Consider the following 54,736-nt stretch of genomic DNA (forward strand, 5'->3'; position numbering starts at 1 on the left):
AGGGGCTAAGTGAGGATTGCGCACCCATCGACCTTATCCCTGGCTTTGGCCGAAGGGGCCACGGCGTGGCGCTGGCGGGGGGGGCGTTGGGGCATTGTCGCCGCCCAGGGCTTCGCGCGCCAGGGCGCCGATGCCGCCCAGCGTGCCGATCAGCTGGGTGGCTTCGACCGGGAAGAGGATGGTCTTGGCATTGGGGCTGGTGGCGAACTGGCTGACGGCTTCGGTGTATTTTTGGGCGATGAAGTAATTGAGCGCCTGCGGGTTGCCGGCGGAAATCGCGTCGGAGACCATCTGGGTCGCCTTGGCTTCGGCCTCTGCCTCGCGCTCGCGGGCTTCGGCGTCGCGGAAGGCGGCTTCGCGGCGGCCTTCGGCTTGCAATATCTGGCCCTGCTTCTCCCCCTCGGCGCGCAGGATTTCGGCGGCGCGTGCGCCTTCGGCATCCAATATGTTGGCGCGCTTTTCGCGTTCGGCCTTCATCTGGCGGCCCATGGCGTTGACGATGTCGGCGGGCGGACGGATGTCCTTCAGTTCGACGCGGGTGATCTTGATGCCCCAGGCGTTGGTGGCGTGATCGACCACGGACAGCAGCCGCGCGTTGATCTCGTCGCGTTTGGACAGGGTTTCGTCGAGGTCCATCGATCCCATGACGGTGCGCAGGTTGGTGGTGGCGAGCTGCATGATCGCGACATAGAGTTCGGACACTTCATAGGCCGCTTTCGCCGCGTCCAGCACCTGGAAGAATACGACGCCGTCGACCGACACCATGGCATTGTCCTTGGTGATGATCTCCTGCCCCGGAATATCGACCACCTGCTCCATCATGTTGATCTTGCGCCCGACGGCGTAGAAGAAGGCGGGGTAGAAATTGAGGCCGGGGCGGGCGACTTCGGTGAAGCGGCCGAAGCGTTCGATCGTATATTGATAGCCCTGCCGCACCACCTTCACACTGACGGCGAGGTAGAAGAGGACGAGCGCGGTGAGGGTGAGGGCGAAGGTCGTCAGCATCATGGTCTCCCCGAAAGAGGCTTGGACTATGCGCCTTATTCGTTAACGGGGAAAGTCAAACCGAGGAGAGTCTGCCCATGTTGCTGCGCCATGCCCGTTCGCTGCTGTTCCTGCCCGCGTCCAACCCGCGCGCCATCGCCAAGGCGCGGACTTTGCCGTGCGACATGGTGATATTGGACCTGGAGGATGCGGTGGTGGACGAAGCGAAAGCGGACGCGCGCGCCGGGGCGGTGGCGGCGCTGGCCGAGGGGTTCGGGCCGCGGTTGACCGGCGTGCGGATCAATGTCGAGGGGACGCCCTGGCATGGGGCGGAGATGGTCGCGATGAAGGCGACGGCGGTGGACTATGTCGTGCTGCCCAAGGTGGAGAGCGCCAAGCAGGTGCGCGATGTGTTCAGCGTGGCGCAAAAGCCGGTGATCGCGATGATCGAGAGCGCGAAAGGCGTGCTGGCCGCGCCGTCCATCGCGGCGGGCGAGGGGTGTGCGGGGCTGTTCATGGGGGTGAACGACCTGCGCCGCGACCTTGGCATACCGGCGGGCGCTGGGCGCGAGGGGCTGAGCCATGCGATGCAGGCCGTGCTGCTGGCGGCGCGTGCGGCGGGGATCGCGGTGTTCGACGGGGTCTATAATCGGCTGGATGATCTGGACGGGCTGGCGGCGGAGTGCGTGGCGGGCCATGCCCTGGGCTTCGATGGCAAGACTTTGATCCATCCGGCGCAGGTGGAGGTGGCGAACGGTGTGTTCGGGCCGGACGCGCAGGCGCTGGCCGATGCAAGGCGGCTGATCGAAGCGGCGACCGGCGGGGCGGAGCGGTTCGAGGGGCGGATGATTGAGGCGATGCATGTCGAGGAAGCGCGCGCTCTGGTCGCAAGGGCGGACGCGGTGGGGGGATAGGGCTTTCGCGTCACACCCTCTGCCGCGATGACGGGGCGAGGACGATGTTGGCGAGCAGCGCGGCATTGCGCCCGAAATGATGACCGCCCGGCACGATAATCTGCGTTGCGAAGCGGCGCGGGATGGCCGGGCAGGCGCTTTCCTCCTCCAGCGTGCCGCGGATGCAGCGGATGGGGACGTCGCGCAGGCGCATGATCGCGGGCACGGTCGGCTGGGCCTGGGCCGAATCGAGGTCCAGCCATGAGGCGAGGTGGAACTGAAAATCGGCGGTCGGCCCAAGCCCCAGCAGCGACAGGCTGGCGATATGGTCGCGCGTTTGCGGATCGAGCGTGCCGACGATCGCGGGCAGCACGTCCGCGCCGAAACTATAGCCGATCAGCATGACGCGCGGCCGGTGCCAGCGCGCGCTGTAGGCCGCAATGATGTGGCGCAGATCCTGTCCCGCGCCAGATGGCGTGCGCTGGCTCCAGAAATAGGACAGGCTGTCGATGCCGACGACCGGGATGCCCTTGGCCGCCAGCTGGCTGGCGATGTCGCGGTCCAGCCCGACCCAGCCGCCGTCGCCCGAATAGATGACCGCCATCCTGTCGTCATGGTCGCCGCGCCTGGCTGGCGGCACGATGGTCAGGGGGAGGTCGGCGACATTGGCGGCGTCGACGGGCGCACGCATCGGCCCCAGCGCGGCCATCAGCCGGGGCATCCAGCGGGTGCGGTCGGCAAAGCTGTGGTCGCCCTGGGGCAGGTCGATCAGGCGGGCGTGCGGCACGTCCGCGACGAAGCGCCGGGCGGCGGCAAAATCGACCACCGTGTCGCGCCGACCCTGTACCACGATCCAGGGCAGGCTGATCCGGCGATTGGCGGCGAACAGCCAGCCGCGGCTGGGCTTTGTAATGGCGTGGGCGGTAAAGCCCGGTGCGGAACACCAGCGCTTGCGGCCGGGCATGTCCGCGCTGAAGCCCAGCGATATGACGGCGCGGTAGGCGCCGTCCGGCCATTGCGCCAGACTGGCATAGGCGAGCGTCGCGCCTGCCGAATAGCCGATGATGATGGGCTTCCTATAGGCACGGACGCCCGCGCGATGCTGGACGTCGCGCGCCAGTGCGACCAGCGCATAGTTGGGATTGATGCAGCGCTCCCGCCCCCGCTCCAGCGCGCGCAGGAAGGTGGGGGTGGATACGCCCGCTACCAATATGCCGCGCTCTGCCATATCATGGGCGATGGCGACGGTGCCTGCGTTCCACCCGCCATCCCCGGACAGGAACAGGGCCGTCGCGCGGGGCGGGTCGCCGGGGCGATAGAGGCGGATTCCGCCAAATGGTGCCAGGCTATAGGCCGATACCGTCACCCCCCGGTTCGCTAAAGCGCTGACCGGCGCGCCGACCCCAGTGGCGACCAGCAGGCCGCCTGCGATGAGGGTGGAGATGGTCCGAATGATCCTGCGCATGACCGGCAACTCCGTTTCAACCGGCAGGCATGATGGGCCGACGCGACTGTCCCGCCATTTACGGGCGGATGACAAGTTCGTCATTTATGGGTCTGCACCCTATCCGCCGCCGCTGCCTATCAGCGCCTGAAGATCGATCAGGGTGCGGGCGAAGGTCACGCCCTGGGGTCCAGCAACGAAGCGCGCATCCCATTCGGGCGAGAATTTCTCCTTATAGGCGCGCAATCCTTCAAAGCCGTAGAGCGCATTGCCATGCTGATAGAGCATCGCGCCCAGCCGCGACCAGAAGGGGGCCAGCCGCCGCGCGTCCAGCCCCGAAAGCGGCGCCATGCCAAGGTTGAACCAGGCATAGCCCTGCGCCTGTCCCCATTGCATCAGATGGATGAACAGAAAATCCATCGTGCCATAGGGCATGTCGTCGCGGTGGCGCATCAGATCGACCGACAGTTCCGACCGGTCCTGCGTTTTCCATATATTGGCGAAGGCGACGATCCGTCCCTGCACGCGCACGACCGCGCAATCGAAATGCGCCAGATAGGCGGGATCGAAGCGACCGACGCTGAACCCTTTTTCCCGATGCCGCTTGGCCGCCAGCCAGCGCGCCGAAATCTCCGCCAGTTCGTCGATGATGTCAGGCAGGTCGGTCGTCGCGACGATGGCGAAGGTCGCGCCTTCGCGCGTCGCGCGCCGTTCGGCGTAGCGCAACGGCTTGGCGTCCGGCCCCTCCAGCGTGAAACGGTCGAGCGGGACATGCGCCTCTTCACCATATTTGGTGATCTGCAACCCCAATTCGATCGCCAGCGGCAGGGCGGCGGCACTGATCTGATAGAGCAGCAGACGGCCCTGCGCGGCATCCACCTGTTCGCGCAGGGTCCAGAGAAGGTCGCTCCATTCCGCGACTGCGCCGACAGGATCGCCCATCACGATCCAGCTATGCCCGCGTATCTGATACATCAGGAAGGCCTGGCCCGTGGCCGACAGCAGGAAGCGCTTGTCGCCGGTCAGGGCCAGATTGGCGTCGGTCCGCTGGGCCAGCGCCATGGCCGCTTCGCTTGGGCCGATGGCGGCGTTGACATCCTGCCGGGCGGGTGCGGCGGGCCGGAAAAGGCGCAGAAATGCGACGCCCGCCAGCAGGATCGCCACGGCAAAGCTGGCCCGCAGGAAACGCGACGCATCCCCACGCCGGGCAAATTGCCACCACAGGTCGTTCTGATAATCGACATGCTTGTAGGCGAAAAAGCCGATCCAGATCGACAGGCCGACCATCACCGCGACGGTCGCCAGCCAGCCCGGCGAGAAGGCTTCGGCCAGCAGATGCGTCCGGCGATAAAAGGCCGGGCGGGTCCATTGCAGGGCCGCTGCGATCAGCAGCATTACCACCGCTTCCTCATAGTCCAGACCCTTGAGCAGCGAAAAGGCCGCGCCCGCGATCAACAACAGGCGCGTCAGCCAGAAGGCGCCGTCCAGCCGTCGATAGAGGCCAGCCGACAGGATCAGCAGCGCAGCGCCCACAAGGCTGCCGGCCAGATGCGATATCTCGGTCAAGGGCAGGGGCAGCAGGGTGGAGAGGGTTGCGGCCCGGCCCGGCACGGTCGGCAGTGATCCCGACACCAGCAGCACCGCGCCGCCCAGAAAGACCAGCGCGGCCATCATCATGGGTGCAAGACCGGATGCGATGGCCCGCATACCGATCAGTGTGCGCGCGATCGGCCGGTGCCATCGGCTGCCCTCCTGCAACAGGACGATCACAACGGCCAGGAGCAAAGGCGCGACATAATAGATCAGGCGATAGGCGAGCAGCGCCGCGACCAGTTCAGGCCGTCCCGTGCCGGGCAGTGCGGCCAGCATCACCGCTTCGAACACGCCGATGCCGCCTGGCACATGGGTAATAAGGACGGCGATGATCGCCAGCGTATAGCCGATGAAGAAGGCGGGCCATTGGTCGAGGCTGATGCCGGGGACGAGGACGAACAGCGCGGCGCTGGCGGCGGCGAGGTCGATCGCGCCGATGCCGACCTGCGCCATGATGCCCGTTGCTGGCGGAACCGGCGCGCTCCAGCCGTGCAGCCGGATCGTGCGTCCACGCGGCCCGGTCCAGACGACGAGGCCCGCCATTGCCAGCAGCAGCGCGATGCCAAGCCCCCGCAGCAGCTCCGCCGATCCCGCCAGCGCACCGATCGCCATGACCTGCGGACGCCACACCAGCATAGCGCCCGCCAGCACGAACACCCCGCTCCAGAAGGTCGCGCTCGCGATCATCACCACGCGGGCGATATCGCTTAAGGGAAGGCCAGCCGCGCTGTAGATGCGGTAGCGCGCCGACCCGCCGGTCAGCAGCGACAGGCCAAGATTATGGCTGAGCGTGTAGCTGGTGAAGGATGCAAGGGCGGCTATGCGATAGGGGAGCGGTCGGCCGATCGCCCGCAATGCCGATACGTCGTAGAGCGTCAGCGTGAGATAGCTGATCGCCGTCAGCGCTGCTGCCGCCAGCAGGCTGGCGGTGGGCAGCATGTGCCAGGCCAGCCGGACCTGATGCAGGCGAACATCCTGCAACAGATGGTCGAGCGCCACGAAACCCAAAGCGGCCAGCAGCAGAACGATGCCGACCGAGAGGGTCATGCGATGACGCTGGAACAGGCGGGCCGCCGTCATGCGATCGATCATGCTGTCCTCACCCCCTCTGTCGCGTCCAGATCTGGCTCTTGCACAGCCAGCCGCGCAGCAGGCAGCCCGATATCTTCAAACGGTCGGCGTCGAGCTGCTCGATCGTGGATGAAAAGCTGCGGCCCCGGTCGGGTACAAAGACATAGCCGGCCCATCGCCCCGGCCCGCGGGAATGATAATTTTGGAGCAATGCGGTGCCGACCAGATGGGTGACGCCCGCGTCGGCGGCATCGGCGATGGCGTGGGCGTCGGCCCAGCGAACCCAGCCGCATAGCGCATCGCGGCAGGCGCCCGTCGTCACCACCACGCTGCCATGCGGATTGACCCAATTGCCCTCGATCGGGGCCATGTCAAAGGCAGCCTGCGGCAGCAGCAACGCTCCGGCGAAGATCAGCCACGGGCGGAGGCGCGGCATGGGTCACGCCCTTCCGATAAGGTGGGCGCGCATCATCGCCGCGCGCAACACGCCATAAACGGCATCGACATCGCCGTTCAGCCGATGGCCTCCGGGCAATGCGACCGACTGGGCGTTGGGTTGATGCAGCAAGGGACACAGGCTCGCCGTCTCGTCGCGCCCCTGAATACAGAGCAAGGACGTCCAGCTCAGCTGACGCGCGGTCGGCAGCGCGTCGGACTCCGCCATGGCGAAGGTGAAGATTTCCGATGGCGACGCCCGATATTCGACCGTCGCCCCCGGCACCACCAGCGCCACCAGCCCGATCGAGGATCGGTCGGCGCGCGGCAGCTGGCTGAGCGCAACATGCATCATGTCCGCGCCATAGGACTGGCCGACCAGCAGCAGCCGCGCCTTGGGGTTGATCCTGTGCGCCTGGCCGATCGCCGCCTCCAGCAGGGCTGAGGCATCGGATGCGGTTCGGGTCGTGCGGAAATAGCGCAGCGAATTGACGCCGACGACAGGTATGCCGTCGGCGACCAGCCTGGCTGCGACATTGGGCGCCATCCCGACACGAAATCCCATGTCGCCCGACCACAGGATCGCGACCGGTGCGCCTGGCCGGGGATGATAAGGGACAGGGCGCATCGGCGTGAAGAGGCCGCCACCCAGATAGCCGATCCAGGCAAATTCCAGCAGGATCGCCACCAGCAGCGCGCCGATGGCCACCATCCATCGCCTATTACGCCTGCGCATCATCGATCGGACCTCTGCTCTGTTATCGTCGTCCTTCTGCACCCCTCTATCCATCGGATCGGTGACCTTTGCATGAACTCTATGTCATGTAGCGGACAGCGCGGCGACAGGCGGTGGTGGCTAGAAGCGCGGTGATGATCTGGTCCGCCCGCCCCTTCTACGCGGCCGCCATGGTGCTGGCGTCCTTTGCGCCGCTGTTGGCGACCCGGCTGGAGCGTGCCCCTTCGTCACCTACGGCGGTCAGCGATGCCATGGGCCTGACTTTGGGCGAGGATGACCGCCACCGCATCGTGGTGACCAGCCTGCGCAGCGGCGGCATCGCCGATCGCCATGGTATTCAGGTCGGGGACCAGCTGACCGGCATGGCGGGCCGACCGACGGTGACGCTGGAGGCGGCGCGCAAATTGGTGCGCGCGCCGGGCCATTGCGCCATGCCGCTCATGCTCGACCGCCACGGCATTCCCTATCGGGCGATAATCTGGCAGTGCGGCAAGGCCGGCATCGGTTAGAAGGATCATTCCCATGGGTCGCAAGATTTTGCTGGTAGAGGATGACCGGACGACCGCCGACTTCATACGCAAGGGGCTGGCCGAACATGGCCATGTCGGCGACCATGCGGCCAATGGCCGCGACGGCCTGTTCATGGCGACCGACGGTGGCTATGACGCGATCATCCTCGACCGGATGCTGCCGGGCATGGACGGGCTGGCAGTACTCAGCGCGCTGCGGGCGGCGGGGATCGAAACGCCGGTCATCCTGCTGTCTGCGCTGGGATCGGTCGATGACCGGGTGACGGGGCTGACCGCGGGATCGGACGATTATCTGGTTAAGCCCTTTGCCTTTGCCGAACTGCTTGCCCGCCTTGAACTGCTGATGCGCAGGCGGGGGAGCGGTACCCATGTCGAGACCGTCCTCACCTGCGCCACGCTGCGCATGGACCTGCTCAAGCGCGAGGTGAAGCGCGGCGAACGCGCCATCGACCTGCAACCGCGCGAATTTCGCCTGCTCGAATATCTGATGCGTCATGCCGGACAGGTCGTTACCCGGACGATGTTGCTGGAAGGGGTGTGGGATTATCATTTCGACCCCGGCACCAATGTCATCGATGTTCATATCAGCCGCCTGCGTCGCAAGGTCGATGCCGATGGCGACCAACCCCTGATCCATACCGTGCGCGGCGCGGGTTATCGGTTGGGCGAATGAGGCGGGCCGCATGACCGCAAACCGCGCCCTGCGCTGGCTGCGATCGTCCCATGCGCGCTTCATCGGCCTGATCCTGCTGTTGGAACTGGTCTTTGGCGGCGCGCTGTTGCTGTCGGTCACGCAGCTGGTCCACGCCAGTCTGGATGCGGCGGACAATGCCATCGCGCGCGACACGCGCGACACCTTGCTGGAAATCGAACGGCAGGAAGGCCGCCGGGCGCTGGCCGGCGCCGTCACCGCCCATGCGCAGGACGAAAGCGACGCCGTGCTGCTGCTGGCGCAAGCGAATGGCCGCCGGATCGCGGGCAATCTGTCGGGCTGGCCGCCGGTCATTCCCGCCGATACCGCCGGGGTTACGGCGAAGCTCTATCGCATCGGGGACACCGACGCTGCCCCCTATACCATCACCGCGACCCGGTTGCGGGACGGCGCTCGTCTGCTGGTGGGTGTAAGCACCGACGACAGCGACCAGATCCGCCAGACGGTGGAGCGCACGCTGTTGACTGCATTGCTGATGGCGCTGCCTCTGGCCATCGTCGCCGCATGGCTTGTGGTCCATATCATCGACCGGCGGATCGGGCATATCGCCGCCACCGCCGCACGGGTTGGCGCGGGTGAGATCGACCGGCGCGTGCCGCTCGACGGATCGGGCGACAGTTTCGACACGCTGGGCCGCACGATCAACCGGATGCTCGATCAGATCGGCGCGCTGCTGGCCGAATTGCGCACCGTCACGGACAGCATCGCCCACGACCTGCGATCGCCATTGACCCGGTTGCGGACGCGGATCGACCGGGCGATGCAGTCGGATAATCCGGCGGTGCTGCGCGAGGCGATCGACGGGATCAGTCGGGAAGCGGACCAGTTGCTGGCGATGCTCGCCACCGCGCTGGAGGTCAGTCGGATGGAGGCGGGGATCGGGCGGGATCGCTTCGTCGCGACCGATCTGGCGGCCATGCTGATCGACATGGGCGAACTGTACGAACCGGTGAGCGAGGAACAGGGCCGCGCCCTGGCGATATCCATCGCGCATCCCGCAACGCTGCCGGTCCATCGCGAACTGCTGGGCCAGGCGCTGGCGAACCTGATCGACAATGCGCTCAAATATGGGGCGGGGACGATGACATTGTATCTGAAGGGCGAAGGGGATGAGATTATCGTCGGGCTGGCGGACGAAGGGGCGGGCATCGCGCCCGAACGAGAGGCCGAGGCATTGCGCCGCTTCGGGCGTCTGGACCCTGCCAGGGGGATAGCAGGGGCGGGCCTCGGCCTCTCTCTCGTCGCGGCGGTGGCCCGGATGCACGGAGGGGACGTGCGTTTCGACCGTCGCGACGAATATTTTGCCGTGGAAATGCTGCTCAGGCGGCAGGCTTAGAAGCAGATAGCAGTAAGGCCATGTCCGAGCGACGGGAGCCGGGTCGGGTCAACAGGGGGACACCCGATGCCGACTCCCTGTCGGCAGGGCTTATACCAACGTGCGATGATTGTGACTCATCTCCCCTCCCCGGCGGGGAGGGGCGGGGGAGGGGGAGCGAGGCGAAGCCGAGCGTCCACGCTGGCGGCGGCACACCCCCCCCACAACCTCCCCCTCAAGGGGGAGGAGTCTGACAGGTCACGATCATTGCACGGTGGTATTAGTTGGAGGCTGGCTTCGATGCGGTCGTGGTGGTCGTGGTCTTCGAGACCTTCTTGGCGGCCTTGTGCTTTGCTACATGATGCGTCGGCTTGGACGAGGCAGTGGCGGCCGATGCAGCGAGCGGGGTTGCGAGAACGGCCAGCGAAGCCAGGCTGGTGAAGATCAGGCGGGTTTTCATGGTTCAACTCCTATCAAGCGGTCCGTCCTGGACTGCCTGTTCCTTATGACGCCGACCCTCTGTCGCCAGCGTGACGGGAAGATGAACTTTCAGACAGGCGCCATGGGGATCACCGCTGCCCGCCTATCCAGCGTCCCCTGTGGGTGAAGGGTAGAATGAGGGTTGACCTTAATCACCCAACCAACCGGATATTATCTCGCCCTTATGCCCTTGCGGCGCCAACGCCGCGCGCAGAGCCTCCAGCAGTGGCGGCAGTGCCTGGGTGAAGGCGTAAGGCGGATTGACGATGAAGAGACCCGCGCCGTTATAGAGTCCGGGCTGCTCGCTATCGTATAGCCAATGCTCGGTCCGCAGCAATTTGGGTATGCCAAGATTGCGCAATTGCGTCACCCACCGCGAGTGCGTGGCCCGGTCTTTCAGCGGAAACCAGATCACCGTAACACCATGCGCCCATTTGCGGTGAGCGGCGGCCAGGGTGGCGGTGATGCGGGCGCGTTCGTCCGGCTGCTCGTAGGGCGGATCGACCACCACCACGCCGCGAGGCGTTCGGGGCGGCAGCATCGCGAGCCACAGTTCGTAGGCGTCGCGTTCATGCACGGCGGCGCGGCTGTTCCGCATCACGCCGCGCAGGGCGTAAGCGTCCTGCGGGTGCTTTTCGTTGAGGATCAGCAAATCCTGCGGACGCAAAAGCTGCGCCAGTATCTGCGGCGATCCGGGGTAAAGATGCGGCTCACCATCCATATTCACCGCCTGCACGGCGGCGCGATAGTCGTCCAGCAAAGGGTTCGGGTCGGCAAAGGCTCGGCGCACGCCCTGCATGGCCTCGCCGGTGCGTTGGGCTTCGTCGCCGCCAAGGTCGTAAAGCCCGCAGCCGGCATGGGTATCGATCAGCGTCAGCGCGCCCTGCTTGAGTTGCAAGGCCCGCACCAAGGCAATCAGAAGGCTGTGTTTTACGACATCGGCGCTGTTGCCGGCATGGAAGGAATGGCGGTAATTCATTGTGACCCAAAAACCTTGACGACCGGCCTTTACACGAGCGGATGGACTTTCCGCAAAGCGAAGTTACGGCAGCGCCGCTATGGCTGTGCGCGCCAGGCGAGGTGACCGATCCGGTGCCTGCATAAGGGGCGGGCGGAAACCGGATCGCGGATGACGATTACGCCGCAAGGGTCACGAAGCGTCTTTCCTTGCAGTTTCCGATCGACGAGATGGCGTTCCAGTGAGAAATTTTTGTTTAATTTCAATTATTGATAACCAGGTGGCGGAGCGGCAGGGATTCGAACCCTGGATACGCTTTTGGCGTATACTCACTTTCCAGGCGAGCGCCTTCGACCACTCGGCCACCGCTCCGCATTGCACTGGAAGTCGCGCTCCCTATCGCGGCGAAGGCGGCTAGGCAAGGGGATGCTTTACTTTCCTGTGCGGTGGCGCTCTGATCGGCGTATGATCCGTTTTTTCGCGCCCGCGCTGCTCGCTTTTGTCGCTGCTTCTGCCGCTATCGCCGCTGATCCGCCCGCAACCCCCGCTGCCGTCGTGGCGACTGCGCCAGCCAGCGCCTGGCGCGCGATCGCGGCGGAGGATATGCTGGTGATGACGATCGAGGGGGGCAAGCGGGTGGTGATCCAGGTCGCGCCCGGCTTTGCGCCGCGCCATGTTGCCAATATTCGCGCGCTGGCCAGGGCGCATTGGTGGGACGGGACCAGCATCAACCGGGTGCAGGATAATTATGTCGTGCAATGGGGCGATGTGACGGAAAAGAAGCCGCTGCCGCCCGGCCTGTCGTCGACCAGTTCCGCCGATTATGTCCGATCGATCGCCAATGTGCGGCTGGCGATCACGCCATCGCCCTCGGCCGACGCCTATGCGCCCCAGACCGGCTATGTCGACGGCTGGCCGATGGCGATGGACGGCGACGGGGCGTGGCTGCCACATTGCTACGGCTTTGTGGGCGTAGGCCGCAATGTTTCGCCCGACGCGGGGACGGGGGCGGAACTCTATGCGGTGAACGGGCAGGCGCCGCGCCAGCTTGACCGCAATATCGCCGTGGTCGGCCGGGTGATCGAGGGGATGGCGCATCTGTCCAGCCTGCCGCGCGGGTCAGGCGAACTGGGTTTCTACACGGCGGACGAGAAAAAAGTGCCGATCCTGTCGGCGCGGCTGGCGAGCGACTTGCCCGACGCCCAAAGGCCGCGTTTTCAGGCGATGGACGTCGCCTCGCCCAGCTTTGCCACCTATCTGCACCTACGCGCCAACCGGAAGGATGATTTTTATGATCGGCCCGCTGGCGGGGTCGATCTGTGCAATGCGCCGGTGCCCGTAAGGGCCGCGCCTTAACGGAACATTCGTCGCGTCATTCGCGCTATAGCCGCAACAGGATAGCGGGAGAGAGCGGATGATCGTCGGCACCGTCAAGGAAATCAAGAATCACGAATATCGCGTCGGCCTGACCCCCGAAAGCGTCCATGAACTGACCGCGCATGGCCATGACGTGCTGGTGGAGACGGGCGCAGGCGAGGGGATTGGGGCGCATGACGCGCTGTACGAGAAAGCGGGCGCGCGGATCGTCGCGACCGCGGCGGCGGTGTTCGCCAGCGCCGACATGATCGTCAAGGTCAAGGAGCCGCAGGTCGATGAGCGCGCCATGCTGCGGTCGGGGCAGATCCTCTACACCTATCTGCATCTGGCCCCCGATCCCGACCAGACCCGCGACCTGATCGCCAGCCGGGCCATCTGCATCGCCTATGAAACGGTGACGGACGATCATGGCGGCCTGCCCTTGCTCAAACCCATGAGCCAGGTCGCGGGCCGCATGGCGATACAGGCCGGGGCGACCGCGCTGGAAAAGGCGCATGGCGGGCGTGGCGTGCTGCTGGGCGGAGTGCCGGGCGTGCTGCCTGCCAAGGTCGCGGTGATCGGTGGCGGTGTGGTGGGCTTCAACGCGGCGCAGATGGCGGCGGGTCTTGGCGCGGACGTCACCATCCTCGATCGCAGCCCCGAAGTGCTGGAGCGGCTGGGCATGTATTTCGAGGCGCGGGCCAAGACGCGCTTTTCCAACCGCGCGAACCTCGCCGAATGTGTCGCGGACGCCGATCTGGTGATCGGCGCAGTGCTGATCCCCGGCGCGGCGGCACCCAAGCTGGTCAGTGCGGCCATGCTGAAAACGATGAAAAAAGGCGCGGTGCTGGTCGATGTCGCGATCGACCAGGGCGGCTGTTTTGAAACCAGCCATGCCACCACCCATGCCGACCCCACCTATATCGTCGATGGCATTGTCCATTATTGCGTCGCCAATATGCCCGGCGCGGTGGCGCGTACCAGCACCTATGCGCTCAATAATGTGACGCTGCCCCATGCGCTGCGGATTGCCGATCTGGGATGGAAGGATGCGTTGCGGACCGACCGGCATTTGCTGGCGGGGCTGAATGTGTGGGACGGCAAAGTGACCTACCAGGCGGTCGCCGAGGCGCTGGGGCTGGCCTATGTGGAGGCGGCGGAGGCGGTGGCCTGAGAAGGGGTGCAAAGCCCGCCCGCCAACTTTTGCCTGTCGCTGTTGCGGGTTAGCCGCGCCTGTTCGTCTAGCCAGACAAGGGACCGCTGATCCACGTCCCTTGTCCGGTTTCGCCGAAGAGAGGCATGGTTTCCCGTGATGATCGATTCCCCGTCATTCGCCCCCTTGACCTGCAAGGGCGTTCGCAACAGCTTGACCGTGGGTCAGGCACGGGAACAGGGAGCGCGGTGATGCAGGGCGATGTCATGACCTGGCTGGTGCCGCTGGTTTCGATGCTGGCCGCCGGGCTGGTGGCCGGTTTTGCCGCCGGGATTTTCGGCATTGGCGGCGGTTTCGTCGTCGTGCCTGCTTTGCTGGTGGTGCTGCCGCTGCTGGGCGGCACGCATGAGGCGATTGCCCATGTCGCGATCGGCACGTCGGCTGCGACGATCATCGTCACCTCGATCCGGTCGCTGCTGGCCCATGCCCGGCGCGGGGCGGTGGAATTTGAAGTGCTGCGCGCCTGGGCGCCGTGGATTGTGCTGGGTTGTGGCGCAGGCGTGATGCTGGCGGGCCATGTCAACGGCAACACGCTCAAGATGATCTTCGCCACGGGCGTTGGCCTGATGTCGCTCAACTTCCTGTTGCCCAGCGTCAGCGGGAAAGTGGTCAGCGACACCATGCCGTCGGGCATATTGCGCATGGGGATTGCGGGCGGGCTTGGCACCTTCTCCTCGCTGCTCGGCATTGGCGGCGGCGTCATCGCGATCATGGTGATGACCCTGTGCGGCCGGACCATCCACCGCGCCATCGCCACCGCGTCGGGCATCGGCACGCTGATCGCCATTCCGACCACCATCGGCTTTGCCCTGATCGGCCTGAAGGAAGGCGGGCTGCCCTGGGGATCGCTGGGCTATGTCAATATTCCAGCGACCCTGGCGATCGCGTCCATGTCGATGCTGACCGCGCCGCTGGGCGTGGCCGCCGCGCACAGCCTGCCAGCCTCACCGCTCAAGAAGATTTTTGGCATCTATCTGGTCGTGATCTCGGTCATCATGTTCCGGGGCGCGCTGCACGGCTGATCGCCGAATGCCGCATCGGCCTTCACCCCCACCCGGCCATCCTACGACAGTAGCCTATGGGTGGCCGGGTGGGGGTGAGGGCTGGTGCGGCCCGAATGTGCGAAGGCACATTCCCAAACACGCCCACCCCTAACAGATATTGTCACTGGCAGGCTTTCCCTCCATTCGTGTAGCGGGGGACATGATGGGGCAGACTGACCAGATTTCCGTGCTGCTGGTGGAGGATGACGCCGCCGCGCGCGCCAATATCGCCGCGATCCTGAGCAATGCGGGCATGACCGTGGAACAGGCCGAGGATGGCGCGACCGGGCTGACGCGCGCGGGCAGCGGCGGGCATGACGTGCTGATCCTCGACCGGATGCTGCCACATTATTCGGGCATCGACATCGTCACCCGGCTGCGCGGCGCGGGCGTGGGTGCGCCGGTGCTGATGCTGTCGGCGCTGGGGCGCAGCGAACATCGGGTCGAGGGGCTGGAAAGCGGGGTCGACGATTATCTGGCCAAGCCGTTCGAGCCGGACGAGTTGGTCGCCCGCGTCCGCGCGCTGTGGCGACGCGCCAGCCGCCGCAATCATGATCCGGTGCTGCTGTTTGGCGATCTGGAATGTCATGCCAAGGCGCGCACCGCCTATCGCCAGGGTCGGCATCTGGCGCTGTCGCCCAAGGAATTTGAGCTGTTCCGTTACCTGATGGACCATGCGGGCGAGGTGGTGACGCGCGAAATGCTGCTGCGCCATGTGTGGAAGCTGAATTTCGATCCGCAGACCAATGTCGTCGACGTCAATGTCGGCCGCCTGCGCCGCAAGCTGGAGGAAGGGTTTGACGGCCCGGTGCTGGAAACCGTGTGGGGCACCGGATACCGGCTGATCGCGGCGGGGGCCGGACCTGCCAGCGGATCGGCCGTTGGGTAGGATCAATCTGTTCCACTCGGTATTCGGCCGGGTGACTTTGTCGGCGCTGCTGGTCAGCCTGTTGTCCACGCTGGCGCTGTTTCTGGTGGTCGAAAAGATCGTCGCCGATGATGGCCGGGCGATGCTGGCGCGGGAGGTCGATACCGATCTGGCTGGCCTTGCGGATATTTATGTGAGCGGCGGCGACACGGAGTTGCGCGCGCGTATCGCCGATCGGCTGGCGGTCGAGCGGGAGGATGGCGAGCAGGGCTGGTATCTCCTGGCCGACGCGCAGGGCCGCCGCATCGCGGGCAATCTGGAACGCTGGCCGAAATTATCCTCGCGCGTTTCCGAAGCGCGCTTCGTCACTCTGCCCGATGGGCGACGCATGTTCGCGCGCGCGACCCGGCTCGGCCCGGCGGCGCAATTGCTGGTCGGGCGCAGCAATTTGCGGGGGGAGGCGTTGCTCGCCCGGCTGGCGGCGGCCTTTGCCGTGGCGGGGGCGCTGATCGCGCTGCTCAGCCTGACGGCGGGCCATTTTGCCGCGCGCCGCCTGCGCGCACGGGTGGAGGCGGTCAACGCGACCTTCGCCGCCGTCCGCGCCGGATGGATTGCAGCGCGGGTGCCGGGCGCAGGGACCAGCGACGAACTGGCCGAACTTGCGGGCAATACCAATGCGATGCTGGATCAGGTCGAACGGCTGATCGAGGCGCAGCGCGCCGTGTCGGATCAGACCGCGCATGAAATCCGTACCCCGCTGATGCACCTCGACACCCGCATATTGAAGGCGATGGAAGGGACGCAGGACTTGGGCCTGCTGCGCACGCTGGACCAGTCGCGCGGCGAGATTCGCGGGGTCGTGCGGCTGCTCGATTCGCTGCTCGACATAGCGGGCACGCAGGCGCTGCGCGGTGACCTGCGCGGGCTGGCGGAGGTCGATCTGAGTGACATCGCCGAGACGCTGGCCGACCTCTATGGCGCAAGCGCGGAGGAACTGGGCATCGGCTTTCATGCCCGGATCGCGCCGGGGGTGATGCTGCGCGCGGACCCGATGCAGATGATGCGGCTGATGTCCAACCTGCTCGACAATGCGTTCAAATATGTGCCGAGCGGCGGGTCGGTGGCGCTGGAGCTGTCGCCCGGCCCGCGCATCGTGGTGCAGGATGACGGCCCCGGCATCCCGGCTGCCGACCGCGCGCGCATTTTTGAACGTTATGTCCGGCTCGATGTCGGGTCCGGTGGCGGCCATGGGCTGGGACTGGCGCTTGCCAGAGCGATTGCGCAGCGGCATGAACTGTCGCTGCATGTGGAGGATGCAGCGCCCGGTGCGCGCTTCGTCGTCCAGTTGGAGGATCAGGATGTTTAGGCTGTTGCTGCCCGCATTGCTGCTTGCCACGACGCCCGCCGCGCCCGCAGCCGACATGCTGCCCGCCGATCCGGTGCTGCGCACGCTGATGGAAGGGGACGCGGCGCTGGCCGGGGGTAATGCCGCGCAGATGATGGACACAGCGCAGGTTTTGAAGGCGCTGGGCGCGACCCCGGCAGAGGGGCAGGATGATCTCGCCGCGCTCTGGACGCAGGAGGCGCAGACGCGCGGCGTGACCCGATCGACGCTCGCCTTTCGCGGGCGGGCGCTGGGGCCGGCCTACAGGCGCGGATCGCTGGTGGCGGGCGGCAGCTTCACCATGCGGCAATTATTCCTGGCGGGGCAGCGGGCGCAAATTTCCATCGCACCGGCGGGCGGGGCCGGCGGCGCTGGCCTGTCGATCCGGGTGCAGGGGGCGGACGGCGCGACCCTGTGCGCCAAGGCGGTGGGCGGGCCACAGGCGGACTGCGCCTGGCTGCCGGTCTTTACCGAACGCTATGATATCGTGATCGAAAATGGCGGTTCATCGCCTGCCGGATTTTATCTGATCGTGCGCTGATCCCGGCTCCGTTCGTCGTTGCAAGGGCGCATTTCATCCATTCTGTCGTTTCGTTCAGGCGAAAAAGGGCGGGGTCGGGGCGTTGTCTCTTTCGTGTTTCACGAGGAATGAGGAGAAACCCCATGAAGCGTTCGTCCTTTCTGGCCGCTGCCGCCCTGCTCACCCTGACTTCCACCGCCGCGCTGGCCCAGGGCGAAGGGCCGGTCAGCTATGAGGAGCAACTGGCGCAGGTTGAAAACCAGCTGACCTATCAGGCGCCGATTGCCGGGATCGAAAATGATTATTGGTTCAATTATCAGACCGACCTTGCCGAAGCGCGCAAGGAATTGACCAAGGATCTGCGCGGCGCGTCCGATGCAGAGGATAATCGCGACGCCTGGGAGGAATATCGCGCAGAACTGGCCGATGCGCGCGGCGATTATGCCAAGGAAATGGCCGAGAAGGGCTATCCGGTTGGTCAGGTCAGCGTGCTGAGCGATACGGGTCGTTGACGATGCGGGGGAGGGGCTGACCCTCCCCTATCAATCCGCGTCGGGATCGCGGAAATTGAGCCGCCGCGTCACGGTATAGTCCAGCACGCCGACCAGCAGATAGCTGATCCATTGCTTGGCCAGCGTCAATATGGTGCGGGTGGCGCGGTGGCTTTCCAGCGTCACGACGCGGCTGTCCCGCGCCATCCGGTCGATCAGGCCGCGCACGGACGTGGCAAACCCGGCATCGTCGATCCGCAGCATGACCTCTAAATTGACGAACAGGCTGCGCATGTCGAAATTGGCCGATCCGATGAACACGGCATCGTCGATGACGATCAGCTTCATGTGCAGCTTGGCCGGGCTATATTCGGCAATCTCCACCCCGCGCTTGAGCAGCGGCCCATAGAGCAGCCGCGCTGCCGCGATCGTTGCGCCATTGTCCGACTTGGCGGGCAGGATGATCCGCGCACCCTTGCGCCTTGTCGCGCGGGCGATCCGCTTGAGCATCCCGCGTCCGGGCGAGAAATAGGCCGCGACCATATCGACCCGCTGCGCCTGTTCCAGATCATGTTTCACCACCTGCGCCCAGGGGCTGAGTCGCCGCGTCGGTCCGCCGATCAGCCAGCGGAACGGATCGGCGGGATCATGATGGAGCGAGGGGTGCCAGTGGCGCACCATGTAGCGCAACGTCCGGAAACGCTGCTTGCGCGTCGCGACCCAGCGCCAGAGTTGGCCATACCAGCGGCTCATCGCCTCGACCTGCGGTCCTTCCATCCACAGGCCAAGGTCGGCCCAACTGTCCTGCGGCGGGATGCCGAAATAGCCATCCTCGACATTGAAGCCGCCGATCAGCATCCGCGCGTCATCGGCGATCGCCATTTTCTGATGGTTGCGGATCAGGTAGCGGGTCGACCGGCGCGTGCCGAAACGGCCGAAATGCCCGCCCGCCTCCACCAACGGCGAAAAGAAAGTGTCGGGGGTGCGGGACGATCCGAAGCCGTCGACCATCAGCGTGACCGTCACGCCGCGCGCCCGTGCCCCGACCAGCGCGTCGCGTATCTTCGTGCCGCTGCCATCATCGGCAAAGATATAATAATAGAGTTTGAGCGAGGTGCGCGCGCCGGTGATCAGCGCCACCAGTGCGTCGAACAGGGCCGCGCCATCATCGATCAGGCGCAGATGATTGCCGTCCAGCGTGACGGCGATGTCGGGCGCTTGGACTTTCACGGGGGTCGCCATCGCGCCCTCATGCCGCCTTTTGGCCGGGTGCGCCACGGCTTTATGGCCTTTTCATTGACTTGGGACAGGGGCGCTGCTAACCGGCCCACTAATCATTCCATTTGTTGCAGGAGGCCCGTTTGGCCCGCGTTACCGTCGAAGATTGCGTCGACAAGGTTACCAACCGTTTTGACCTCGTCCTGCTCGCCGCCCAGCGCGCGCGGGAGATTTCGGGCGGCGCAGAGTTGACCGTGGACCGGGACCGGGACAAGAACCCCGTCGTCGCGCTGCGCGAAATCGCCGAGGAAACGGTGCTGCCCGCCGAACTGCATGATTCGGTCGTCGCCTCGCTCCAGAAGGTGCAGATTGACGATGACGATACGCCGGACGAAATCGGATCGATCGCGCAGTCGGCCGAAGCCCTGCGCTTGACCGCGGCGGCCCCGCCGCGCAACCAGAATATCGGCGGCGATTACGACGGCTGATCCACCGGATACGGTTTGGAGAGGGAAGAGGCCCGGCCTGCACAAGCAGGACCGGGCCTCACTTTTTGGTGGGTGATTGAGCGGCTTTCGCACAGTCACACCCGTCATTCCCGCGCAGGTGGGAACCCATGTCTCGCCATACGACTCGATTGCCGGAGGCAAGATGGGGCCCCGCCTGCGCGGGGATGACGAAAGACGTTATGTCGGTGAATCTGCAGGCCGCGGGACGCGCTTGCCCTTGGTCCGGCTTGTGAGGTGAAACTGCCCGCAGCGGTCGCAGCGATAGGGGCGCAATATGATGCTAGCCCGCTCTGCCGCTACCTGGGCGTCTGCTTCCGATCCATAGCGCCGCTTGGCGGCGCAGATGCGCAGTCGCGTACTCTTCACGATTCGGTCATAGGGGCGGCAAGGCCCAGTCGATCGCCCCGCGCCCATGCGCTTCCAGAAAGGCGTTGGTCTGCGAAAAGGGCCGCGATCCGTGAAAGCCATTATGCGCCGACAGGGGCGAGGGGTGGGCGGATTTCAGCACCAGATGACGGCTCTGGTCGACGAACGCCGCCTTGCGCTGGGCATAGGCGCCCCAGAGCAGGAATACGGTGGGTTTTTCCTGCTGCGCCACCAGCCGCACCACGGCATCGGTGAACAGCTCCCAGCCCTTGCCCTGATGGGAGGCTGCGCGGGCCATTTCGACCGTCAGCACGCTGTTGAGCAACAGTACGCCCTGTCTGGCCCAATGTTCCAGAAAGCCGTGGGACGCGCGCGGGATGCCCAGGTCCGCTTCCATCTCTTTGTAGATATTGACCAGGGATGGCGGGGTGCGCACGCCGGGCTGGACCGAAAAGCACAGGCCATGCGCTTGCCCCTCGCCATGATAGGGGTCCTGCCCCAAAATCACGACTTTGACCTGATCGAGCGGGGTCAGGTCGAGCGCGCGGAAATAGTCACGGCCCTTGGGGAAGATGCGTTTGCCAGCCGCCTTTTCCGCCGCCAGAAAGGCTTTGAGCCCCTGCATGTGCGGGGTGGCGAACTGGTCGGCCAGCGGGGTCAGCCAGCTTTCGTGCAACTTGATGGCGCTACTCATGGAGCGGGTGATGGCCCGCACGGCAAAGCCCTGTCAACGCGCGAATCGCGGTAAACTCTCTTGCGCTCGGCCTGCGCATTGGCGACATGGGGACCATGGTTTCGCTTCGTCCCATCGCCATGTTTGCCGCGCTTGGCCTGTTCCTGGCGCCCCTGCCCAATGCCGACGCCTTCGGCCCGGCCAAGACCCATGTGCAGCAAACCGCCGAGACGCGGCTGATCGCCCAGTTTCAGCGCTTCGCCAGCCTGACCGACGGCACGGTCGGCATCGTCGTGCGCGACCTTGGCACTGGCGAAACGCTTTCGCTCAATGGCGATACGCTCTTCCCGATGGCCAGCGCCTATAAGGTCGCGGTGGCCGGGCGCATCTTTGCGATGATCGATGCTGGCGCGCTGACGCTGGAGGACCGGCTAGCCAGTCCGGCGGGGCCGGTGTCGGTCGCGACGCTGCTCGACCTAATGCTGACCCGTAGCGACAATGACGCTACCGACCTGCTGGTCGCGCGCGCGGGTGGCCCGGCGGCGGTGCATCACTGGGTTGCGGGGCTGGGGATCAGGGGCTTGCGGGTGGACAGCAACACCGCCGACCTTCTGTATCGCGCCATGGGGCTGGCCCCCCGACCGGGCAATTTCAACCGCAATGTCGCCGCTGCCATGGCCGCCGACCCGACGCTGCGCGAACGCGATGCGCGCGACATCCCCAATATCGCCTTTGCCCAAGACCCGCGCGACACCGCGACGCCAACCGCGATGACCGATCTGGTCGCCGCGATCCGCACTGGCAAGGCTTTGTCGGGGCGCAGCACGGTGGCGTTGCTGTCGATCATGGAACGGTGCCGCACTGGCAAGGCGCGCCTGCCGGGCATGTTGCCGCCCGGCACGCTGGTCGCGCACAAGACCGGGTCGCTCAACGGCACCGGCAATGATACGGGCGTCATCACCCTGCCAGACGGGCGGTTGTTCGCCATCACCGTATTCGTGATGCAGGATCATAAGGGGCAGGTAACGCGCGACCGCATCATGGCGGAAGCGGCGCGGGCAACCTATGACTATTTCCTGTTCGCGACCGATAGAGGCCCCAATCGCAGCACAGTCTGACGCATCGTGCTTAACATCGATCAGCCATATGGATAAGGTGGCGGCAGAGAGGATTGCCGTGCCCGCCATTACCCAATTTCGCGAATTCTGGCCCTATTATCTGCAGGAACATGCGCGTCCCGGCACGCGCGCGCTGCATTATGCGGGGACCAGCATGGTCGTTGCGCTGCTGGCGGCGGCACCGGTTGCCGGGCGCTGGTGGATGGCGCTGGCCCTGCCGATCGTGGGCTATGGCTTTGCCTGGATCGGCCATGGCCTGATCGAGCGTAACCGGCCCGCCACCTTCCGCTATCCGCTTTGGTCGCTGCGCGCCGATTTCGTGATGTGGCACCGCTATCTGACCGGCCATATCCGCCGCGATCTGGCCCGTGCCGGGGTGCGCGCAGATGGCACGGTCGATCCTGATCGGCGCGTATTCGCCTAGCAGAGCCGCTTGACCGCACCGGGCGCTCTGCCACATGAGGGCGCCATGGCTCTTACCGCGCAATTCCTGCCCCTGCCCGACCGGGCGGCGCTTTCTGTTCGCTGGCAGGCGCTCGAAGCGCGGGCGGACGGTGCCTTTTTCCTCAGCTGGACCTGGGTTGGCGCGTGGCTGGACAGCTATGACGTGCGGCCCGAACTGCTGGCGGTCACGGACGAGGCGGGCGGGGACGTCGCGCTGGCGCTGGTTGGTCATGCGATGATGCCGCGCCTGCTGGGGCGGGTCGCGACATTGAGTCTCAACCAGTCCGGCGACGCGCAAGCCGACCGGCCCTATGTCGAATATAATGGCCTGCTGGCCACGCGCGGGCAGGAGGCGGAGGCTGCGACCGCCGCCATCGCTGCATTGGGCCGCCGCCGCGACTGGCGCGCGCTGCGACTGAGCGGCATCGCCCCGGACTCACCCCTGCTGGCCCTGCCTGCTTGGACGAAGCGCCGGGTCGATGCCTCGCCCGTCTATCAGGTCGATCTCGACGCGGTTCGCGGCGCGGCGGGCGATTATCTCTCGCTGCTCAGCGCCAATACGCGCAGCCAGATCCGCCGCGCGATCAAGGATCATGGCGGCGGCCTGCCCCATGTCGCGCGGGCGGGGGCGAACGAAGTCTCGCCCTGGCTGGCCGAGATGGCAGCGCTCAATAGCGGGCGTCATGCCGACAATGCCTGGGACGATCCGGCCTTTCGCGGCTTTGTCGCGACCATCGTGGAGCAGGGGCGAGCGAGCGGCGCGGTCGACCTGCTACGCTTTACCGATGCGGGCGGGGTTGTGGGCCTGCTGGTCAATTTCGTGCATTGCGGCCAGGCGCTCAACTATCAGTCCGCCTTTGCCGAACCGCGCACGGGCAAGGACAAGCCGGGCCTGCTCTGCCACGCCGCCGCGGTCGACCATTATGCCGCGCGCGGCCTGTCGCTCTATTCGCTGCTGGCGGGTAAGGATCGCTACAAGCAGAGCCTGTCCACGCGCGAGGAAAGTCTGGAATGGTGGGTGGTTGAGCGTTTTTCGCCGCGTCTGGCGGCCGAGGCGCTGCTGCGCCGCGTCCTTAAGCGCCCAGCTTCCGCATGATGCGATAGACCAGACGCCGCACGCCCTGCTTTTCGGGCCGTGCGCTGACCTGGCCCACGGGCAGGCTGCGCCGCCGCAGCAATGCGTTGAAACTGTGCAATTCGCCCTCTGCCACGCTGCGTTCGGACCGCCATGTCACTGACAGGCTGACCGAGACGGCGGGGCCATTCTCGACGAAATGGGGGGCCTTGACCGGCACATGCACCGCGTCGCCCGGCTGCATGGGGAAGGGGGTGCCAAGCGCCTTGAACCCGTCCTGCCAGACCAGATTGCGATGGCCACCGCCGTGAAATTCCTCGCTCTTTTGCGCCGGAACCAGCGCTTCGTCGCGCGCGGGGAAGATGGTCATCACCTTCGACCCCATGATCTGGAGCAGGATATTATGCTCCGGGTCCATGTGGAACGGGGTGACGCTGCCCGGCGAGGTCAGGAAGATGAAGGCCTCGCGGTGGAGCATCGGCCCGGTCTTGTCCGCAACGATCGGCGCGAGTTCGGCCAGCGCCGCGTCGAGCAGCGCGGCATAGGCCGGATCACGCTCGACATTTTTCAGCACCGCCCAGCTGCCATTGGTCTCGATCGTGCGGATGGTCTCGCCCAGCGTCAGGCCGTTGGATGGCGTATCGTCAGGCCGCACGCCCAGAGGCAGCTTGCCCAGATTATATTCGACGCTGGACGCAGGCATACGCTCCGCCAGCACGGCGAGCGCGTCGAGGCTGAGCAGCGTATGGCCGACCAGAGTGTGGCTCAACGCGACCGGCTGGTCGGGATAGGCGGCGGCGAAGGTCGCGCGCGCGCTATTGGGGAAGGTCGCGGCATCGGTTGCGGCGATCGGGCGATGGGCGGTCATCGCTGTCCTTTCAAGAGGCTGGCCAGGGATTCAAGGCCGTTGACTAAGGCGAAGGCGGCGGCGCGCTGAACCCGCGCGAGGCCTGTGCCACGCAGGGCGATGCGATATTGTACGATCGTGCGCCGTTCCGCCCACAGGCTGTCGATCATCGGATGGTCGGGCGCGGCGCAGCTGTCCATCCAGCCGATCGCGGGATCATCCTGCACCGCATGGAGATTGGCGATCTCGATTAGCACGCCGGGGGAAAAGCGGCCCAGCGCCTCGTCAAAGGCGATCTTGAAGGAGAAAGCGCCCGCGCCATGGCGGAAATTGGCCAGCATCGCGATCGCCCGACCGTCCAGGTCGATGCGCAGCATGTGCAGCCGCCCGGCGTCGAACGCGGCGGCGCAGGCAGCGCGGAAAAAGGCGGCGTCGGCGGGTTTGCAGGCCAAGGCCGTGCCTTCCTGCCCTTTCCAGCCCGACGCTTCCAATGCCAGGAAGTCGGCGCACCATTGCGGCAGGTCGGCGCGCTCGGCCAGCAGCCTTGTCTCGACCGTGCCAAGTTCGGCCAGCCGCTTTTGCAGGCGGCGGATTTCCTTGCGCTTCTTGGATCGCACATTGGCGTCCCAATAGGCGTCAGCGGTCAGGTCCGACCGCAGCATCGCCCGGTCGTAGCGGTGAATTTCGCGCCGTCCGCGCCTTTGTTCGACGCACAGTGCCTCCAGCGCGGCGGCATTGGCCCCGGCGGCGTCCAGCCCCTCCATATGCAGGAAGCCACGCGCCCAGGGGGCATCGTCCAATTGGCTGAGGAAGCTGCGCCATGCCGCCACTTCCTGCCCCGCGCGGATCATTGGCGCGCCAAAGAAACAATGATCATGCATCCAGTTGGCAACGCAGCCGACCGGCAGGCGACCATGGCGCGGCTGCACCACCACCGGCAACAGGCCGATCAGATGGTCACCCGCCCGCGCCTCGATCAGTCGCACATGGCCGTCGGTGGCAAGATGGTCGATCGCCGCACCCAGCATGTCGGGCGCATAAAAGGCATTGGCTTCCGCCGCCTCCTTCGCTAGCGCCGCCCAGCGCGCGCGCGGCTTCGTTCCCGGTGACAGGGGAACGGGGGGCGCTGGATGCGATGCCATGTCCATGGCTTTCCGCCTTAAATGGCAAAGATTAGGGAAAGCCTAAACTTTGCCGTCTAAGCGGAGGGCGATCGGATGGGACATCGGGCGCAAATGGGGCGAAAAAGCCTTTACATCGCCCGCCACTTTGGTGTGACTGACAGGGTGCGCCGCCCGCTGGCGCGACTTCGCGTGGGAGAATGAATAGCATGACGATATTGGTCACCGGCGTAGCCGGCTTTATCGGCATGACGGTCGCCGATCGGCTCATGGCGCAGGGCCATGCCGTGGTCGGCATCGACAATATGAACGATTATTATCCCGTCTCGCTCAAGCGCGACCGGATCGCCGCGCTGGAAGCAGCGCATGGCAAGCTGTTCACCTTTCACGAGCTGGATTTCGCCGACAATGATGCGCTGCACGCGGCGCTTGCGGATCAGGTGATCGAATCAATCGTCCATCTGGGCGCGCAGGCCGGTGTGCGCTATTCGCTGATCAACCCGCACGCCTATGTCCGATCCAACCTGGCGGGCCATGTCAACATGCTGGAGCTAGCGCGTGAACGGCGGGTGCGGCATCTGGTCTATGCCTCCTCCTCGTCGGTCTATGGCGGCAATGACAGCCTGCCCTTCCGGGTCGAGGACCGGGCGGACCACCCCGTCTCCCTCTATGCCGCGACCAAGCGCGCTGATGAACTGATGAGCGAGACCTACGCTCATCTGTTCCGTATCCCGATGACCGGGCTGCGTTTCTTCACAGTCTATGGACCATGGGGCCGGCCCGACATGGCGATGTGGATCTTCACCAAAAAGATTCTCGCCGGGGAACCGATACCGGTGTTCAACCATGGCCGGATGCAGCGCGATTTCACCTATATCGACGATATCGTCACTGGCGTGGTCGGCTGCCTCGACCATCCGCCTGCCGACGACGGCGCGCCAAAGCCGGGCGGCAGTCGCGCGCCGCACCGCCTCTACAATATCGGCAATAACAAGCCTGAGGAACTGATGCACCTGATCGCGGTGCTGGAGGACGCGCTGGGTCAAAAGGCGCAAATCGATTTCCAGCCGATGCAGCCGGGCGATGTTCACGCCACCTTTGCCGACATCAGCGCCATCGCCCACGACATTGGCTTTGCCCCAACCACGCAAATCGAATCGGGCGTGCCGCAATTTGTGGCCTGGTATCGCGACTATCATCAGACGCGCTGACGCCGCGTTGCGACGCACACTTTGCGCTGCCAAAAGTTCCACGGCCCGTCGCTGGCTTCAGTCGCCCCGTCTCGCGAGATGGCGATGGTGTGAAGGAAAACTGCGTTGAAATTCTTTTCGCAGTTGCAAAATGGTTTGCCATAAGTGCCTGAAACAGCGTAAACAGTTGCCCTGTGCCGGTGGTCAAGCCGGTTAGGGGTCGCGGAACAAGGGAAAGACGACGCATCAAATAGGGTGGATCGTCGCCGCATGTGCCAGCCGAATATTCGGCGGCAACACGCGGGAAAAAGGGCAAACGCGTGTCGACACTTGCTTCGAAAATCGTTCCGTTCGGGTCTGGCGGACGGATTGTTAAAGCGGCCTGCCACAGCCTGTCTGTCGCAGCACTGGGCCTCAATGCGCTGGAAGCGCAATTTGCTGAACGCGATTTTGCCGCGACCTTCGTGCGGCTGATCGGCGTTATCATGAATGTCCGGGGTCGCGTGATCGTGACCGGCATCGGCAAGAGCGGCATCGTCGCCCGGAAGATGACGGCGACGCTGACGTCAACCGGCACGCCAGCCATTTTCCTGCATCCCGCCGACGCCGGCCATGGCGATCTGGGTATGGTGACGCCGGACGATGTCGTGCTGATGCTGTCCCATTCGGGCGAATCAACTGAACTTGGTCCCATCATCCAATATTGCAAGCGCTTCGCCATCCCGCTGCTGGGCATGACGGCACAGGCGCACAGCACGGTGGCCACCGCTGCCGACATTTGCATGTTGATGCCCGACGTACCCGAAGCCTGCCCCAATTCGCTTGCGCCGACCACATCGACAACGGTGCAGATGGCCTTTGGCGACGCGATGGCGATTGCGCTGATGGAAATGCGCGGATTTTCCGCCGATGATTTCCACAAATTCCATCCCAATGGCCGCCTTGGCGCGCAACTGATCAAGGTGCGCGAACTGATGGCCAAGGGGGGGGACATCCCTTCGGTGCAGGAGGATGCTTCGCTCCTGGACGCGACCATCGAAATGACCCGCGCCCGTCTGGGCGGCACGGCGGTCGTTGATCGTGACGGGCGGCTGATCGGTGCCTTCACCGATGGCGACCTGCGCCGCACGGTGACCGGCAAGCAGAATCTGACCGAGGCGGTCGGCCGGTTCATGACGCATACGCCGCTGGCGGTGGGACCGGACGAACTGGCGCAGGAAGCGCTGCACCTGATGCACGAACGCAACGTCATGCTGCTGTTCGTGTGCGACAAGGGCAAGTTGATCGGTGCGGTCCATATGCACGACCTGCTGAACGCGGGCGTCGCCTGAACCAGCTTGTCGTCATTCCCGCGCGGGCGGGGTCGTCCCGCCTGCCGCGCAAGCCGCTGCGCCTGATCGCCGGGCGGACCCTGCTCCATCGCACCATCGCGATGGCCCGCGCCGCCATCGGCACGCGCGACGGGGTGGCGCTGATCGTCGCCACCGATGACGAGGCAATCGCCGATCACGCCCGCGCCATCGGCTGTGACGCCGTGATGACCGACAGCGCCATCGCTACCGGATCGGGCCGGGCGCTGGCCGCCGCGCTGGCGCAGGCGACCCCGCCGCGTTTCGTCGTCAACCTCCAGGGCGATTCCCCCTTCCAGCCGCAGGGGGCGCTCGGCGCGGTCATCGCCGCGCTGGAGGCGGGCGCGCAAGTCGCCACCCCGGTGATTGCGCTCGACTGGGCCGCGCTCGATGCCCTGCGCGATCACAAGACCCGCTCCCCCTTCAGCGGCACCTGCTGCGCCCGCGCGCCCGATGGCCGGGCGCTGTGGTTCTCCAAGACCATCATCCCCGCCATCAGGGGCGAGGATGCCCTGCGCGCCAGCCAGCCCGTCTCGCCCGTGTGGCGGCATGTCGGCCTTTACGGCTATGCGCTGGACGCCCTGCGCGCGTTCGAGGCTTGCCCGCCCACGGCGCTCGAAAATCTGGAGGGGCTGGAACAGCTCCGCCTGCTGGAACTGGGCATCCCGGTCATGACCGTGGCGGTCGATCCGCCGTTGTTCGACAGCAGCGGGATCGATACCGAAGCGGACATCAGCCGGGTCGAGGCGCTGATCGCGCTACATGGCGACCCGACGCCCCCTTAACGCCATGCGCCGCCTTTTCATCATCCGCCACGGCAATACCTTTGCCAGCAGCGCGCAGGCCTGCCGCATCGGATCGCGCACCGACCTTCCGCTGGTCGAGAGCGGCCATGCGCAGGCGCAGCGGCTGGGCACCTGGTTTGCTGCACAGGACTTTGCCATCACCCGGCTGCTCACCAGCCCGCTGCTGCGCGCCCGGCAAACCACGCAGGCGATCGCCGACGCCACCGGCCATGCGCCCGACGGCACGCGCGACTGGCTGGGCGAGATCGACCATGGTCCCGACGAAGGCCGCCCGGAGGCGCAGGTGCTGGCCCGCATCGGCGCGCAGGCGATCGCCGACTGGGACGAACGCGCCATCGCCCCTGTCGACTGGATCGTGGACGCCGACGCGCGTATCGCCGCCTGGCGCGCTTATTTCGCCGAGGGCGAGGAGGGGGTCGACCTGCTCGTCACCAGCAATGGCGCCGCCCGCTTCGCGCTGTTGGCCGCGGGTTTGCCGCTAGGCTCGCTCAAGCTGCGGACGGGGGCGTTCGGGGAACTGGCGCTCGATGCGGACGGCGGCGTGACGCTGGTCCAATGGGATGCCCGGCCTTGAGGCGATAGGCACATGTTGCCGTCTCTTCGCGCCTGCCTAGCCTTTGGAAAACCAGATCACGATGCCGATCGAGGCTACGGCCCAGCTGGCCAGACCGACCGCCAGGCCACTGATGACCCCGATGGTCATGTTCCAGCGGCGCGCGCTCAGAATGGCGCTACAGAGCGCAATGGCGAATATCACTAGAACGATTGCCGCCAATGTCATGGAGCAGCTTATCGCAGCGCAATTAAAAATGTGCAATCCCTGATTGTTACAGGGTCTCCACGCTGGATCAACCCCACCGACAAACGGTTCGTCGCGTCACGGAAACCGCGCAACGCCCGCGCTTAATTCTTCCGCTGCGGCACCGAGAATGTCCCGGTCACCCGGCCCCCGGCGCTGCCCGTAACGCCAGCGCCGCCGCCAGACGCGCGGCCATCGACCGTCGAGCGCCCGGTGTTGAGGTCCATCACCAGTCGCCCGCCGGTCAGCCGGTTCGACCCCTGGGTCAGCGCGACATTGCCCAGCATGGTGATGAGCTTGCTGTTGAGGTCGTAAATGGCGACATTGCCGCGCGCGGTCTGGTCCGCCTTGGTCACCACGACATTGCCCGATGCGTCGATCCGGTCGATCTCCACCCCGCCCGCGCCACCGCCCGGCTGGTTGCGATAGGCCACGGTCATGCGCGCGGCGTTGAGCGTCATGCCCGCCTGCGTCACTTCGACATTGCCCGACACGACGACACGGTCGGCGCGGTCCTGCACCTCGATCCGGTCGGCGGTGAAGTTGACCGGGGCGTTGCTGTTATGATTGCCGACGACCTGCGCATCCGCCCCGGCGAACAACAGCCCGGCGGCGCCCAAACAGCCGATCGACAGCAGAAGATAGGAGGTTTTCATCAGTTTCGCCCTTTGAGGCCATTTTGTTCGATGCGCAAGCTGGCCCGGCCATTCAATGTCACCGTCCGCGCGCCCATATCCGCTTCCAGATGGTCTGCGCTGAACGTGCCGATCGGGATGCGCCCGTCGACCCGGCCTGCGCTGCGCATCCGCCGGGTTTTGAGGTCAATGCCGACGTCGCGCGTGGTAAGGCGATATCCGCCCGCCGCCTCGAACTGCACCGGCCCTTCGATCCCGACCCGCTCTGTCTCCATGTCATAGCGGCCCTTTTGCGCGCTCAGCACGGCCGGGCCGTCCGACAGCAATATGCGCGCGGACATGGCGTTCAGATCGACGATCGGTTCGCGTGAGCTTTTCTGCACCGCGGACCCGGCGCGCAGGGAGAAAGGCTGCCCCTTGCTGTCCTGCCCGCGATAGAGCGCCTCGGTCACGCGCATCCGTTCCTTGGCGACTTCCACCTTATTCTTGTCCAGAACGAAGCTGACCTTGTCGCCGCCGGTAAAGGGCGCAGTCGCCAGCAGCGCGCTCAGCACGCCGACTGCGACCGGCAGCCAGTTTTTGAGCGTGCCGACCAGCCGGTCATGGCTCCCCCCCGGCCGCGCCCAGTGGCGGCGCACATCGCGTTGCTGATCGGCCTGGACGGACATGGTGACGACTACCCGATTCGCTTACATATGGGAGAAGATGTCGATCTCCGGCCATCCCGCCAGGTCGAGTTCGGCGCGATGCGGCAGGAAATCGAAACAGGCCTGGGCCAGTTCCATCCGCCCTTCGCGCTCCAGCCTTTTGTTCAACTCCGTCCGCAGCGCATGGAGGAAGCGCACGTCGGACGCGGCATAATCCTTCTGCGCGTCGGTCAGGGTCGGGTTGCCCCAGTCGCTCGACTGCTGCTGCTTGCTGATATCCTGCCCCAGCAATTCGCGCACCAGTTCTTTCAGGCCATGGCGGTCGGTATAGGTGCGGATCAGGCGCGACGCGATCTTGGTGCAATAGACGGGCGCTGCCACCACGCCCAGATAATGTTTGAGCGCGGCGATGTCGAAACGCCCGAAATGATAGAGTTTTAGCCGTTCCGGGTCGGCCAGCACGGCGCGCAGATTGGGCGCGGCATAGTCCGATCCAGCGGCAAAGCGCACCAGATGTTCATCGCCCTTGCCATCGCTGATCTGCACCACGCAGAGGCGGTCGCGGGGGGTGATCAGCCCCATGGTTTCGGTGTCGACGGCGACCGGGCCGGGGGCAAGCACGCCAGCGGGCAGGTCTTCTTCATGGAAATGGACGGTCATGCCTCCCCTCTATGGGCAAAGCGGGGATATCGCAATCAAAGGCTTTGCCGATGGTGCGACGGGATGGTTCGACAGGGGCGTGCGATCAGCCGAAGTCGCACCCGAAAGCGAGCCTGTAAAAACATTCGCGCTCCCCCGAAAAGTTGATATAGTGATTCCCAAACCGCGCCTTTGCGGTGGATTGTGCATGTCATTCGCCCGACATGTTTGTCCGATTGGTCTTGGGGCGAAGCGAAAGTGACTAACAGGGCATGAGTTTTGACAGAGGTCGCCGCGGCGGGCGCGGCAAGGACAAGCGCGACGGTTTCGGCGACGACAATTTCTACGATCAGGGCGCTGGCGGCGGCGGTGGTCGCGGTGGTTTTGGTGGCGGCTTCGGTGGCGGTGACCGCTTCGGCGGCGGCGGTGGTGGCTTCGGCGGGGATCGCGGCGGCTTCGGCGGTGGCGATCGTCCTGCTGGCGGCGGCTTTGCCGGTGGTGGCAATCGCGGCGGCTTCGGCGGCGGCGGCGGCGGCTTTGCCGGCGGCGGCGGCGGTGGTCGCGGTATGCCCGCGCAGGTCGTTGGCGAAGGCACGGGCGTCGTCAAATTCTTCAACGGTCAAAAGGGCTTCGGCTTCGTCGTCCGTGATGATGGTGGCGAAGACGTGTTCGTTCACATCAGCGCTGTCGAGCAGGCTGGCCTCACCGGTCTGGCCGAAGGGCAGCAGCTGGGCTTCACCCTGGTCGATCGTGGCGGCAAGGTGTCGGCGACCGATCTCAAGATCGAAGGCGAACCGCTCCCCGTTACCGATCGCGGCCCGCCGCGTGAACCGCGCGAACCCCGCGCCGGTGGTTTCGGCGCGCCCGGTGGCGATCGTGGCGGCCCGCAGCGTCAGCTGACCGGCGAACGCGCCAGCGGCACGGTCAAATTCTTCAACGCGATGAAGGGCTTTGGCTTCATTCAGCGCGATGACGGCCAGCCCGACGCCTTCGTCCACATCAGCGCCGTCGAACGCGCTGGCATGGCCGCCCTCAATGAAGGCGACCGTCTGGACTTTGAACTGGAAGTCGACCGTCGCGGCAAATATGCCGCCGTCAACCTCCAGCCCAAGTCTGACTAAACAGACACACTTCCGCTTTCGCGGGAGAGGATAAAGAAGGGGTCGCCTGCCCGGCGGCCCCTTTTTTGTTGGGGGGTGGCGGCTGTGTACCGATTATCGCCACTCTGTCGCATCTCTGTTACGCTTGGAAGCCGACATTCCTGATCATTCTTCGTGAATTCTCACATAGCGTTGAACATCAGGAATGATCTGAATCATGAACATGAACCATCAGGCCGAAATCGCTTTGCCCAAGACAATCCAATCCCATCAAGCGTCGCTATTCTCCGCCAAAATCTGGGTTTCCAGCCGGCGGCGCACTTTCAGGGCTCCATTGTCGATTCGCGCGCTGATCTCTGTCGGCAGCGTCGCACCCGATTGCAGCACGGCTTCGATCGTTTCGATTGCATCGATGTCTTCGGGCTGGATGCGCGTGCCCATTCCAAGGTTCATCGCGGTCAGGGCTGGATTATCGAGGCCGAAATTGCGTGCGGTGTTGACGAAATAGTGCAGCCGGGTCGGCGATGCAGGCGTGATCATGTGCAAAAAATTCTGAATGCCCAGCACCACGCCACTGGCAGCATCGGTGATTGCGCCACCGGTGCGGATCAGGCACGGTCCCATATATTCAGCATCAAATTGCTGATGGACCGGCCCTTGCTGATGGGGGAATTGCATCTGGATCAGCGGATTGAGCGGCAGGTTCTGGCCGTTGCGCTGGACGGTAAGACTGCGCTCGGTCTCTGCCAGTGTGACCGGAATTTCGACCACCTTGCTCCCGCCCGGAATGGTGTTGGCGTGAATGAAGGTAACATGGCTGAGATCGAGCAGATTTTCGATCAAGAGCGTGTAACGCGCATCGACGGTGGCAAGCGGATGCTGTTCAACGACCCAGTCGGGATTGCCGGGCCCGATCGCTTCCATATCGGGGATCAGGCCGGGATCGGCCAGGCTTTCTTGTCCGGTCCAGATCCACAGCAGATTGCCTCGTTCCACGACCAGGTAGCGGCGCAGGGCTGATTTTTGCGGCACATTCTTCTGGCTGGGCACGAACTGGCAATGCCCGTCAGGCCCAAAAGTAAAGCCGTGATACCCACATTGCACGGCATCCCCGACCAGGCGTCCGCGTTCCAGCGGGAAGCCACGATGGGGACAGATGCCTGCCAGCGCGACTGGATCGCCGTTTTCGGTGCGATAGAACAGGACCGGCTCCCCCAGAATGTCCCGGGCCAGCAACGTCCGCCCCAGTTCCGATGTGTAGGCCGCCACCCACCATTGGTTGCGCGGATAGGGTTGATCAGCGGCAAGCGGGTACATGGCTCTCTCCAAGGCAGGTCAGTTTTACGCTGGCCTAGTGTTTGTCATATGACTAAGATATTTGTCAACCGACAAACTTGACCCTTGCGCTGGACTTGCGGGACCGGCAAACAGGCCGCATGAACAAAGGAAAAAGGGTGCCAAAGGACAGCAGTCCGGCCCGATATGATGGTCAGGAAAATCGGCGGATCGTTCTCGACGCAGCGTTGCGGGTCTTTTCGGATCTGGGCTTTGAAGGCGCCAGTACGCGGGCGATAGCGGCGGCAGCGGGTATCGAGCAGGGCCATCTTGCCTATTATTTCCCCTCGAAAATGGCGCTTTGGCGGCAGGTTATCGAAACATTCGCGCGCCAGGGCGAAGCATATCTGAGCGCACATCTGACGCTCGATGCGTTAGCCAGCCCCGTTGTTACCGCCCACAAGGTTTTGCCGGACTTTCTGCGGACCTTCGCGTCAAATCCCCGCCTGACGCGCCTCATGCTTCAGGAATTTTCCGTCCTGTCGGCACGCCATGAATGGGTGGTCGTCAATTTTGGTCAACCGGTTTGGCGGTTGCTCGAACCTCTGTTCGACGGGTTGCAGGCGCAACGCCGACTGGCGGGCGCAGAGCCCGTCACGGCCTATTTCACACTGATCGGTGCTGCGCTGATAACATTCGGCAACCCGGAACTGATCGCTCGACTCTCAGGCGATGAGGCGAACGAAACCCAGTGGGTGGATAAGGCTATCGAACATATGTTGGTGCCCATTTTCGCTTCTGCCTGATCAAGCGTTCCCTTCTCCCGGATGGAAATAAAGCGCTGGCCGCAGACATTTTGTTGAGCCAAATGACCGCCAAAAGAATGTCAGATCTGGCATATAAGCGCCGATGACTGGCCGGTGGACGAATGATGGCTTTCATAACATCGCGGCGTGCCCAAGCGCAAAAAGTTCGGCAGCTATCCCTTATTCCCACTAGTAACCAGACATTCCGAAATCGGCCACTCCCCCCTTCACACCCGCCTAAACGGAAACGGCGCGCTCGTCCGCTCATACCCATGCAAATCCAGCGCCCGCGTCACAGGGGGCAGCGCGCGGTCGGGGCAGGCGCGGCGTTCGCACAGGTGGCAGGTGGGGCCGACTTCGACCGCGTCGTCCTTGTCCGCATCGATCCCGTCGGCGTGGACGATCCGCGAAGCATGTTTCGCCTCGCACCCCAGCGCGATGACCGCGCGGCCGCGCGCGCCCGGCGACTGGGGCAGCGCCATGGCCAGGGTCACGAAGCGGCGCTCGTCCAGCGTCTCGATCAATTGCACATTCACCTGATCGACCGCGCCTGCGCCATGCGCGTCCCAGCGCGGGCAGGTGCTGCCATAGCGGGCGAAGGGCCAGGCTTCGCCGTCGAAGCGCTTGGATATGATGCCTGCCCGGTCCATCCTGACCATGAAGAAGGGGATGCCGCGCGCGCCGGTGCGGTTGAGGCTGGTCAGGCGGTGGGCCAGCTGCTCGCTCGACACGCCGAACCGGTCGCGCAGCACGGGCAGGTCGTGGCGGCATTGCTCCGCCGCCTGGCGGATGCGGTCATAGGGCATGATCAGCGCGGCGGCGGCATAGTTGGTCAGCGCGATGGTGGCGAGGCGGCGGCTATCCTCGTCCGGCGGCGCGGCGCGGGCGACCTGCGCGGCTATCGCGTCGGCCAGTTCCTGCGCGCACAGATGATAGGCGATGGCGAACAGCCGCCCGGACGCCGCCAGCCGCTCGCTCAGCATCAGCCGCCGCCGGTGCATGTCATAATGGCGCAGCGTCCCCGCCAGCACATCGGCGCGGACGACCTGGACGGCCATGCCGTGCCGCTCTTTCAACCGGGAGCGCAGGTCCGCCTGCAACAATGCGGGATCATCGTTCAACTGCGCCGCGATGGCTTCGGCCCCTGCGTCAATCTCGGCAAAATGATTGCCCGCCCGCGCGATCGTCTCACGCAGCCAGTCGATCGGCGCGACCAGCGGGGCGGGGGCGCGTTCGCCCGCCGCTGCTTCACCGGGCAGGCGGCGCAGGTCGCTCAGCGCGCGATAGAATCGGGCGATGGCTTCGCTGACGCCGGGATAATTTTCCGACACTTCCAGCACTTCGTCGCGGGCAATGCCGATGTCACGAACCAGCGCGTCGGACAATATTTCGCTCAATTCGCCCGGCCCGCTATCGGTCGCGCGCGCGGTGAAATCGCGAATGTCGATGTCATAGACATTGGCCAGACGCAGCAGCATCTGCGCGCTCAACGGGCGCTGGTTGCGCTCCAGATGATTGAGATAGCTGGGCGAAACGCCGAGTTCCTCGGCCATGCGGGTCTGGTTCAGCCCCAGTTCGCGGCGCAGGACGCGCAGCTTGGGGCCAAGGTAAAGTTTGCGGTCGATTGCATCTGCCATAAAGTCATGATGTCATAGAATGACAATATGACCAAATCTTATCGTGACACGCGGCCACTCATCGTCCTTCCGCATCGCGTCAATATGTCTAACTCACTGTCCATCGCCGCACGACGGCTTGCTGACATAAGGACAGGATCATGACGACGGACACGATGGAAACGACAGAAACCGGCGGCCACCCCCAGCCCGCCCGCTCACGCGCGGTTTTCTCGCCGGAAGATTTCGGCCTGATCCGCACCGCGATCGTCCATTATCTGCGCGAGATTCAGGATCAGCCGGAATCGGTGAAATATGCCAATCTCTACCACCGGCTCGGCCGGGTTGCGTAAAGGCCATCCTCCCCCGGTGGGGGAGGATGATCAGAAGAAGCGCGTGACCCAATAAAAACCCGCACCGATCAGGCCGGCGGCGGGCAGGGTCACGACCCAAGCGACGATGATGCGCGAGGCTATGTTCCAGCGGACCGCCGACAGCCGCCGCGATGCGCCCACACCGACGATCGCGCCGGTGATGGTGTGGGTGGTGGACACTGGAATCCCCAGATGCGTCGCCATGAACAGGGTGATCGCGCCGCCGGTTTCCGCGCAGAAACCCTGCGCCGGGCTGAGCCGGGTGATCTTCGACCCCATGGTGTGGACGATCTTCCACCCGCCAAACAATGTGCCGAAGCCCATCGCCGCCTGACAGCTGATCACCACCCAGAAGGGCACATGAAAGTCGCCCTGCAACATGCCCTGCGAATAGAGCAGCACGGCGATGATCCCCATCGTCTTTTGCGCGTCATTCCCGCCATGACCCAGTGAATAGAGCGAGGCGGAGACAAGTTGCAGCTTGCGAAACACCCCGTCTGCGCCATGGGGCGTGAAGCGACGGAAGATCCAGCTTATGATCAGCACCAGCAGCAGCGCCAGCAGCAGGCCGATCGCTGGTGACAGGACGATCGCCGCGCTGGTCTTGAACACGCCGGTCCAGATCACTGCGGGCAGCCCCGCCTTGGCCGTCCCCGCGCCCAGCAGCCCGCCGATCAGCGCATGGCTGGAGGAGGAGGGGATGCCCAGCGCCCAGGTGATGAGGTTCCACGAAATCGCCCCCATCAGCGCGCCGAAAATCACCTGCGGATCGATGATCGCGGCATCGACAATCCCTTTGCCCACCGTGGTCGCGACATGCAGGCCAAAGAAGAGGAAGGCGATGAAGTTGAAGAAGGCGGCCCAGGCGACCGCATATTGGGGCTTGAGCACGCGGGTCGACACGATGGTCGCGATCGAGTTGGCAGCGTCATGCAGGCCATTGAGAAAGTCAAAGGCAAGCGCGACGCCGATCAGCGCGACCAGCAGCGGGAAGGCTATGGGGTCCATGGACTCTATCCGGCGGGATCGTCAGGCGTGGTCGATGACCAGGCCGGAAATCTGGTTGGCGACATCCTCGAACCGGTCGGTGACCTTTTCCAGGTGGGAATAAATTTCCCGCCCGACGACGAAATCCATCGGATTGCCTTCGCGCGCGGCGGCATAGAGCGTCTTGAGGCCCGCTTCGTGCAATATGTCGGCATGGCCTTCCAGCTTCACCAGACGTTCGGTCAGGTCGTGCAGCCGCGTGGCGTTCAAGTTGAGCGAACGCAGCAGCGGCATCGCTTCGGCCGCCAGCCGCGCACATTCGACGATCAGCGCGCTCATATCCTGCATCTGCGGCGGGAATGTCTTGACCTCATACAGGGCGATCGCCTTGGCGGTCTGGTTCATCTGGTCGATCGCGTCGTCCATCACACCGATCAGCCCGGTGATGGCGCTGCGGTCGAACGGGGTGACGAAAATGCGCCGGACGTCCTGCAGCACGTCGCGGATGATGTCGTCCGCTTCATGTTCGCGGTCGGAAATTTCCTTGATATGGACCATCATGTCCGGCCCGCCCTTGAGCAGCCGGGCCAGTGCATCGGCGCCGGCGACCAAGGTTGCCGCATGATTTTCGAATTGCTCGAAAAAGCGGCCCTGCTTGGGCATCAACGCATGAAACCAGGCGAGCATTCCAGTCCTTTCGCTTTGCTTGTCCTTGAACCAAAGCAGCATCCGCACGAACCGGCCCGGATCGCGGGGCGGTTTGCGAAAGGCGGCGATGATTGCCTGAAGATCGGGTTCGGCGACCGCGCGTGCGGCTTCTGCCACGGGGAACCAGCGCAGTTCACGCTGCCCCTGTTCGGGCCATTGCGACAATTGGCCTGTGACGGCAAGGGGGAACACCTCGACGCTTGCCTCCCGCGCGGCACCATTGCGCTTGCGCTTGTCATAGCTGTAGCGGCCAAGCGAGGCGGGGCAGGCGATGCCGTGGATGCCCGCTTCCTCAAAGGCTTCCAGTTCGGCGGCGCGATGGCCGGCCAGCCCCTTGATCCGGTTGCCCTTGGGAATGACCCATCGCCGCGTGTCGCGCGACGTGATCAGCAATATCTGCATCGATCCGTCGGCATGGGTCGCATAAGGGAGGGCAGCAATCTGGCGCATTAGCCGCGCCTTGTAACGAAATTGTCATAATGCGCAATCGACCCCGTCGCGCGGCGCGACGGGGCCTGGTCAGATTAGATGGACAGGCGCGCGGTGATACGGATGTCGCGCCCGGCCAGCGGGGCGTAATCCTTCAGGAAACTGGCGTGGCGGCGGGCCTCCACGTCGAAGATATTATTGGCCGACAGCATGATGGTGGTGCGGTCATTGCCCTTGATCGGCTTCCAAGCCAGCGATGCGTTGACCAGGGTGAAGCCGCCCGTTTCCGTCTCCGTCGCGGCGATCCGGTCCTGTGCGAAACTATGCTCCACCTCGCCCCGCAGGCTGAGGCGCTCGCCCTGCGCTTCCAGTCCGCCCAGCAGGCGCATCGGCGGGATACGCGGGGCCGGGCCGGAATCGGTCACGGTCGCGCGGACATAATCGGCTATGCCATCCAGGTTGATGGCATAGCCGCCGACTTGCGCCAGCTTGACCGTGGCTTCGGCTTCAAAGCCCAGATAGCGCGCCTTGGCCTGATTATATTGGAAGCAGGGGAATTCCAGATCCTCCCCGCCATTCACCGCCATGCAGGCGTCATCGGCGACCTGTGCGTCATAAATATAACCGTCGAACCAGTTATGATAGGCGGACAGGGCGAGGGTGTAGCCCGGCCCCTGGCCGCGCAGCGTGGCTTCGACGCCCCAGCTTTTTTCCTTGCTGAAATCGGGATTGCCCAGTTCAAACGCCTGCGTCCCGGCATGATTGCCGCGCGCAAACAATTCCTCGGCCGATGGCGCGCGTTCGGTGCGGGACAGGTTCAGCCCCGCGCGCCAGCCCGGTACGATCTCCCGGCTTGCGCCGATCGAGCCGGAAATGGTGTCGAACCGGCGGTCATAGGCCGGGTTGAACAAAGTCGCGTCGGCGTCCGCGCTGACATCGGTATGTTCATAGCGCCCGCCCACCTCGACGCGGGTTTTGCCCAGGTCGATCGACTGGAGGGTGAAGAGGCCCAACTGGGTGGTTTCGTTGCGGGGCAGGAATTTTTCTTCTCCCTCGACATGGAATTTGCGGGTGAAGAATTGCCCGCCGATCGCACCGTCCCATCCGCCGCGATTGGCCTGGATCAGTTCCAGCCGCGATTCCATCGACTGATTGTAGAATGTCGTGCCGACCTCGCCCGTATCCTCGATTTCCTGATGCTGATAATCGGCAAAACCCGCGCGGAAGCGGATCGATTCGAGGAAACTGCCATTGACCGGCACTTCGGCGCGCATGTCGGCCCGGTCCTGCTTCATATGCAGCCGCACCTTCTCCGCCTCGCCGCCCGGCTCCACCGCATAGCGCACCGGCACGCCATAGAGATTGTCGCTATGGGTGACCGAAAAGCCCAGATTGCCGCCATCGGTGATCAATGCCGCGCCGCCCGACACTTCCCATGTTTCCGCCGCGCTGTTGGGCAGCTTGCCACGCAGGGTCGCCAGGCTGGCAATGTCCGGGTCGCCGCTGGCCGCGGCCTGCGCGCGCAGGGCCGGGGTCAATATATAGTTGCCCGTGTCCAGATCGCCCGACTTGGAATAGCTGCCGTCAAAGTGAAAGACGAGCTTATCGCCCAGCGGCACTTCGACCTCGCCCGATCCGGTACGCTCGTTCGCGGCGCTGCCATAGGTGGTGATGGCGTCGATATGCACCGGCTCGTCCGGCACGCGGCGCGGGATGCGGCTGTCGATGACATTGACGACGCCGCCGATGGCTGACGATCCGTAGAGCAAGGCGGCGGGCCCCCGCAGCACCTCGATCCGGTCGGCGGTCAGCGGGTTGATGGCGACGGCGTGGTCGACCGATGTGTTGGACACGTCGAAACTGCCGATCCCGTCGGTCAGGATGCGCACCCGTTCCCCCTGAAAGCCGCGCAGGATCGGGCGGGATGCGTTGGGACCAAAGGATGTCGCCGACACGCCCGGCTGCCGCGCCAGCGTCTCGCCGATGGTCGACCGCATGGTGCGGGTCAGTTCCTCGCCCGTAACCACCGACGTGCCGGACAAGATGTCGCCCTGCCGCCGGGGGATGATGGCGGTGACGATGATGTCGGCGCGATTGTCATGATAGGCCTGATCGGCTGCTGCGTCGGGGGTCTGGGCTAGGGCGGGGAGGGCAAGGCACAGGGCGTGCAGGGCGCAGCCGGCGCGCAGGAGCGGGGAAAGGAGCATGAAACGGCATCATCCTTGGAACGGGAAAGTCGATGTGACCCTGTATCCAGAATGAGATATCATATCAAGCTCAGTTCGTCGCCTTTTTGCTGCGGTGCGTCAGGCAAGGGGGTGGGGTTTTTTCACCATCCCGCATCCGTTCGCCCTGAGCCTGTCGAAGGGCTGTTCTTCTTCGCAAAGAAGGACGGGGCTTCGGCAATCTCAGCCTGAACGGAGAAGGGATAAGCGTTGAGGCCTAAAGAAACAGAAATTCCGCCAGCGCCTCCACCGCCGGGGTTTCCGCCGCGCGCGGTCCCAGCGCCTGGCGCACCTCGATCGCGGGCAATTGCGTGTCGAGTGGCAGCCGTCCGATCCCGTCCATCCGCCCCAGATCGCGCGCCAGTGCGCCAAAGGCGGCGAAGATGCCCTTGCCCGCGCGCAGCGCCGTCATCACCGCGAACATATCGTCGCTTTCCAGCACCGGCGCGCCAAGCTGCACCCGCCCCCGCGCCAGCGCATCCTCGACGATATGGCGCATGGGATTATGTCGCTCCAGCGCCAGCATCGGTGTGACGGCCAGATCGTCGCGCGACACGCTGTCCGCCTGCGCCAGCGGATGGGCGGCCCCGACATAGAGGCTGAGCGGCTCTGACCAGCCATAGCGGGACGCGAAACCGGACGGTTCCTCCAGCGCATAGAAATAGGCGATGTCGGCGCGCCCCTCCCGCAGGGCGGCGGCTGCGTCGGTTACCGACTGGACCTGCAAGTCCAGCGTGATCGCAATATCCTCATTGGCCGCCTCGAACGCCGACAGCGCTTCCTGAAAATGGCCGAAGATTGGGGCGGGGGCCGCCAGCATGATCGTCTTGCGCGGCGGAGCGGGCGGTGGGGGCAGCGCTTTGGGGGGCGCAGCCGTCTCGTCCCAATCCTCCGGCGCGTCCTGCGACAATAAAGTCATCGCCTGCGCCGTCTTGCGCCCGGCAGGGGTCAGGCGGACGGTGCCGCTCATATCCTCGAACAGGCGATAGCCCAGCCGCATTTCCAGCGACCCGATGTCGCGGGCGATATCGTCAGCCGTAACGCCCAGCATGTCGGCGCAGCGGGCAACGCTGCCCGCCGCCACCATCTGCGCGAAAATGTCCAGCTGGCGCAGGGAAGGGCTTTGCATCCCCGCCTGATAGAGGAAATGCCGCGCCGGGTTAAGGGCGATCTTGGCGCAATTGCGCATTGCGATATTGACGAAGCCCCCAGGATGATGGCAGGGCGCTTCCCGGCCGGGCGGGTATAGCTCAATGGTAGAGCACTAGCCTTCCAAGCTTGTGATGCGGGTTCGATCCCCGCTACCCGCTCCAGCCCTTCTTCGCCGGTTCAGCCCGGCCCTGGCCCGCAGCTGCCTCGTTCCACCAGCGTGAACAGGAATTCCGGCGCATCGAGCGGGCCGTTGGCCAGCGCGTCGATGACCGATCGGCCCATATCCTCCAGCGGCTGGCGCACGGTGGTGAGCGGTGGCCAGCTGGTGAGACTCGCGGGGGTGTCATCGAAGCCGACCACTGACAGATCCTCCGGCACGCGCAGGCCGATGCGGTGGGCATGGGTCAGCACGCCCAGCGCCATGTCGTCATTGGTCGCAAAGATGGCGCTCGGCGGCTGGGGCAGGGCCAGCAGCGCTTCGCCCGCCGCGATGCCCGATGTGAAATCGAATCCGCCCGGTACGAACAGCGCATCGTCGATGGGCAGGCTCGCGGCGGTCAGGCCGTCGCGAAATCCCTCGACCCGGCGCAGTGCCGCGCGGTGCGAGGGCGGGGGGGTGATGATGCCGATCCGGCGGTGGCCATGCGTGATCAGATGGTCGGCGACCATCCGTCCGGCGGCCCGTTCGGGGGTGTGGATATTGAAACTGGCCGCCACCACCGACCCGGCGATCCGCGCGCAGGGCAGGCGCAGTTCCGCGAGGCGCGCCAGCAGTCCTTCATCGTCCGACAAGGGTGGCACCAGCAGCACGCCATCGGGCCGCAGCGCCGCAACCAGCCGGTCCAGCACGTCGAATCGCTCCTCGCCGCCCGGTGAGATCGGCTCCACCACCAGATGATAGCCCAATTCCCGGCAGCGCGCGGCCGCGCCCGTCTGGATGCCGCTGATATAGCCGGGCGCGGGATTGCTGTAGAGATAGGCGATCATGAAGGACCGCCCCCCCGCCAGCCGCCGCGCCGACTGGTTGGGGCGATAGCCCAGCTGATCGATCGCCGCCTGCACCCGCGTGCGCAGGTCCGGGCTGACATTGGGGGCGCTGTTGACGACGCGCGACACTGTCTTGATCGATACCTGAGCCAGGGCGGCGACGTCGTGGATGCTGGTCATGACGCTGTCATGGAAGCGACAGGCCGCGCTTGGCAAGCCATGATCGCCGCTCCTATGATGCGATATGCGGCGCAATGGGGAAGGAACAGCCTGGACATGAGCAATGTCATCAATCTGCGCCAGGCGCGCAAGGCGAAGGCGCGGGACGACAGAGCGCGCGTCGCGGAGGGCAATCGCGCGAAATTCGGCTGGACGAAGGCGGAGCGGATTGCGGACGCCAAGGATCAGGCACAGCAGGACGCTTTGCTGGACGGCGCCTATCGTGAAGGACGTAGGTTAGATGACTTATAGTATTATTTTGTAAATCTGGCGTTCATGTGAAGATGAACCGTTGTTCAGGCCAATCATCCTGCCGCTGATCCGCCACCATCCGTCCTGAAAGCGAGAGTCTGTCTGCGGTCAATCGAAGATGTCGTGGGTTCATCTTTCGCTATGACTGAACACACTCGCTCAATTCGCCCCGCCAGGGCCGCGATCGCCGCTGTTCTGGCCCTCAGTGCAACCCCTTTGCTGGCACAGGAACTCGCGCCGCCGCCGGTAGCCCCAACGGTAACCGCACCCACCGCACCGCCGGAGGCTGTGACAGCGCCAGTCGCTGCGACCCCCTCGACGCCCACTTTCGCGACCAGCGCGCCGGTGGTGCAAGCCACGCCCTCGGTCGAGGAACGTCGCGCCGCAGCGATTGCAGCCGCTGAAGCAGAGGCCGCTGCCAAGCCTGCGCCAGCGCCGCGCCGCGCCGCCGCGCGCGCTGTGGAACGGGTCGCTGCGCCAGTCGTACCGGTCGCCGTCGCACAATCGGCTCCTGCGGTGACACCGCCTGCCGTGACGCAGGCACCGGTCGCACCTGTGATCGCGCCGGAACCGGTTGCTGCAACGCCAGCCGCGCCAGTAGTGGAACAACAGGCTGCGCGCACCGACAATGCCCTGCTTTTCGCCATGGGCGGGGCAGCCTTGCTGCTCGCAGGCCTGGGTGGTGCTGCGCTGATGCGTCGTCGTCGCCCGATCGAAACGGTCGAGGAGGAGCAAATGGTTGCGCCGGTCGCCGAGCCGATGCCGATCGAACCCGCCCCGGCGCCCGTTGCGCCCCGCTCCGTTTATACTCCCGCTGCGCCAGTGACGGACGAGGAGCGCACGATCGCCGCCATGGTTGCCGCGCCGCCCAGCCCGGAAAACCCCTTCCTCACCCACGCCAAGCGGGTGCGCCGGGCCAAGTTCCTGCTGGCCGAGCGTCAGGCGGTCGCCGCACCGCCAGAGCCCCACCAGGCTGAGCCGGTCGCAACGCCCACCCCGGCGATCGACCGCAGCCAGACCGTCTATCGCTTTGGCAATGACGGCGTGCGGACCGGTGTTCTGAAACCACGCACCCACTGATCAACCCCTGACGACAGGATGAGAGGGACCGGAAGCACAGTGCTTCCGGTCCCTTTTTGCCTGTCCGGTTGCACTTTTGCACACTGGCTGATACGCGCCGCGCGCATCATCCGCGCCATCACTGCACAGAAGAGTCGCTAGCCATGTCAGACAAGATCAACCGCATCGTCCTTGCCTTTTCCGGTGGCCTCGACACCAGCGTGATCCTGAAATGGCTGCAACAGACATACCAGTGCGAGGTGGTGACCTTCACCGCCGATCTGGGGCAGGGCGAGGAGCTGGAGCCAGCGCGGGCCAAGGCACGGCTGATGGGCGTCAAGGAAGAACATATCTTCATCGACGACCTGCGCGAGGAATTCGTGCGCTACTATGTGTTCCCGATGATGCGCAGCAACGCGCTCTATGAAGGCCTCTATCTGCTCGGCACCTCGATCGCCCGGCCGCTGATCGCCAAGCGCCAGATCGAGATCGCCAAAATGGTGGGCGCTGATGCGGTCAGCCATGGCGCGACCGGCAAGGGCAATGACCAGGTCCGCTTCGAGCTGGGCTATTACGCCCTGTCGCCCGACATCAAGGTGATTGCGCCCTGGCGCGAATGGGATCTCACCAGCCGCACACGGCTGATAGAATTTGCCGAACAGAATCAGATTCCGATCGCCAAGGACAAGCGCGGCGAAAGCCCCTTTTCGACCGACGCGAACATGCTGCACACCTCGTCGGAAGGTAAAGTGCTGGAAGATCCGTGGGATGAAGTCCCCGACTATGTCTATTCGCGCACGGTCAACCCGGAGGACGCGCCCGACGCGCCCGAATATATCACCATCGATTTCGAGCGCGGCGATGGCGTGGCGATCAACGGTGTCGCCATGTCGCCTGCGACATTGCTGGAAACGCTCAACGATTATGGCCGCAAGCATGGCATTGGCCGTCTCGACCTGGTTGAAAACCGCTTCGTCGGCATGAAATCGCGCGGCATGTATGAAACGCCGGGCGGCACCATCTATCACCTGGCCCATCGCGGTATTGAGCAGGTGACGCTGGATCGCGGCGCGGCGCATCTGAAGGACGAACTGGCCCCCAAATATGCCGAGCTGATCTATAACGGCTTCTGGTTTTCGCCAGAGCGCGAGATGTTGCAGGCGGCGATCGACCATAGCCAGGAGAAGGTCACCGGCACCGTCCGGCTCAAGCTCTACAAGGGCGGCGTCTATGTCGTGGGTCGCAAGTCGCCTTATTCGCTCTACAGCGAGAAGGTCGTGACGTTCGAGGATGATGCGGGCGCCTATGACCAGCGCGACGCGGCGGGCTTCATCAAGCTCAACGCGCTGCGGTTGCGATTGCTGGGGCGGCGGGACGCCTGATTCATTCTCTCCTCCCGCCTGCGGGAGGGGTCGGGGAGGGCATGTCCGATGCGACTGCCGGTTACAGACCCTCCCCTACCCCCTCCCGCAAGCGGGAGGGGGACAAAGTCAGACGTTACAAATTGCGACAGTTTGCCTGTTGCGCTGACATAGTTGCGGGACAAGTCTTGCCCATAAGTGATCTCAAGGACGGCGACATGCCGTTCATGACAATCATTTGGAAGGTAGCTGGACATGCTTCGTAAATTTTTTGGCACCGTGGCGCTGGGTTCGCTGTTCGTCGGCGGCCTTGCTGCCTCGCATCTCGCTTTCGCCCAGCCGGGCGGTGAAGGGCCGGGCCGGGGTGGCCGCGGTGGCATGATGGCCATGGCGGACACCAACAAGGATGGCGCGATCAGCAAGGCGGAACTGACCGCCGGGCTGGAAGCGCGCTTTGCCAGGATGGACGTCGACAAGGACGGCAAGCTGACCCAGGCCGATCGTGACGCGATGCGCGCCCAGCGGCTCGACATGCGCTTTGCCGCGCTGGACACCGACAAGAATGGCCAGGTCAGCAAGGCGGAATTTACCGCCGCGCATGAAGCCCGCGCCGACAAGCGCGCCGAGCGCCGTGCTGAAGCCGGCAAGCCCGGTGGCCCCGAAGGCCGCAAATGGGCGGGCCGTGGCCATCATCGCGGTCTCGGCCAAGGTGGTATGATAGGGGGCGGCATGATGGGCGGGCGCGGCGACGCGAACAAGGATGGCACCGTCACCAAGGCCGAGTTCATGGCCGGGCCGATCGCGATGTTCGACAAGGCCGACGCCAACAAGGATGGCAAGGTGACCGCCGATGAAATGAAGGCAGGCCGCGAAGCGATGCGCGGCGCGTGGAAGGACCGCAAGGCACCCCCGCCGCCCGCAGGCTAAATACTCCCTTTCGCGGTCCGGCCCGGCATTCCCCCTGATGTCCCTGAACCCGATCGCGACAACTGGAAGGGCGAAGGCGTGCCCCCTTGCGCCTTCGCCCTTCCAACCTTTGTTCAGCCATGACAGACAGGCAGCATGAGCGAAAAACCCCATCTCCTCCTCGTCGATGACGAGCGTTCGATCCGCGAACCGCTGGCGCAATATCTGTCCCGCAACGGCTTTCGCGTCACCGCCGTCGACAGCGCGGCGGAGGCGCGCATTCGCCTGAACGCCAACGCTATCGACCTGGTGATCCTCGACATCATGATGCCGGGCGAGGACGGCCTGTCGCTCTGCCGCTATATCCGCGAAACCAGCGAAATCCCGGTCATCCTGCTCACCGCCCGCACCGAGGAGACCGACCGCATCGTCGGGCTGGAGATGGGCGCGGACGATTATGTCCTCAAACCCTTTTCGCCCCGCGAACTGGTGGCCCGGATCAAGGTGATCTTCCGCCGCGTCGCCACCGGCGGCCAGCGCGTCACCGCGCCCGATGGCGCCAATTACAGTTTCGCCGGCTGGCTGCTCAAGACGCAGGAGCGCACGCTGGTGGACAGCGAGGGCGTGTCGCTGCCACTGTCGACCGCCGAATATAATCTGATGCTGGCTTTTGCGACCCGCCCCAACAGCGTGCTGAGCCGCGACCAGTTGCTCGACATCACGCAGGGCCGCGAAGCCAATGCGTTCGACCGGGCGATCGACAATCAGATCAGCCGCCTGCGCAAGAAGATCGAGCCGGACCCCAAAAATCCGACTTTGATCAAGACCGTCTGGGGCGGCGGCTACACATTGTCCGCCGAAGTCCGAAAACTGTGATGGCGCAGGCGTGGAAGCGGCTGCGCCTATGGCCGCAAAGTCTGGTCGGGCAGATCATCCTGCTCGTCGCGCTGGCGCTGTTCGTGGCGCAGGCGATCAATTTCGCGCTGCTCTATCGCGAACGGACCCAGCTGGAACTGACCGGCCAGACAGCCCCTGCCGTCTATCGCGTCATCGATGCGCTCGACAACCGGCCCGATCGCCCGGTCCCGCCACGGATGCGCGCCCGCTTCGTGCAAGGCACGCCGACGTTGAAAGGACAGGCGCGCCCCGATATCGAAAAGCGCGCCATGGCCATGTTCGGGGATATCGGCCTCAACATATTGAGCGTCCGCGTGGTGCAGGATGATAGCGTCATGCCCATGCGCCGCTGGGAGCGCATCCGCATCCGCGCCAATGGCGAACGTCCGCACGACCATCGCGTCGCCCGGCTGACGCTGGCGGCGGAATATGAGCCGGGCAAATGGGTGGTGACGCAGGCCCGGACCGGCGACCGGCCGCAGCGCTTTGGCGGCTGGCTGGTCGGCCAGACGCTCATCCTCTATGTCATCGTCCTGCTGCCCCTGCTCTGGGTCGGCAGTCGCCTCGCGCGACCGCTCAAGCAACTCACCGGCTCCGCCCAGCAATTTGCCCGCACCGGCTCTGCCGATCCGGTCGATGAACGCGGCCCCGGCGATGTGCGCGACCTGACCATGGCGTTCAACGCCATGCGATCGCGCATCATCGCCATGCTGGATGAGAAAGATAGGATGCTCGGCGCGATCGGCCACGATTTGCGGACTCCGCTCGCCTCCCTCAGGGTCCGGGCCGAATCGGTCGAGGATGATGGCGAGCGGGCGCGCATGTCCGAAACGATCGACGAAATGAACCGGATGCTGGAGGATATCCTCTCGCTTGCCCGTGCCGGGCGTAGCACCGAAGCCGCGCAGAAGGTCGATCTGGCGTCTCTGGCTGACGCGGTGGTGGAGGATTTCATCGAACTGGGATCACCGGTCGACATGACCGACAGCGACCGCGCCGTCGCCTTCGTCCGCCCCCAGCAGATCCGCCGTGCACTGCGCAACCTTGTCGAAAACGCCATCGTCTATGGCGAACGCGCCCATGTGTCGGTCAACCGCGAAGGCGGCATGATCCGCATCATCGTGGCCGATGAAGGGCCGGGCATTGCCGAGGACCGGATGGACGAAATGCTCGAACCCTTCACCCGGCTGGAAGGCTCGCGTAACCGCGAGACCGGCGGGGCAGGGCTGGGGCTGGCGCTGGTGCGCGCGATCATGGCCGAACATCAGGGCGCATTGCGGCTGGCCAACCGGCCAGGTGGCGGACTGGAAGCGAGTTTGGTGCTGCCGGGCTGAGTGGACGGGGTATTTTATGCCGACTGCGGCAAAATCTCAAACCCCCAACCGTTCCGCCACCCGCGCCGCGCGCTTTTCCTCCAGCCGCTTGGACCGTTCCTCCAGATAGACCTTGATCATCGCGACGATCGGGTCGGCCAGGAACAGCCCCATGATGCCGAACAGTGCGCCGAACAGAATCTGCGCCGCGAGCACCAGCGCGGGGGCCAGATCCGTGGCCTTTTTCGCCACCATCGGCACGATGAGATAGCCATCGACAATCTGCACCGCCAGATAGACGCCAAAGGCATAGAGGCCGGTGTCGGTACCGCCGGAAAAGCCGACCAGGATGATCAGCACGCCCGAAAGGATCGACCCGATATTGGGCAGGAAGGCGAACAGGCCGGTCAACAGCCCCAGCAGCCCTGCCATCGGCACCCCGCCAGCCCAGAGCAGCAGCCAGGTGCCGACACCCTCCACCGCCATCCCGATCAGCCGCCCGGCCATCAGCCGCCGCAGCGTCCAGCCCATCTTGTCGGCGATAGCGTAGAAATGGCTGCGCTTTTCCATCGGCAGCATCCAAGCGACGCCGCGTTCATAGAGTTTGGGATCGACCGCGATGAAGATCGCCAGCACCAGCATCATGACCCCGCTGGTGATCGCGCCGACCGCGGTGCCGACTGCCGCCGTCACCCGTCCCATCGAACTCATCGCCTGACTGGCGAGGCTCTTCAAATCCTCCGGCGTGGTGGACACGCCCATCTGCTGCATCCAGCCGCCCACGCGCGCGACCTGCGTTTCGACGATCGTCCGCATCGCCTGCGCCTGTTCCATCAGGCTCGATCCGGTCAGGTAGAAGGTCCATACCATGAAAGCGACGGCGCTCAGCAGCACGATCGTCAGCCGCCAGCCGCGCGCGATCGGCAGCACGCGCTTCAACAGCCGCGCCCCGCCATCCATCATCGTCGCCAGCACCAGCGCGCCCAGCACCAGCAGGATCGGCTGCGCCAATATCGCGATCAGCCCGATGAGGATGGCCAGCGCGAACCATACGCCCGCGCGCTGCAACTCCTGGGCCACCAGCGGGCTGCGCACTTCGCTGGGACCGGGTTCCTCGACATGATGCTGCGTGTCGCTCAAACCCGATGCCCCTTATATCATGACTATTTCGGGTCGGTAACGCTCGCTGGCCGCAGGCTGTTCCCGGCGCGGCCGCTACGCAGCGAGCGGACCCAGCTCAGCGGATTCCATGTCGTATCGCCGTCCAGGCTGAAAGTGATGAACTCGGCCCGCCCGCCAATCGCCTCCCATGGCACAGGCCCGCCCAGCCCATTTTCCTCCAGCGGCGCACGGCTGTCGGCGCTATTGTCGCGATTGTCGCCCATCAGGAACACATGGTTGGCAGGCACCCTGACCGGGCCATACCAGTCGAGCGCGCTAGGCCCCATGTCGATCGTCAGGTACGTCTTGCCATTGGGCAGAATTTCCTGCCGCACCGGCAATTCGCAATAGTCCTTGCCGTCCACGCCGCTGACGCGCGCGCCGGGGAATTGCATCGGCGAACAGGGGGCATTGGCATCCACGGCCAGACGCAGCGGCTTCAATGCCTTCTGCTTTACCGCCACGCCGTTCAGCACCACCTGTCCGCCGCGCACCTCGATAATGTCACCGGGCAGACCGATCACCCGCTTGATATAATCCTCGCGCCGGTTCTGCGGCGACACGATGACGATATCGCCGCGTTCGGGCAGCCGACCGAACAGTCGCCCTTTCAGGAAGGGCAGGGGGTGAAAGCTGGGCGAGACATAGGACCAGCCATAGGGGAATTTGCTCACCACCAGCCGATCACCGGTCAGCAGCACCGGCATCATCGATTCGGACGGGATGTAAAAGGGCTTGGCGACGAAACTGTGGAAGGCCAGCACCGCCAGGATCAGCAGCGACAGGCTTTTGACCTCCTGCCACCAATTGACCCAAGGCGCGGGCGCTTTGATTTCAGGTGCGGGGGTTTCCGGTGCAGGCGTCTCGTCGCTCAGGTCGGCTGCGGTCATTTGAGTCTGCTCGCTGGGGTCGGGGGGCAGGGCGCTCACAGCGGCACCGCCTCTATGATGACGAAGGCCTGCGCCCATGGATGATCGTCGGTGAGCGTCAGATGAATGACCGGCTTGTGACCCGCAGGCACCATCGTTTCCAGCCGCGCCAGCGCGCCGCCGGTCAGGGCCAGCGTCGGCGCGCCCGACGGCGCGTTGACCACGCCGATATCCTTCATGAACACGCCGCGCTTGAACCCGGTGCCGACCGCCTTGGAAAAAGCCTCCTTGGCGGCGAACCGCTTGGCCAGCGTCCCCGCCTTGGTGAAGGGGCGGCGATTGGCCTTGGCCTGCTCGACATCGGTGAACACACGGCTCTCAAACCGCGCGCCGAAGCGGTCGAGCGAGTTCTGGATACGCTCGATATTGCAGAGGTCGGAGCCGAGGCCGATGATCACCTTGAAAGCCCCTCCCCTTCAGGGGAGGGGTTGGGGTGGGGGCGTGCCGCAGACGCGGCGCCAAGACGATGACCCCCACCCCCGTCCCCTCCCCTGAAGGGGAGGGGTGAAGAATCGTCGCGATCAATATCTTGGCTCAACGCGCCAGATCCATCTGCCGCCGCATCTCTCTGATACTGCCTTCCAGCCCGCCGAAGATCGCCTCGCCGATCAGGAAATGGCCGATATTGAGTTCGGCAACCTGCGGGATGGCGGCGATCGGCGCGACATTGTCGAAGGTCAGGCCATGGCCCGCATGAGGCTCGATGCTGTTTTTCGCCGCCAGCGCGGCGGCATCGGCCAGCTTGCGCAATTCCGCCGCGCGCGCTTCGCCATGCATATGGGCATAGGCACCGGTGTGGAATTCCACCACCGGCGCGCCCAGCCGGATCGCCGCGTCGATCTGGCGCGCGTCCGCCTCGATGAACAGGCTGACGCGAATCCCCGCGTCACCCAGCGCCTGCACGATGGGCTGAAGCGTCTCAAACTGTCCCGCCGCGTCCAGTCCGCCCTCGGTCGTGCGCTCCTCGCGCTTTTCCGGCACGATGCAGGCGGCGTGCGGCCTGTAGCGCAGCGCGATGTCCAGCATCTCCGCCGTCGCCGCCATCTCCAGATTGAGCGGCACGTTGAGCGCCGCCATCAGCGTGGCGACATCCTCGTCGCGAATATGCCGCCGGTCCTCGCGCAGATGCGCGGTGATCCCGTCCGCCCCCGCCTTTACCGCCAGCAACGCCGCCTTGACCGGATCGGGATGATCCCCGCCGCGCGCGTTGCGGATGGTCGCCACATGGTCGATATTGACGCCAAGGCGCAGGGGCGTGGTCATGGCGCTATATCTTCCGGCTGCCCGGCTTAATCGCCGGGATCGCCGCCAGTTCGGGCGGCACCGCATCGGCTTCATAGACCGGGAAATTGATCGACACGAGCGGATAGAAGGGGACGCCCAACTCCACCTCGCCCGCCGACCGGTCGACCAGCGCGGCTTCGGCGATGACAATGCCGCCTTCTGCCGTCACTGCCTCGATCGCCTGGCGCGACGACAGGCCGGTGGTCACGACATCCTCGACCATCAGCACTTTCTGTCCGGGCGATATGGCAAAGCCCCGGCGCAGCTCGAATGTCCCTTCGGGCCGTTCCAGAAACACCGCGTCCTTGCCGAGCGCGCGGCCGACTTCATGTCCGACGATCAGGCCGCCCATGGCTGGCGAAACCACCAGGTCGATCTCCTGCCGCAATTCGCGCGGCAGTTTCTGCACCATCGCGCGGGCGAGAGTGCCAGCGCGCTCGGCATTCATCAGCACGCGGGCGCATTGCAGATAATTGGCGCTGCGGCGACCCGACGACAATATGAAATGTCCTTCCAGCAATGCCCCTGCTGCCCGGAATTCCGCCAAAACCTCTTCGTCGCTCATGCCGTTCATCTATCCTGTCGCGGGCCATGCGGGCGCTCTGCCCCCCATCATATCCCTGTAAACATGACGCACGCGACGCGCCATGATCGCGCCCCTGTGCGCGCTGCTGCGAAATAGGGGGCCAAAGGGGACGTTGCAACAGCGAAGAAAATCTGGTCATGGAAGCTTGAGGCATGAAAAAACCATGCCTATAAGCCGCGGCAGAACCGACCGGGCGGGGGCGATGCGCAGACGCGCGTCTTCGTTGCAGCGGCGCCAAGGGGTTACGGGGTAAGAATACGCTATGAACAAGGTGAAATCGCTCGTTCTCGCCGGATTGCTGGCCTTCGCGCCATCGATCGCGATGAACGGTCAGGCGCTGGCGCAGGACAATGTCGCCGTCGCCGCGCCAGCTGCGGACAATGCCGCCGCTCCGGCTGATTCGGCCGCCAACGCCGCCGCACCGGCTGCGCAGGCTGCGCCCGTGGCCAAGGTCGCCGCGCCGCCGCGCATGAAGCCGACCGAAGGCATTGGTATGCCAAAGCCGGGCGAAGTCACGCTGCAGGAGCAGTTCACCTCCACTGGCCACACCGCCCGCTGGCTGCATGACAAGATGCTGCTGCCGCTGATCTTCGCGATTTCTATCCTCGTCCTTGCGCTGATGCTCTATGCCATGTGGCGTTTCCGGGCGAGCGCGAACCCGATCCCGTCCAAGACGTCGCACAACACCTTCATCGAAGTGGTGTGGACGGTGCTGCCGGTGCTGATCCTGCTGGTCGTCGCGGTCCCCTCGATCGGCCTGCTGGCCGACCAGTACAAGCCCGCGCCCAAGGATGCGCTGACCGTCAAGGTCACCGGCTATCAATGGTATTGGGGCTATGAATATCCCGACTCGGGCATCCCCGAATTCGTGTCGAACATGCTGACCGAGGAGCAGGCCAAGGCCAGCGGCGAACCGCATCAGCTGGCCGCCGACAACCGTCTGGTCCTGCCCGCCGGTCGCCCGATCAAGCTGATCATCACCGCTGCCGACGTCATCCACAGCTTCGCGGTGCCTTCGCTCTGGGTCAAGATGGACGCCGTTCCCGGCCGCCTGAATGAAAAGAGCTTCACCATCGAAAAGCCGGGCGTCTATTACGGCCAGTGTTCGGAATTGTGCGGCGCGCGCCACGGCTTCATGCCGATCGCGATCGAGGCACTGCCGCCTGCGCAGTTCGACCAGTGGGTACTCTCGCAGGGCGGCAAGCCCGCTGGCGCGGCGCCTGCCGTTGCCGCCGCCGCGCCCGCCGCTGACGCCAAGCTTTGATGTAAGGGCAGAACCGCCATGACCACCATTACCGCAGATCATCATGGCGACCACGCCCATGATCATCACGACGCCGATCACAAGCCAGCCTTTTTCCAGCGCTGGTTCATGTCCACCAACCATAAGGACATCGGCACCCTCTACCTGATCTTCGCGATTTTCGCGGGCGTCGTGGGCGGGGCGATTTCCGGCCTGATGCGCGTCGAACTGGCGCAGCCGGGCATCCAGTATCTCCAGGGCTGGGCCAATATCCAGCATTCGCTGCTGGGCGCGGAGCCTGCCAGCCTCGACCAGGCCTATCACCTTTGGAATGCGTTGATCACCGCGCACGGGCTGATCATGGTGTTCTTCATGGTGATGCCCGCGATCATCGGCGGCTTTGGC

Annotated in this window: 58 protein-coding genes and 2 tRNA genes (1 of these 60 only partly in view); 31 read left to right on the forward strand and 29 right to left on the reverse strand. The window is 64.9% G+C overall.

Going from position 1 to position 54,736, the window contains the following annotated elements:
• Window positions 1–33: 33 nt before the first annotated feature.
• Window positions 34–1,005, reverse strand: a complete 972-nt coding sequence (locus Q0D44_RS05315) for an SPFH domain-containing protein (RefSeq protein ID WP_294133968.1) — start codon at window positions 1,003–1,005, stop codon at window positions 34–36.
• Between the two features lie 77 nt (window positions 1,006–1,082).
• Here Q0D44_RS05315 and Q0D44_RS05320 point away from each other — a divergent pair, with 77 nt between their 5' ends.
• Complete coding sequence (locus Q0D44_RS05320; RefSeq protein WP_294133550.1) at window positions 1,083–1,898, forward strand: CoA ester lyase; 816 nt, start codon at window positions 1,083–1,085, stop codon at window positions 1,896–1,898.
• Between the two features lie 10 nt (window positions 1,899–1,908).
• Here Q0D44_RS05320 and Q0D44_RS05325 read toward each other — a convergent pair whose 3' ends face one another.
• From Q0D44_RS05325 to Q0D44_RS05340, 4 genes are all read right to left on the reverse strand, one after another.
• Complete coding sequence (locus Q0D44_RS05325) at window positions 1,909–3,342, reverse strand: AcvB/VirJ family lysyl-phosphatidylglycerol hydrolase (protein ID WP_294133553.1); 1,434 nt, start codon at window positions 3,340–3,342, stop codon at window positions 1,909–1,911.
• 99 nt (window positions 3,343–3,441) lie between these two features.
• Window positions 3,442–6,006, reverse strand: coding sequence for a bifunctional lysylphosphatidylglycerol flippase/synthetase MprF (gene mprF / locus Q0D44_RS05330; protein WP_294133556.1), 2,565 nt, complete (start codon window positions 6,004–6,006; stop codon window positions 3,442–3,444).
• Between the two features lie 7 nt (window positions 6,007–6,013).
• Window positions 6,014–6,421 carry a DUF2147 domain-containing protein gene (locus tag Q0D44_RS05335; protein ID WP_294133559.1) on the reverse strand — a complete coding sequence of 136 codons (408 nt, stop codon included), beginning with the start codon at window positions 6,419–6,421 and terminating at the stop codon, window positions 6,014–6,016.
• Window positions 6,422–6,424: 3 nt separating this feature from the next.
• Complete coding sequence (locus tag Q0D44_RS05340) at window positions 6,425–7,132, reverse strand: AcvB/VirJ family lysyl-phosphatidylglycerol hydrolase (RefSeq protein WP_294133563.1); 708 nt, start codon at window positions 7,130–7,132, stop codon at window positions 6,425–6,427.
• 137 nt (window positions 7,133–7,269) lie between these two features.
• On the opposite strand from Q0D44_RS05340, the gene Q0D44_RS05345 reads away from it, so the two are divergent.
• Genes Q0D44_RS05345 through Q0D44_RS05355 form a run of 3 tightly spaced genes read left to right on the forward strand, consistent with a single transcriptional unit; the run spans window position 7,270 to window position 9,734 of the window.
• The gene (locus Q0D44_RS05345) at window positions 7,270–7,665 is read left to right on the forward strand and encodes a PDZ domain-containing protein (RefSeq protein WP_294133565.1); all 396 of its coding nucleotides are present in this window, start codon (window positions 7,270–7,272) and stop codon (window positions 7,663–7,665) included.
• Between the two features lie 13 nt (window positions 7,666–7,678).
• Window positions 7,679–8,359 (forward strand): response regulator transcription factor, encoded by a 681-nt coding sequence (locus tag Q0D44_RS05350; protein WP_294133567.1) that lies wholly within the window; start codon window positions 7,679–7,681, stop codon window positions 8,357–8,359.
• 10 nt (window positions 8,360–8,369) lie between these two features.
• The gene (locus Q0D44_RS05355) at window positions 8,370–9,734 is read left to right on the forward strand and encodes an ATP-binding protein (protein ID WP_294133569.1); all 1,365 of its coding nucleotides are present in this window, start codon (window positions 8,370–8,372) and stop codon (window positions 9,732–9,734) included.
• A 259-nt stretch (window positions 9,735–9,993) separates the two neighbouring features.
• Here Q0D44_RS05355 and Q0D44_RS05360 read toward each other — a convergent pair whose 3' ends face one another.
• The 3 genes from Q0D44_RS05360 to Q0D44_RS05370 all read right to left on the reverse strand — a co-directional run bounded on the left by Q0D44_RS05360 (window position 9,994) and on the right by Q0D44_RS05370 (window position 11,523).
• Window positions 9,994–10,173, reverse strand: coding sequence for a hypothetical protein (locus tag Q0D44_RS05360; RefSeq protein WP_294133570.1), 180 nt, complete (start codon window positions 10,171–10,173; stop codon window positions 9,994–9,996).
• Between the two features lie 168 nt (window positions 10,174–10,341).
• On the reverse strand, window positions 10,342–11,172 hold the full coding sequence (gene rlmJ / locus Q0D44_RS05365) for a 23S rRNA (adenine(2030)-N(6))-methyltransferase RlmJ (protein WP_294133571.1): 831 nt from the start codon (window positions 11,170–11,172) through the stop codon (window positions 10,342–10,344).
• Between the two features lie 260 nt (window positions 11,173–11,432).
• Window positions 11,433–11,523 (reverse strand) — tRNA-Ser (locus Q0D44_RS05370).
• A gap of 93 nt (window positions 11,524–11,616) precedes the next feature.
• Here Q0D44_RS05370 and Q0D44_RS05375 point away from each other — a divergent pair.
• From Q0D44_RS05375 to Q0D44_RS05405, 7 genes are all read left to right on the forward strand, one after another.
• Entirely contained in the window at window positions 11,617–12,507 is an 891-nt protein-coding gene (locus Q0D44_RS05375; protein WP_294133574.1) for a peptidylprolyl isomerase, read from the forward strand.
• A gap of 58 nt (window positions 12,508–12,565) precedes the next feature.
• Entirely contained in the window at window positions 12,566–13,681 is a 1,116-nt protein-coding gene (gene ald, locus Q0D44_RS05380; RefSeq protein ID WP_294133576.1) for an alanine dehydrogenase, read from the forward strand.
• 230 nt (window positions 13,682–13,911) lie between these two features.
• Window positions 13,912–14,742, forward strand: coding sequence for a sulfite exporter TauE/SafE family protein (locus tag Q0D44_RS05385; RefSeq protein ID WP_294133580.1), 831 nt, complete (start codon window positions 13,912–13,914; stop codon window positions 14,740–14,742).
• Window positions 14,743–14,926: 184 nt separating this feature from the next.
• Entirely contained in the window at window positions 14,927–15,652 is a 726-nt protein-coding gene (locus Q0D44_RS05390) for a response regulator transcription factor (RefSeq protein WP_294133969.1), read from the forward strand.
• On the forward strand, window positions 15,645–16,997 hold the full coding sequence (locus Q0D44_RS05395; protein WP_294133583.1) for a HAMP domain-containing sensor histidine kinase: 1,353 nt from the start codon (window positions 15,645–15,647) through the stop codon (window positions 16,995–16,997). Before Q0D44_RS05390 ends, Q0D44_RS05395 begins: the two co-directional genes overlap by 8 nt.
• Window positions 16,990–17,556, forward strand: a complete 567-nt coding sequence (locus Q0D44_RS05400; RefSeq protein WP_294133586.1) for a hypothetical protein — start codon at window positions 16,990–16,992, stop codon at window positions 17,554–17,556. Before Q0D44_RS05395 ends, Q0D44_RS05400 begins: the two co-directional genes overlap by 8 nt.
• Before the next feature lie 122 nt (window positions 17,557–17,678).
• Window positions 17,679–18,047 (forward strand): hypothetical protein, encoded by a 369-nt coding sequence (locus Q0D44_RS05405; protein WP_294133587.1) that lies wholly within the window; start codon window positions 17,679–17,681, stop codon window positions 18,045–18,047.
• Window positions 18,048–18,077: 30 nt separating this feature from the next.
• Here Q0D44_RS05405 and Q0D44_RS05410 read toward each other — a convergent pair whose 3' ends face one another.
• On the reverse strand, window positions 18,078–19,268 hold the full coding sequence (locus Q0D44_RS05410) for a cardiolipin synthase B (RefSeq protein ID WP_294133589.1): 1,191 nt from the start codon (window positions 19,266–19,268) through the stop codon (window positions 18,078–18,080).
• Between the two features lie 119 nt (window positions 19,269–19,387).
• Here Q0D44_RS05410 and rpoZ point away from each other — a divergent pair, with 119 nt between their 5' ends.
• The gene (rpoZ, locus tag Q0D44_RS05415) at window positions 19,388–19,732 is read left to right on the forward strand and encodes a DNA-directed RNA polymerase subunit omega (protein ID WP_026002539.1); all 345 of its coding nucleotides are present in this window, start codon (window positions 19,388–19,390) and stop codon (window positions 19,730–19,732) included.
• A gap of 198 nt (window positions 19,733–19,930) precedes the next feature.
• On the opposite strand, the gene Q0D44_RS05420 is transcribed toward rpoZ, so the two are convergent.
• A complete protein-coding gene (locus Q0D44_RS05420; RefSeq protein ID WP_294133608.1) occupies window positions 19,931–20,119 on the reverse strand; it encodes a hypothetical protein in 189 nt (62 codons plus the stop codon).
• 7 nt (window positions 20,120–20,126) lie between these two features.
• The gene (gene ung / locus Q0D44_RS05425) at window positions 20,127–20,813 is read right to left on the reverse strand and encodes a uracil-DNA glycosylase (RefSeq protein ID WP_294133610.1); all 687 of its coding nucleotides are present in this window, start codon (window positions 20,811–20,813) and stop codon (window positions 20,127–20,129) included.
• Between the two features lie 95 nt (window positions 20,814–20,908).
• Here ung and Q0D44_RS05430 point away from each other — a divergent pair, with 95 nt between their 5' ends.
• The 3 genes from Q0D44_RS05430 to Q0D44_RS05440 are packed head-to-tail and all read left to right on the forward strand — an operon-like array spanning window position 20,909 to window position 23,450.
• A complete protein-coding gene (locus tag Q0D44_RS05430) occupies window positions 20,909–21,910 on the forward strand; it encodes a serine hydrolase (RefSeq protein ID WP_294133613.1) in 1,002 nt (333 codons plus the stop codon).
• A 58-nt stretch (window positions 21,911–21,968) separates the two neighbouring features.
• Complete coding sequence (locus Q0D44_RS05435) at window positions 21,969–22,334, forward strand: DUF962 domain-containing protein (protein WP_217672703.1); 366 nt, start codon at window positions 21,969–21,971, stop codon at window positions 22,332–22,334.
• Window positions 22,335–22,379: 45 nt separating this feature from the next.
• Complete coding sequence (locus tag Q0D44_RS05440) at window positions 22,380–23,450, forward strand: GNAT family N-acetyltransferase (RefSeq protein ID WP_294133617.1); 1,071 nt, start codon at window positions 22,380–22,382, stop codon at window positions 23,448–23,450.
• Here Q0D44_RS05440 and Q0D44_RS05445 read toward each other — a convergent pair.
• Both Q0D44_RS05445 and Q0D44_RS05450 read right to left on the reverse strand, forming a co-directional pair.
• The gene (locus Q0D44_RS05445) at window positions 23,428–24,297 is read right to left on the reverse strand and encodes a transcriptional regulator (protein WP_294133621.1); all 870 of its coding nucleotides are present in this window, start codon (window positions 24,295–24,297) and stop codon (window positions 23,428–23,430) included. The genes Q0D44_RS05440 and Q0D44_RS05445 overlap by 23 nt on opposite strands.
• The gene (locus tag Q0D44_RS05450; RefSeq protein ID WP_294133623.1) at window positions 24,294–25,424 is read right to left on the reverse strand and encodes a GNAT family N-acetyltransferase; all 1,131 of its coding nucleotides are present in this window, start codon (window positions 25,422–25,424) and stop codon (window positions 24,294–24,296) included. Before Q0D44_RS05450 ends, Q0D44_RS05445 begins: the two co-directional genes overlap by 4 nt.
• Before the next feature lie 182 nt (window positions 25,425–25,606).
• On the opposite strand from Q0D44_RS05450, the gene Q0D44_RS05455 reads away from it, so the two are divergent.
• The 4 genes from Q0D44_RS05455 to Q0D44_RS05470 all read left to right on the forward strand — a co-directional run bounded on the left by Q0D44_RS05455 (window position 25,607) and on the right by Q0D44_RS05470 (window position 29,316).
• On the forward strand, window positions 25,607–26,608 hold the full coding sequence (locus Q0D44_RS05455; RefSeq protein WP_294133626.1) for an NAD-dependent epimerase/dehydratase family protein: 1,002 nt from the start codon (window positions 25,607–25,609) through the stop codon (window positions 26,606–26,608).
• Window positions 26,609–26,907: 299 nt separating this feature from the next.
• The gene (locus tag Q0D44_RS05460; RefSeq protein ID WP_217672592.1) at window positions 26,908–27,918 is read left to right on the forward strand and encodes a KpsF/GutQ family sugar-phosphate isomerase; all 1,011 of its coding nucleotides are present in this window, start codon (window positions 26,908–26,910) and stop codon (window positions 27,916–27,918) included.
• Window positions 27,915–28,721 (forward strand): 3-deoxy-manno-octulosonate cytidylyltransferase, encoded by an 807-nt coding sequence (kdsB, locus tag Q0D44_RS05465; protein WP_294133971.1) that lies wholly within the window; start codon window positions 27,915–27,917, stop codon window positions 28,719–28,721. Before Q0D44_RS05460 ends, kdsB begins: the two co-directional genes overlap by 4 nt.
• 4 nt (window positions 28,722–28,725) lie before the next feature.
• A complete protein-coding gene (locus tag Q0D44_RS05470) occupies window positions 28,726–29,316 on the forward strand; it encodes a histidine phosphatase family protein (RefSeq protein WP_294133972.1) in 591 nt (196 codons plus the stop codon).
• 36 nt (window positions 29,317–29,352) lie between these two features.
• Here Q0D44_RS05470 and Q0D44_RS05475 read toward each other — a convergent pair whose 3' ends face one another.
• From Q0D44_RS05475 to Q0D44_RS05490, 4 genes are all read right to left on the reverse strand, one after another.
• Window positions 29,353–29,523 (reverse strand): hypothetical protein, encoded by a 171-nt coding sequence (locus Q0D44_RS05475; protein ID WP_217672590.1) that lies wholly within the window; start codon window positions 29,521–29,523, stop codon window positions 29,353–29,355.
• Window positions 29,524–29,645: 122 nt separating this feature from the next.
• Window positions 29,646–30,197, reverse strand: coding sequence for an LptA/OstA family protein (locus Q0D44_RS05480; RefSeq protein ID WP_294133635.1), 552 nt, complete (start codon window positions 30,195–30,197; stop codon window positions 29,646–29,648).
• The gene (locus Q0D44_RS05485; protein ID WP_294133637.1) at window positions 30,197–30,844 is read right to left on the reverse strand and encodes an LPS export ABC transporter periplasmic protein LptC; all 648 of its coding nucleotides are present in this window, start codon (window positions 30,842–30,844) and stop codon (window positions 30,197–30,199) included. Before Q0D44_RS05485 ends, Q0D44_RS05480 begins: the two co-directional genes overlap by 1 nt.
• Window positions 30,845–30,865: 21 nt before the next feature.
• Window positions 30,866–31,483 carry a ribonuclease D gene (locus tag Q0D44_RS05490; RefSeq protein ID WP_294133639.1) on the reverse strand — a complete coding sequence of 206 codons (618 nt, stop codon included), beginning with the start codon at window positions 31,481–31,483 and terminating at the stop codon, window positions 30,866–30,868.
• Window positions 31,484–31,734: 251 nt separating this feature from the next.
• On the opposite strand from Q0D44_RS05490, the gene Q0D44_RS05495 reads away from it, so the two are divergent.
• On the forward strand, window positions 31,735–32,583 hold the full coding sequence (locus Q0D44_RS05495) for a cold-shock protein (protein ID WP_294133642.1): 849 nt from the start codon (window positions 31,735–31,737) through the stop codon (window positions 32,581–32,583).
• A gap of 249 nt (window positions 32,584–32,832) precedes the next feature.
• Here Q0D44_RS05495 and Q0D44_RS05500 read toward each other — a convergent pair whose 3' ends face one another.
• Window positions 32,833–33,879 carry an aromatic ring-hydroxylating dioxygenase subunit alpha gene (locus Q0D44_RS05500; RefSeq protein WP_294133645.1) on the reverse strand — a complete coding sequence of 349 codons (1,047 nt, stop codon included), beginning with the start codon at window positions 33,877–33,879 and terminating at the stop codon, window positions 32,833–32,835.
• A gap of 77 nt (window positions 33,880–33,956) precedes the next feature.
• Between Q0D44_RS05500 and Q0D44_RS05505 the strand changes: the two genes are divergently transcribed.
• The gene (locus tag Q0D44_RS05505; protein WP_294133648.1) at window positions 33,957–34,643 is read left to right on the forward strand and encodes a TetR family transcriptional regulator; all 687 of its coding nucleotides are present in this window, start codon (window positions 33,957–33,959) and stop codon (window positions 34,641–34,643) included.
• Between the two features lie 227 nt (window positions 34,644–34,870).
• On the opposite strand, the gene Q0D44_RS05510 is transcribed toward Q0D44_RS05505, so the two are convergent.
• On the reverse strand, window positions 34,871–36,280 hold the full coding sequence (locus Q0D44_RS05510) for an XRE family transcriptional regulator (RefSeq protein WP_294133651.1): 1,410 nt from the start codon (window positions 36,278–36,280) through the stop codon (window positions 34,871–34,873).
• Between the two features lie 140 nt (window positions 36,281–36,420).
• On the opposite strand from Q0D44_RS05510, the gene Q0D44_RS05515 reads away from it, so the two are divergent.
• Window positions 36,421–36,612, forward strand: coding sequence for a hypothetical protein (locus Q0D44_RS05515; RefSeq protein ID WP_294133654.1), 192 nt, complete (start codon window positions 36,421–36,423; stop codon window positions 36,610–36,612).
• 30 nt (window positions 36,613–36,642) lie between these two features.
• On the opposite strand, the gene Q0D44_RS05520 is transcribed toward Q0D44_RS05515, so the two are convergent.
• The 4 genes from Q0D44_RS05520 to Q0D44_RS05535 all read right to left on the reverse strand — a co-directional run bounded on the left by Q0D44_RS05520 (window position 36,643) and on the right by Q0D44_RS05535 (window position 42,111).
• Window positions 36,643–37,641 (reverse strand): inorganic phosphate transporter, encoded by a 999-nt coding sequence (locus tag Q0D44_RS05520; protein ID WP_294133656.1) that lies wholly within the window; start codon window positions 37,639–37,641, stop codon window positions 36,643–36,645.
• Between the two features lie 21 nt (window positions 37,642–37,662).
• Entirely contained in the window at window positions 37,663–38,778 is a 1,116-nt protein-coding gene (locus Q0D44_RS05525) for a DUF47 family protein (protein ID WP_294133658.1), read from the reverse strand.
• 74 nt (window positions 38,779–38,852) lie between these two features.
• A complete protein-coding gene (locus Q0D44_RS05530; RefSeq protein WP_294133660.1) occupies window positions 38,853–40,964 on the reverse strand; it encodes a TonB-dependent receptor in 2,112 nt (703 codons plus the stop codon).
• 235 nt (window positions 40,965–41,199) lie between these two features.
• Window positions 41,200–42,111 (reverse strand): LysR family transcriptional regulator, encoded by a 912-nt coding sequence (locus Q0D44_RS05535; protein WP_294133973.1) that lies wholly within the window; start codon window positions 42,109–42,111, stop codon window positions 41,200–41,202.
• Window positions 42,112–42,221: 110 nt separating this feature from the next.
• Here Q0D44_RS05535 and Q0D44_RS05540 point away from each other — a divergent pair.
• Window positions 42,222–42,295, forward strand: a tRNA-Gly gene (locus Q0D44_RS05540).
• A 16-nt stretch (window positions 42,296–42,311) separates the two neighbouring features.
• On the opposite strand, the gene Q0D44_RS05545 is transcribed toward Q0D44_RS05540, so the two are convergent.
• Window positions 42,312–43,301 carry a LacI family DNA-binding transcriptional regulator gene (locus Q0D44_RS05545; RefSeq protein WP_294133663.1) on the reverse strand — a complete coding sequence of 330 codons (990 nt, stop codon included), beginning with the start codon at window positions 43,299–43,301 and terminating at the stop codon, window positions 42,312–42,314.
• A gap of 96 nt (window positions 43,302–43,397) precedes the next feature.
• Between Q0D44_RS05545 and Q0D44_RS05550 the strand changes: the two genes are divergently transcribed.
• The 6 genes from Q0D44_RS05550 to Q0D44_RS05575 all read left to right on the forward strand — a co-directional run bounded on the left by Q0D44_RS05550 (window position 43,398) and on the right by Q0D44_RS05575 (window position 49,149).
• The gene (locus Q0D44_RS05550; protein ID WP_294133666.1) at window positions 43,398–43,592 is read left to right on the forward strand and encodes a DUF4169 family protein; all 195 of its coding nucleotides are present in this window, start codon (window positions 43,398–43,400) and stop codon (window positions 43,590–43,592) included.
• 141 nt (window positions 43,593–43,733) lie between these two features.
• A complete protein-coding gene (locus Q0D44_RS05555) occupies window positions 43,734–44,672 on the forward strand; it encodes a hypothetical protein (protein WP_294133671.1) in 939 nt (312 codons plus the stop codon).
• Between the two features lie 143 nt (window positions 44,673–44,815).
• On the forward strand, window positions 44,816–46,033 hold the full coding sequence (locus tag Q0D44_RS05560) for an argininosuccinate synthase (protein WP_294133673.1): 1,218 nt from the start codon (window positions 44,816–44,818) through the stop codon (window positions 46,031–46,033).
• Window positions 46,034–46,267: 234 nt separating this feature from the next.
• On the forward strand, window positions 46,268–46,939 hold the full coding sequence (locus tag Q0D44_RS05565; RefSeq protein ID WP_294133676.1) for an EF-hand domain-containing protein: 672 nt from the start codon (window positions 46,268–46,270) through the stop codon (window positions 46,937–46,939).
• Between the two features lie 135 nt (window positions 46,940–47,074).
• Complete coding sequence (locus Q0D44_RS05570) at window positions 47,075–47,794, forward strand: response regulator transcription factor (RefSeq protein WP_119746124.1); 720 nt, start codon at window positions 47,075–47,077, stop codon at window positions 47,792–47,794.
• The gene (locus tag Q0D44_RS05575) at window positions 47,794–49,149 is read left to right on the forward strand and encodes an ATP-binding protein (protein ID WP_294133683.1); all 1,356 of its coding nucleotides are present in this window, start codon (window positions 47,794–47,796) and stop codon (window positions 49,147–49,149) included. The genes Q0D44_RS05570 and Q0D44_RS05575 overlap by 1 nt, the downstream gene beginning before the upstream one ends.
• 36 nt (window positions 49,150–49,185) lie before the next feature.
• On the opposite strand, the gene Q0D44_RS05580 is transcribed toward Q0D44_RS05575, so the two are convergent.
• From Q0D44_RS05580 to pyrE, 5 genes are all read right to left on the reverse strand, one after another.
• Window positions 49,186–50,268 carry an AI-2E family transporter gene (locus Q0D44_RS05580; RefSeq protein WP_294133687.1) on the reverse strand — a complete coding sequence of 361 codons (1,083 nt, stop codon included), beginning with the start codon at window positions 50,266–50,268 and terminating at the stop codon, window positions 49,186–49,188.
• Window positions 50,269–50,291: 23 nt separating this feature from the next.
• Window positions 50,292–51,179 (reverse strand): signal peptidase I, encoded by an 888-nt coding sequence (gene lepB / locus Q0D44_RS05585; protein WP_294133690.1) that lies wholly within the window; start codon window positions 51,177–51,179, stop codon window positions 50,292–50,294.
• A 35-nt stretch (window positions 51,180–51,214) separates the two neighbouring features.
• Window positions 51,215–51,616 (reverse strand): holo-ACP synthase, encoded by a 402-nt coding sequence (acpS, locus tag Q0D44_RS05590; protein ID WP_217673657.1) that lies wholly within the window; start codon window positions 51,614–51,616, stop codon window positions 51,215–51,217.
• Window positions 51,617–51,752: 136 nt separating this feature from the next.
• Window positions 51,753–52,481 carry a pyridoxine 5'-phosphate synthase gene (locus Q0D44_RS05595; protein WP_294133695.1) on the reverse strand — a complete coding sequence of 243 codons (729 nt, stop codon included), beginning with the start codon at window positions 52,479–52,481 and terminating at the stop codon, window positions 51,753–51,755.
• Between the two features lie 4 nt (window positions 52,482–52,485).
• Entirely contained in the window at window positions 52,486–53,067 is a 582-nt protein-coding gene (gene pyrE / locus Q0D44_RS05600) for an orotate phosphoribosyltransferase (RefSeq protein WP_119746419.1), read from the reverse strand.
• A 283-nt stretch (window positions 53,068–53,350) separates the two neighbouring features.
• Here pyrE and coxB point away from each other — a divergent pair, with 283 nt between their 5' ends.
• Window positions 53,351–54,352 (forward strand): cytochrome c oxidase subunit II, encoded by a 1,002-nt coding sequence (gene coxB / locus Q0D44_RS05605; protein WP_294133704.1) that lies wholly within the window; start codon window positions 53,351–53,353, stop codon window positions 54,350–54,352.
• Window positions 54,353–54,370: 18 nt separating this feature from the next.
• Window positions 54,371–54,736, forward strand: partial view of a cytochrome c oxidase subunit I gene (gene ctaD, locus Q0D44_RS05610; protein WP_294133706.1) — the 5' portion only. Its footprint extends 1,329 nt past the window's final position; only the first 366 of its 1,695 coding nucleotides appear in the window; its start codon is at window positions 54,371–54,373; its stop codon lies beyond the right edge, outside the window.

The sequence above is a fragment of the Sphingobium sp. genome (genome assembly GCA_023266575.1).
In the GTDB taxonomy this organism is placed as follows: domain Bacteria; phylum Pseudomonadota; class Alphaproteobacteria; order Sphingomonadales; family Sphingomonadaceae; genus Sphingobium.

Bases quoted from the DNA above. Each gene is read 5' to 3' on its own strand.
- Q0D44_RS05500 (WP_294133645.1), bottom strand. From the start codon at position 33,879: ATGTACCCGCTTGCCGCTGATCAACCCTATCCGCGCAACCAATGGTGG.
- Q0D44_RS05595 (WP_294133695.1), bottom strand. From the start codon at position 52,481: ATGACCACGCCCCTGCGCCTTGGCGTCAATATCGACCATGTGGCGACC.
- Q0D44_RS05430 (WP_294133613.1), top strand. From the start codon at position 20,909: ATGGTTTCGCTTCGTCCCATCGCCATGTTTGCCGCGCTTGGCCTGTTC.
- lepB (WP_294133690.1), bottom strand. From the start codon at position 51,179: ATGACCGCAGCCGACCTGAGCGACGAGACGCCTGCACCGGAAACCCCC.
- ung (WP_294133610.1), bottom strand. From the start codon at position 20,813: ATGAGTAGCGCCATCAAGTTGCACGAAAGCTGGCTGACCCCGCTGGCC.
- coxB (WP_294133704.1), top strand. From the start codon at position 53,351: ATGAACAAGGTGAAATCGCTCGTTCTCGCCGGATTGCTGGCCTTCGCG.
- Q0D44_RS05530 (WP_294133660.1), bottom strand. From the start codon at position 40,964: ATGCTCCTTTCCCCGCTCCTGCGCGCCGGCTGCGCCCTGCACGCCCTG.
- Q0D44_RS05535 (WP_294133973.1), bottom strand. From the start codon at position 42,111: ATGCAAAGCCCTTCCCTGCGCCAGCTGGACATTTTCGCGCAGATGGTG.
- Q0D44_RS05490 (WP_294133639.1), bottom strand. From the start codon at position 31,483: ATGACCGTCCATTTCCATGAAGAAGACCTGCCCGCTGGCGTGCTTGCC.
- Q0D44_RS05565 (WP_294133676.1), top strand. From the start codon at position 46,268: ATGCTTCGTAAATTTTTTGGCACCGTGGCGCTGGGTTCGCTGTTCGTC.
- Q0D44_RS05335 (WP_294133559.1), bottom strand. From the start codon at position 6,421: ATGCCGCGCCTCCGCCCGTGGCTGATCTTCGCCGGAGCGTTGCTGCTG.
- Q0D44_RS05325 (WP_294133553.1), bottom strand. From the start codon at position 3,342: ATGCGCAGGATCATTCGGACCATCTCCACCCTCATCGCAGGCGGCCTG.
- Q0D44_RS05400 (WP_294133586.1), top strand. From the start codon at position 16,990: ATGTTTAGGCTGTTGCTGCCCGCATTGCTGCTTGCCACGACGCCCGCC.
- Q0D44_RS05560 (WP_294133673.1), top strand. From the start codon at position 44,816: ATGTCAGACAAGATCAACCGCATCGTCCTTGCCTTTTCCGGTGGCCTC.
- Q0D44_RS05405 (WP_294133587.1), top strand. From the start codon at position 17,679: ATGAAGCGTTCGTCCTTTCTGGCCGCTGCCGCCCTGCTCACCCTGACT.
- Q0D44_RS05390 (WP_294133969.1), top strand. From the start codon at position 14,927: ATGGGGCAGACTGACCAGATTTCCGTGCTGCTGGTGGAGGATGACGCC.
- pyrE (WP_119746419.1), bottom strand. From the start codon at position 53,067: ATGAGCGACGAAGAGGTTTTGGCGGAATTCCGGGCAGCAGGGGCATTG.
- Q0D44_RS05575 (WP_294133683.1), top strand. From the start codon at position 47,794: ATGGCGCAGGCGTGGAAGCGGCTGCGCCTATGGCCGCAAAGTCTGGTC.
- Q0D44_RS05515 (WP_294133654.1), top strand. From the start codon at position 36,421: ATGACGACGGACACGATGGAAACGACAGAAACCGGCGGCCACCCCCAG.
- Q0D44_RS05510 (WP_294133651.1), bottom strand. From the start codon at position 36,280: ATGGCAGATGCAATCGACCGCAAACTTTACCTTGGCCCCAAGCTGCGC.
- Q0D44_RS05440 (WP_294133617.1), top strand. From the start codon at position 22,380: ATGGCTCTTACCGCGCAATTCCTGCCCCTGCCCGACCGGGCGGCGCTT.
- Q0D44_RS05520 (WP_294133656.1), bottom strand. From the start codon at position 37,641: ATGGACCCCATAGCCTTCCCGCTGCTGGTCGCGCTGATCGGCGTCGCG.
- Q0D44_RS05355 (WP_294133569.1), top strand. From the start codon at position 8,370: ATGACCGCAAACCGCGCCCTGCGCTGGCTGCGATCGTCCCATGCGCGC.
- Q0D44_RS05445 (WP_294133621.1), bottom strand. From the start codon at position 24,297: ATGACCGCCCATCGCCCGATCGCCGCAACCGATGCCGCGACCTTCCCC.
- Q0D44_RS05410 (WP_294133589.1), bottom strand. From the start codon at position 19,268: ATGGCGACCCCCGTGAAAGTCCAAGCGCCCGACATCGCCGTCACGCTG.
- Q0D44_RS05570 (WP_119746124.1), top strand. From the start codon at position 47,075: ATGAGCGAAAAACCCCATCTCCTCCTCGTCGATGACGAGCGTTCGATC.
- Q0D44_RS05545 (WP_294133663.1), bottom strand. From the start codon at position 43,301: ATGACCAGCATCCACGACGTCGCCGCCCTGGCTCAGGTATCGATCAAG.
- Q0D44_RS05470 (WP_294133972.1), top strand. From the start codon at position 28,726: ATGCGCCGCCTTTTCATCATCCGCCACGGCAATACCTTTGCCAGCAGC.
- Q0D44_RS05350 (WP_294133567.1), top strand. From the start codon at position 7,679: ATGGGTCGCAAGATTTTGCTGGTAGAGGATGACCGGACGACCGCCGAC.
- Q0D44_RS05315 (WP_294133968.1), bottom strand. From the start codon at position 1,005: ATGCTGACGACCTTCGCCCTCACCCTCACCGCGCTCGTCCTCTTCTAC.
- Q0D44_RS05320 (WP_294133550.1), top strand. From the start codon at position 1,083: ATGTTGCTGCGCCATGCCCGTTCGCTGCTGTTCCTGCCCGCGTCCAAC.
- ald (WP_294133576.1), top strand. From the start codon at position 12,566: ATGATCGTCGGCACCGTCAAGGAAATCAAGAATCACGAATATCGCGTC.
- Q0D44_RS05450 (WP_294133623.1), bottom strand. From the start codon at position 25,424: ATGGACATGGCATCGCATCCAGCGCCCCCCGTTCCCCTGTCACCGGGA.
- Q0D44_RS05340 (WP_294133563.1), bottom strand. From the start codon at position 7,132: ATGGTGGCCATCGGCGCGCTGCTGGTGGCGATCCTGCTGGAATTTGCC.
- rlmJ (WP_294133571.1), bottom strand. From the start codon at position 11,172: ATGAATTACCGCCATTCCTTCCATGCCGGCAACAGCGCCGATGTCGTA.
- Q0D44_RS05525 (WP_294133658.1), bottom strand. From the start codon at position 38,778: ATGCGCCAGATTGCTGCCCTCCCTTATGCGACCCATGCCGACGGATCG.
- Q0D44_RS05480 (WP_294133635.1), bottom strand. From the start codon at position 30,197: ATGAAAACCTCCTATCTTCTGCTGTCGATCGGCTGTTTGGGCGCCGCC.
- Q0D44_RS05485 (WP_294133637.1), bottom strand. From the start codon at position 30,844: ATGTCCGTCCAGGCCGATCAGCAACGCGATGTGCGCCGCCACTGGGCG.
- Q0D44_RS05385 (WP_294133580.1), top strand. From the start codon at position 13,912: ATGCAGGGCGATGTCATGACCTGGCTGGTGCCGCTGGTTTCGATGCTG.
- Q0D44_RS05455 (WP_294133626.1), top strand. From the start codon at position 25,607: ATGACGATATTGGTCACCGGCGTAGCCGGCTTTATCGGCATGACGGTC.
- Q0D44_RS05555 (WP_294133671.1), top strand. From the start codon at position 43,734: ATGACTGAACACACTCGCTCAATTCGCCCCGCCAGGGCCGCGATCGCC.
- Q0D44_RS05475 (WP_217672590.1), bottom strand. From the start codon at position 29,523: ATGACATTGGCGGCAATCGTTCTAGTGATATTCGCCATTGCGCTCTGT.
- mprF (WP_294133556.1), bottom strand. From the start codon at position 6,006: ATGATCGATCGCATGACGGCGGCCCGCCTGTTCCAGCGTCATCGCATG.
- Q0D44_RS05375 (WP_294133574.1), top strand. From the start codon at position 11,617: ATGATCCGTTTTTTCGCGCCCGCGCTGCTCGCTTTTGTCGCTGCTTCT.
- Q0D44_RS05495 (WP_294133642.1), top strand. From the start codon at position 31,735: ATGAGTTTTGACAGAGGTCGCCGCGGCGGGCGCGGCAAGGACAAGCGC.
- Q0D44_RS05360 (WP_294133570.1), bottom strand. From the start codon at position 10,173: ATGAAAACCCGCCTGATCTTCACCAGCCTGGCTTCGCTGGCCGTTCTC.
- Q0D44_RS05550 (WP_294133666.1), top strand. From the start codon at position 43,398: ATGAGCAATGTCATCAATCTGCGCCAGGCGCGCAAGGCGAAGGCGCGG.